Genomic DNA, 57075 nt, shown 5'->3' with positions numbered 1-57075 from the left:
CGATCCGCGGCGCGGCCTTCGACAGCATCCCGATCAGCTCGAGACCGCTGCCGTCCGCGAGTCGCAGGTCGACGATCACGACGTCCGCGTGGCTGCCGCGGATGTGCGTCAGTGCGTCCTCGCCGTCTTCCGCTTCGCCGACGACCACGACGCCGCGGATCGCGCCGACGAGCAGCGCGATCCTTTGCCGGACGGCAATGGCGTGATCGACGAGAAACACCCGGAGTGCGTCGGCGGGTGACAGGCTGGCATTCATGCCGGCAGTATCCTGTTGCGCCGCCGAAAATGAAATCGGCCGAACTGGAAGTTTGTGTAGGCCGCTGCGACGCGTTGTAGGGTGTTTCCTACAACGCACAGGAGAAAGAGGCGAGGCCGCGTGCCCGGCGACGCCGGGTGGGGCCCGCGAAGATGATGGCGGACCGGGGTCCGCCGCCGCGGAATCAGCCAGCCGCGCGCGCGTCCAGCGCGTCGCGAGCCGTGCGGCATGCGGCCAGATCCCACGCGGCGCAGCCGACCGTTTTGAACAGCAGCGGCCCGCTGCGCTCGAAGGCGCCGCGCAGCACGTCGGCGAGCGATGCGACCTGCCGCCAGTCGACCTGCGCGACGATCAGGTCGCCGGCCTCGTGGCGCGCGCCGGCCGGGTCGTCGACGACGAGGCGGCTGTGGCGCACGGTGTCGGCGTCGATCTCGGCGGCATCCGCCGTGAACGCGCCGACGCCGACCACGAGGCGGCCTTCGCGCGCCGCTTCGCGATAGACGGGCGTGCGGCTCGTCGTCAGCGTGACGACGACGTCGATCGCATCGGGAATCGCGTCGCCGTCGAGCGGCACCAGTTGCGGCGCCTGCGCGCGGTGCGTGGCGCAGAACGCGGCCGCGCTGTCGGCGCGCGAGCCACGCACGTGCAGGCGCGCGTCCGGAAAGATCGCCGCGAGCGCTTCCGCGTGATTGGCCGCCTGCTTGCCGGTGCCGATCAGCAGGATGTCGCGGGGCGCGGCGCCGTGCAGCGCCTGAATGCCGAGCGCGGTAATGGCTGCCGTGCGGCGCCCGGTAACAGTCGGGCCATCGAGCACGAAGCGCAGCGCCCCCGTCGTCGCGTCGTACGCGCTCACCTGGCCGAGGATCGTCGGCAGTCCGCGCGCGCCGTTGCCAGGGCACACGTTCACGAGCTTGTGACTCGCGAGGTCGCGTGCGCTCGACGGCATCGACAGCATCACGCCGCCCGCCTGCAGCGGCACGACCAGGCGTTCGGGGCTGACGATCTCGCCCGCCGCGTATTCGGCGACGGTGTGTGCGAGCGTGGCGAGCAGCGCGGGGTAGTCGAGCAGCGCGGCCGTTTCGGCGGCGTCGAACGCGGGAATCCGGGGGAGAGCGGTCATCGTATCGATCGGTTTCGTGTCGGTGGGCGTGGACGACGGGCGCATGCCGCGCTCGCCACGGAGGCTGCCGAATATCGAGATGGCAGTCATTCTGGATCAAATCTATACCAGTTGATTGTCGGCAGGCAAGCGCGAAAAGCCGGCAGACCGTCAATTTTGGTTCTAATATCCGTCCAGATGGGCGTCGCGCACGCCGGCTCCGGTATAGTGCGAACCCGTTTCCCCGTCCACCACCCGCCCGGGCAGGAGCCCAGATGATGTCCGCACGTCCCGAATCGCTCGAAGCCGGTTTCCGACCGTTGCAGATCTACGAACAGGTCGCCGAGAAAATCCGCGACGAGATCCGCGCGGGGCGCTATGCGGCCGATTCGAGGCTGCCGTCGGAGCGCGAACTCGCGGCGCTGTTCCAGGTCGGCCGACCGGCCGTGCGCGAGGCGCTCGGCGCGCTGCAGAACGAAGGGCTGGTGTTCACGAAGCGCAATTCGGGCACCTACGTCGTGCCGGCGCCGCTCGACGTGCTCGCGCAGCGCGGCGACACGCGCAGCGTGCCCGACGCCGACTTCAGTCCGACGTCGACGCTCGACGTGCGGCTCATCCTCGAGCCGGCGATCGCGCGTCTCGCCGCCGCGCACGGGCGCGCCGATCCCGTCGCCGAAGGCTATCTGGCGCAGATGGAAACCATCGCCGACATCGACGATCCGCAGCAGCGGGCGCTGTGGAACGAGAGCGACCGGCTGTTCCATCGGCAACTCGCGTTGATGACCGGCGACGCGCTGATCGTGAAGATCGCGGAGGAAGTCGCGAAGACGATGGACCAGCCCCTGTGGAAGCGGCTGAAGGACGATGGCATCTACGACGCGGGCCGGATCCGGCTCTACGTGTCCGAGCACCGGCTGATCTACGAGGCGATCGTGTCGGGCGACGCCGATGCGGCCGCCTTCTACGTCGAACAGCACATTCTTCGTGTGCGGCGAGACATCACGCCGAAATGACCTGCATCACGTCGGTCTGGTCTTAAAAATGACCAAAAGCACAAAAATCATTTTGAAGCTGCTTGCGTCATGACCACATGTGTCCTACATTGGTTTCACACAAAACCAATCAGGAGACACCATGCGACACTTCGTTACCGCGCTCTCGGTGGCCGTTGCCGCCGGCGCGCTGACTTCCGCGCACGCGCAGGAAGTCGTGATGATCGGTCATTCGGCACCGCTGACCGGCCCGCAGGCCGCGAACGGCAAGGACAATGAAAACGGCGCACGCCTCGCCGTCGAGGAGCTCAACAAGGCCGGCGTGAAAGTGGCCGGCAAGACGGTCACGTTCAAGCTGGTGTCCGAGGACGACCAGGCCGACCCGAAGGCGGGTGTGCAGGTCGCGCAGAACCTGGTCGACAAGGGCGTCGTCGCGGTGCTCGGGCCGTACAACTCGGGTGTCGCCATTCCGGCGTCGCGCGTATACAGCAACGCCGGCGTACCGATCCTGCCGGTCGCGTCGAACCCGGCGCTCACGCGGCAGGGCTTCAAGAACATCTTCCGGATCGGCGCGAGCGACGAACAGCTCGGCGGCACGATGGCGACTTTCGCCGCGAAGACGCTGAACGCGAAAACCGCCGCCGTCATCGACGATCGCACCGCGTACGGGCAGGGCGTTGCGGAACAGTTCATGAACGTCGCGAAGGCGAACGGGATCAAGATCGTCGACCAGGAGTACACGAACTCGTCGGCGACCGATTTCCTCGGCATTCTCACCAAGATCAAGGCCAGCAATCCCGACGTGATCTTCCTCGGCGGTTATGCGGCGCAAGGCGCGCCGATGGCGAAGCAAATGAAGCAGCGCGGGTTGCGCGCGAAGCTGCTCGGCGGCGACGGCATCTGCTCGGCCGACATGGGCAAGGTCGCGGGCGAGGCCGCGTCGATCGTCTACTGTGCGCAGGGCGGTGTCGCGCTCGAGAAGACGCCGGCCGGCCGCGAATTCCTGAAGAAGTACCACGATACCTATCACACGGACACGCAGGTCTACGGCGTCAACTACTACGACGGCATGAAGCTGCTCGCCGACGCGATGGTCAAGGCCGGCACGACCACCGACAAGGCGAAGTTGATCGCGCAGTTGGCGAAGTCGAACTACGCGGGCGTCGCGGGCACCTATTCGTTCGACGAGCGCGGCGACCTGAAGGGCGCGCCGACCACCGTCTACGTGATCCGCAACGGCCTGCCCGAGCCGTACGCCAAGTAATCCGTCACCGGACGGCGCCGCGGCGCCGTCCTTCGTTTTCACGCCTTCGATCCTCCATGAAAATTTCCCGATCCATTTCCACCGTCGAGGTCCATACCGGCGGCGAAGCGTTCCGCATCGTCACGAGCGGGCTGCCGCGCCTGCCCGGCGACACGATCGTCAAGCGCCGCGCGTGGCTCAAGGAGAACGCCGACGAGATCCGCACGGCGCTGATGTTCGAGCCGCGCGGCCACGCCGACATGTACGGCGGCTACCTCACCGAGCCGGTGTCGGCGAACGCGGATTTCGGCGTGATATTCGTGCACAACGAAGGCTACAGCGACCATTGCGGACACGGCATCATCGCGCTGTCGACCGCCGCGGTCGAGCTCGGCTGGGTGCAGCGCACGGTGCCGGAGACGCGCGTCGGCATCGACGCGCCGTGCGGTTTCATCGAGGCGTTCGTGAAATGGGACGGCGAACACGCGGGGCCGGTGCGCTTCGTCAACGTGCCGTCGTTCATCTGGCAGCGCGACGTGTCGGTCGACACGCCGTCTTTCGGTACCGTGACCGGCGACATCGCGTACGGCGGCGCATTCTATTTCTACGTCGACGGCGCGCCGTTCGACCTGCCGGTGCGCGAAGCGGCGGTGGAAAAACTGATCCGCTTCGGCGCCGAAGTGAAGGCCGCCGCGAACGCGAAATATCCGGTCGTGCATCCGGAGATCCCCGACATCAACCATATCTACGGCACGATCATCGCGAACGCGCCGCGCCATCCGGACTCGACACAGGCGAACTGCTGCGTGTTCGCGGATCGCGAGGTCGACCGCTCGCCGACCGGCTCCGGCACCGGCGGGCGCGTCGCGCAGTTGTACCAGCGCGGCCTGCTGGCGGCGGGCGACACGCTCGTCAACGAGTCGATCGTCGGCACGGTGTTCAAGGGGCGCGTGCTGCGCGAAACGACGGTCGGCGATATTTCGGCCGTGATCCCGGAAGTGGAGGGCAGCGCGCACATCTGCGGGTTCGCGAACTGGATCGTCGACGAGCGCGATCCGTTGACCTACGGTTTTCTCGTGCGCTGAGCGTCGCGTACGGCACCCGGTTGTACCAGGCTTGGCGCGCGGTTCCTTTACGGGGCGCGCGCCTTTTTTGTTGTAAAGATGCGCGATCCGGCGCCGTCCGCACGGGCCCGGGACTGCCGCGGGCCGGTGGGCCGCGCGAGTTTTGGTACGATGCAGCCTTTCCAGCAGATCCCCCACCCGCGTGAATCGCCGAAACGTGTCGTCAGTGCGTGACCTCTGTGCCAAATGGGTCGCGCGCGCCCAACCCGTCGCGGCCGCTGCCGCCGTGCCCGTCAAGCGTGTCCTGGCCATCGCCTGGCGCCATCTCCGTCATCCGACGCGGCGCGGCGTGCTGCGCGCGGCCGCCGCCGTGCCGGCGCTGCTGCTGCTGTACGTGCTGGTGCTGATTCCGTTCACGCCCGGCATCGGCGACATCCGCAAGGCACGCGTCGACCGGCCCGCGCAGGTGCTGTCCGCCGACGGCAAGGTGCTGGCGGAATTCAAGCCGTCGAACCGCGAATGGGTGTCGCTCAAGCAGATCTCGCCGCACATGGTCGACGCGCTGATCGCGACCGAGGACCATCGCTTCTACGAGCACCACGGCCTCGACTGGAAGCGCACGGCGTCGGCCGCGCTCCATACGTTCTCGGGCAGCCGCCAGGGCGGCTCGACGATCACGCAGCAGCTCGCACGCAACCTGTATCCGGACGAGATCGGCCGCGCGCCGACGCTCACGCGCAAGGTGAAGGAGGCGATCACCGCACTGAAGATCGAGGCCGTGTACAGCAAGGACCAGATCCTCGAGACCTACCTGAACACGGTGCCGTTCCTGTACAACGCGTACGGCGTCGAGATGGCCGCGCGCACCTATTTCGACAAGTCGGCCGACGAGCTCGACGTGCTGGACAGCGCGACGCTCGTCGGGATGCTGAAGGGCAACAGCTACTACAACCCGGTGTTGAACCCCGAGCGCGCGCTGCAGCGGCGCAACACGGTGCTCGGCCAGATGGTGAAGTACGGCAAGCTGTCGCCGGCGCAGTTCGCTCAGTTGCAGCGCCGGCCGCTGCGCATCGATTTCGAGCGCCAGAAGGAACCGCCCGGGCCTGCGCCGCACTTCGCGCAGCAACTCCGCAAATGGCTGATCGGCTGGGCCGACCGCAACGACTACAACATCTACTCGGACGGGCTGGTCGTGCGCACCACGATCGATTCGCGGCTGCAGCAGATGGCGACCCAGGCGCTGACGCTGCAGGCGAACCAGTTGCAGGGCATCGCGAACAACGCGTGGAGCGGCCGCGACGGTTGCGGCACCGACAACGAGGTGTTCCGCACCTTCATGCGCGAGTCGCCCGAGTACAAGGCCGCGCAGGATGCCGGCAAGAACGATGCCGTCGCGATGAAGCAACTCGCCGCCGACCGCGGTTTCATGCGCGCGCTGTGCAAGGCGAAGACCGACGTGCAGGCCGGCTTCGTCGCGATCGATCCGCGTGACGGGCAGATTCGCGCGTGGGTCGGCAGCCGCGACTTCACCAACGAGCCGTTCGATCACGTCGCACAGGCGCGGCGTCAGCCGGGCTCGACCTTCAAGCCGTTCGTCTACGGCGTCGCGTTCGCGAACGGGATGAAGCCGGACGACACCTTCATCGACCAGGCGGTCGAGATTCCGCTGAAGGGCGGCGAGATCTGGCGGCCGAATGACGACGTGCCGCCGTCGGGCAAACCGATGACGCTGCGCGACGCGGTCGCGCTGTCGCGCAACCGGATCACCGCCCAGGTGATGGAGAAGGTCGGACCGGCGGCGGTGGCGCGGCTCGCGCGCGACATGGGCGTGCGCGAAAGTCCGCTCGAGCGCGTGCCGTCGCTCGCGCTCGGCACGAGCCCGGTGACGCTGAAGGAGATGGTCGCGTCGTACGCCACGATCGCGAACGGCGGGCTGTACCTCGAGCCGCAGATGGTGACGCGCATCGAGAACCGCCAGGGCGACGTGCTCGCCGAGTATGCGCCGGCGCCGCCCGAGCGCGCGCTCGACGCCGAGACCGACAAGACGCTGCTCGGCGTGATGCGCGACGTGGTGACGCGCGGCACCGGCAGCAGCATCCGCACGCGCTTCGGCATTCGCGGCGACGTGGCCGGCAAGACCGGGACCACGCAGGACAATGCGGACGGCTGGTTCATCCTGATGCAGCCCGGGCTGGTGGCCGGCGCGTGGGTCGGCTTCGACGACGGCCGCGTGACGCTGCGCAGCGACTATTGGGGGCAAGGCGCGCACAGCGCACTGCCGATCGTCGGCGACTTCTTCCAGCGCGCGCAACGCGCCCGGATCGTCGACGCGAAGCTGAAATTCGATACCGAGCCGTCGCCCGGCTGGTTCGCGTCGGTGCGCGAACGCGTGACGGATCTGTTCGACGGGTGGTTCGGGCCCGAGCCGAAGCAGGCGCCGGCGCCCGTCAGAACGCAGCGTATCGAGCGGCAGCCGGAGGCGGACGCCGCCGCGGCGTCGGCCGCATCGGCCGCATCGGCTGCGTCGGCGCCCGAGGCGGCATCCGGCGGCATCGTCGAGGAGTGGGTTCCGGCGTCCGAGGTGGCTGCATCGGCCGCCGCGCTGTCGTCGGGCGCGTCGCAACCGCAGGCCGCGCAGCCGGCGGCGGCGGGAGGCAGTGCGACGCCTGCGGGCAACACGGGCGGCTGGGGCCTCGGCTCCGCCCCGGCCGCACCTTCGGCCGTACCGGCTCCGTCGGCGGCTCCGGCCCCAGCCCCGGCGCCGGTTTCGCCCGGTGCGACCAGCGGTTCGGAGTAACGAGACGTTCAGATTTCGCGCGATGCTGCCGTAATAACGTTGTCACGACAGCTCGCGCGGTCGCTCCGCGCCCTTCCGATGCGGCACATCACAGATCACGTCGCGCTCGCGCGCGATGATGTCCCCGCCGGCGTACCGCTCGGCTTCGATCTCTACGATGCGGGCGGCGCCGCGCTGCTGCCCGCCGGCACGACGCTGCACGATCCCGCGCAGCATGCTTTCCTGTTCGATCACTTCCAGCCCGTCCGCCGGCGCGATGACGCCGAGCCCGCCGTGCCGGCGCCCGACACCGTGCCGGCGGCCGCGCGCATGGGGCTGTCGGCCGGCGCCGCGATCGGCATCCGGCGGCGGGTTGGCGCGACCCGCGTGCTGCAACGCTGCCGGTTGATCGGGATCGGCGCATCGGGTGCGCTGTTCGTCGAGCCGCAGCCGGCGGTCGTGCTCGACTTTGTCCGCGGCGACGACGTCGAAGCAGTTGCGATCGGCCGGTCGGCGGTGTCGCGATTCGGCGCGACGGTCGAAGCGGTGCAGTCAACGGGCGCCGCGCCGTTCATGGTGCTTTCGCCGCCGGGCTTCGTCGACCGGCTGCGCACGCGCGCGGAGCCGCGCGTCCAGGTACGGATCGCGGCCCGCTGCACGGGCGGGCCGGTGCACGCGGAGGGTATCGGGATCGTTCGCGATCTCAGCCTGAACGGGCTGTCGATCGCGCTCGACCGGGCGCTCGCGGCGGCCGGCGAGCCGTTGCACGTGCAGTTGCCGTATACGGATGAGGATCGTGTCGCGTTGCTCACGCTCGACGGCACGGTGCGCGCGGTGCATGCCGATCCGGCGGTGCCGGGCTGGGCGCTTCACCACGCGGCATTCGACGAAACGGCTGCCGACGACCGGATTCGCCTCAAGGCGTTGCTGTTCGACCTGTCCGTGGGGGCCACTGACGCGGATCAGGTTCGCTGATGCCTTGAGCGGGGCAAACCTGGCAGCCGCGGTGCGGTTGTCCACGGCCCGGCGAGTCGATCCCCGGGCGAAAGCATGCTGCCGCATATTGGGTTCGGATGCGGCCATAATCCTCTGATGTTTCGACCGAATGCGTGGCAATTGTACGGATTCGGTCAACAGTGAATTTGCGATTTAAGTATTTACCCTGATAGGCAAGCCTCCTAGACTTCCATTCATGCGCAACGACTACCGAGTCCGAAGCGCCTGACAAAACAATCTGGAGGTAACGCATCATGAAATCGCTGATCAAGGCAGTTGCACTGGCCGCTCTGGTGGCCGCACCGGTCGTCTCGTTCGCCCAATCGAACCAGCAGCCGCTGACGCGCGCGCAAGTGCGTGCCGAGCTGGTCCAGCTCGAAAAGGCCGGTTACAACCCGAACGACTGGATGAACTATCCGGAAAACATCCAGGCCGCACAGGCAAAGATCGCCGCGGCACAGAACACCGGTGCGCAGGCTGACGCAACGGGTTACGGCCCGAGCCCGGTCGCGTCGTCGCAGTCGGGCCAGCGCGTGGTCGTGCCGGCAGCAGCCGATCGTTCGTCGGTGTACTTCGGTCACTAAGCAAGCCGTTCGCCGCGCGGCCGCCGGGCCGCCTGCAAAGCCGTAGCGAAAAGCCCGCACTCGTGTCGAGTGCGGGCTTTTTTGCGTGCGCGGCAAGCGTGGCGCGGGCTGACAATCCATCGCGTGTGCGCTAGCATCGCGGTCGGCATTGCCACGCTGCGGCGGCCGCGACGGAGGTCGCGCCCATCGGCCGGCGAGGTCGCGCACCGAGGCGCGGCGGCAAGCCCGGCATCACGTTCCACGACTTCAACGAAAACAAACAGGAGCATCCATGCGTGTCTTGACCGGTCTGCTGTGCGCGCTGGCGCTGACGGCGAACGTTGCCCATGCGCAGGCGAATTGTGCCGATGCGACGGATCAGGCGGCAATGACGGCGTGCGCCGATCGCGCGTACAAGAAATCCGACGCGGACCTGAACCGCACTTACCAGGCCGTCACCGCACGGCTGCGCGATGCGAAGCCGCTCGCGGAGAAACTCGTGAACGCGCAGCGCGCGTGGATCGCCTACCGCGACGCCGAATGCAACTTCTCCAGCGCGAACGCCGAAGGCGGCAGCGTGTATCCGATGGTCGTGTCGACCTGCCTCGACGATCTGACCAAGACGCGCAACGAGACGCTGAAGGGTTATCTGTCCTGCGAGGAAGGTGACCTGGCCTGTCCGGTGCCGGGGAAGTAAGGCCGTGCGACGTCCGGCTGGCCCGCACGCCACGCGGCCGGCACGGTGCGCCTAGACGTCGTCCGCTTCGTCGAGCAGCTTGTGCCGGATCGCGTAGCGGACCAGCGCCGCTTCGTGCGGCATCTGCATCTTTTCCAGAATCCGGGTCTTGTAGGTGCTGACCGTCTTCGCGCTCACGCACAGCGCCTGCGCGATCTCGGTCAGTGTCTGTCCGGCGGCGATCCGGCGGAACACGTCGAACTCGCGATCGGACAGCCGCTGGTGCGGCAGCGTCTCGGCCGGTTCGTTCAGGCTCTGCGCGAACTGCTCGGCCATCGCGAGACTCACGTAGACGCCGCCCGCTGCAACCTTGGTCACGGCGCCGACCAGTTCGGCGCTCGCGCTTTCCTTGGTCAGGTAGCCCGACGCGCCGGCGCGGAACGCACGCACCGCGTATTGCTGTTCCGCGTGCATGGTCAGCACGAGCACGCGCAGCGCGGGCTTCTCGTCCTTGATCTGCTTGATCAGCTCGACGCCGTTGCGTCCCGGCATCGAAAGGTCGAGCACCAGCACCTGCGCGGGCGTCGAACGAATCAGCGCGATCGTCGACGGCCCGTCGCACGCTTCGCCGGCGACTTCGAATGCGGTGGCGTTCTGGAGAATGTGCCGCAGACCGTCGCGCACGAGCGTATGGTCGTCGGCGATGAGCACCTTGATCATGTGAGGGTGGTTTCCTGTTGAACGGTGCCTAGCGGGAACGCGACCGTGATCGAGAAGCCGCGTGCGAGCGCGGTATCGATCGTCACGCTGCCACCCAGCATGTGTGCGCGTTCGCGAATGCCGATCAGGCCGAACGACTTGTCCTCGTGGGCGGTGCCGCCCGGTGCCGCGCCGCGGCCGTTGTCCGCGACGCGCAGCACGCAGAAGCCTTCTTCGATGTCGAGCCGCAGCGCGACGCGCGTCGCATCCGCATGGCGCGCGACGTTCGTCAGCGCTTCCTGGACGATCCGGAACAGCGTGGTCGCGCCGGTGCTGGTGAACGTGAGCCCGCCCGTTTCGATGTGGCGTTCGACGTCGATGCCGTAGCGGTTCGTGAAGTCGTTCGCCAGCCACTCGATCGCGGGCACGAGGCCGAGATCGTCGAGCATCACGGGGCGCAGATCGGCTGCGATGCGCCGCACCGACGCGACGGTCGCGTCGATCAGCCGGCGCATGCCCTGCAGTTGCGACAGCACGTCGTCGTCGGGTTGCGCACGGTTCGGCGTGCGCAGTTGCTGCTCGATGACCGACAGGTCCATCTTCAGCGCGGTGAGCTGCTGCCCGAGGTCGTCGTGCAGTTCCCGCGCGATGCGGGTCTTTTCCTCTTCGCGCACGTTCTGCAGATTCGCCGACAGCTCGCGCAGTTCCTCGCGCGACTGCTTCAGCGCATTCTCGGCGCGTTGCCGCTCGGTGATGTCGCGCAGCATCACCGTGTAGAGCTTGCCCGACGCGTCGCGGATCTGCGAGATCGACGCCTCGATCGGGAATTCCTCGCCGTTGCCGCGCAGCCCGAACAGCACGCGCTGACGGCCCATTTGCCGCTCGGACACGCCCGTCACGCCGAACTGGTCGACGTGCTTCGCATGCGCGGCACGAAACCGCTCGGGGATGAAGCGCGACAGCGGCGCGCCGATCGCCTCCATCGCCGATACGCCGAATACCTGTTCGGCCATCGGGTTGAAGATCACGACCGTCTGCTTCTCGTCGATCGTGATGATCGCTTCCATCGACGAACGGATGATGCCCATCATCCGCGCCTCGTTCAGGATGCCGCGGCTGCTGGCGCCGGTATCGGCGGTGCCGGCCCGGCCGCGCAGCAACGCATGGACGAGTGCCGCGAACGCGAACGACGCGATCAGCCCTGCGGCGAGCACCGTGCCCGCCGCGCGCTGCGCGCCGGTGACGCTCGGGCGGCCGTCTGCGGAATAGGCTAGCGTCAGGACGGTCCCGCCGAAATTCAGCTGGTCGCTGCGCCGCATCAGGTCGGGCGATGCCAAAGCCTCGTCGGTCGTCGTCTCGGCGCTCGCGATCGGCCGAGGATCGTCGCCGGCGCTCATCCGCAGGTCGAGCCCGCGCTCCGCGTCGAGCGCGCGCTCGATCAGGCGATTCGGGCTCACCTGCGCGAACAGCACGCCGTCGGCGCCGGTTTCACGGGCGCCGGACTGTGCGGCGGTCGTGCGCGGTGAAGCCGTGGCGGGCAGGAACAGCGTGAGGGTGCGCGCATCGCGGGATGTGTCGTCGTCGGCCGAATGGATGCCGAGTGCGATATCGCCGGTCTGCAGCGCGCGCGCGAGGGGGGCCTGATCCGGCGCACCGAAGCGCACGCCGGCCGAGCTCGACGCGGGCGCGCCGAGCGTCGCCACCGCGAGCGGGCCGGCCGGCATCGGCGCATGGCCGGCGAGGGCGCTGCGCGCCGCGGGCGACAGCGGCGCATAGCCGAACTGCCGGATCGGCGAACGCCCGCTGTCGAGCTCGAGTGTGTCGGCATACCGGCGCCATTGCTCGGGCGTCATCTGTGGCGCGAGCGCGAACGCGCCGCGCGTGCTTTCGAGCACGGCGACGGCGGCTTGCAGCTCGTGGCGCAGCATCGCCGTCACGTGCGTCGTGCGTCGCTCGAAGCGCGTATGGACGGCGCCTTGCCACTGGTCGCGAACGAGCAGCGCAACGCCGAGCGACAGCGCCGCGCCCGCGAACAGCGCAACGACGCCAGCCGCGAGCGGCTGGCGTAACATGGTCTGGAAGCGCGTGGGCCCTCGGGCGTCACGCGGCGGGGTTCCACTGGCGGTCATTCGATGGCCATTCTGGTGTCGGGGCCGCCCGTGGCACTCGGGCGGCGCGGTATAACCGGGAAAAATCGCACCGGCCGCGTGCGGCAACTATTTTCAAGATGAAATTGTGCGCGTTTTACACGTTTTTTGTAATAGGGTCAGTTAAAAATGAGATAACCAGGCGGTGCAGCGGGCGTTCCGGCCGCGATTGATACGCGTCAACCGGTGCGTCCGCACGTGGGGCAGACTGTTCGGCAGGCGAGCCGGCATCGGGCCGGCTTGCGATGACGGGGGCGACGTTCGCGCGATGTGCGACGGGCTTCCGGTCGGAGGGCGGACCATGTACAAGCGGATTTTCGTCGGGCTCGATGGGGGCCCGAGTGCGCGTCTCGCGCTGAACGAGGCGATCCGGATCGCGGCGGCATCCGGTGGCGAGGTCACGTGCGCGTATGTCGTCGAGCACCGGCCGCAGCTCGTCGACGTCGATGCGGGCTTCGCGGCCGAACACGACGGCGACGCGGCGGCAGCCGAAGCGGCGACGCTCGTGCTCGACGATGCGAAGGCGGCCCTCGCGCAGCGGCACGTGCCGGGCACCGTGCGCGCGCTCGACGCGTACGGGGAGGACATCGCCGCGGTGCTGATGCGCACGGCGGCCGAGGCCGGCGCCGATCTGATCGTGATGGGCACGAGCGGGCGGCACGGCCTGCGCCGGCTGCTGCTCGGCAGCGTCGCGGAATCGCTGCTGCGCGCGGCCGATCGGCCCGTGCTGCTGGTGCGCCACGACGAGCAGGCCGCGGCGCCGACTGCGTGACGACGCGGTGCGGCGTCGCGCCGTGAGCGGCGGGCAGGCGGCTGCCGCGCGGATGGCGGTGTGACGGCGGGTGCGGCGGTGCGTCCGCTGCATCGATCGACGTGCCGCCGATATCTTGCGCCGCTGCGCCGCTGCGCCGCTGCGCCGCTGCGCCGCTGCGTCGCTACGGCGTGATCGCGTAGCGCCGGTTGCGTCGCGTCCCGCACTTCTGGCAGCATCGGACGGTGTTCGCTTCATCGTCGCGCGCTGCGTTCGGCGCGCGATCCAGTCGCCGCGTGCATGGCCGCGGCGATCGACGCAGCGGCACGCGACGTCGGCCGACGGGATTCCCGAGCGGCCGGGCCGTGCGTCGCGTGCCCGGTTCAATCCTTCACCGACGTCATCCGCCATGCCGATTTCCGCCGCCGATCTGATTCACCAGTTCGATCTGCAGCCGCACCCCGAGGGCGGCTATTTCCGGGAAACCTACCGTGCGGCCGACACGGTCGTGCGTCCGGCCGACGGCGCGCCACGCGCGGCGTCGACCGCAATCTATTACCTGTTGTGCGACGGCGCGTATTCGTCGTGGCACCGGATCCGTTCCGACGAGGTCTGGCATTTCTACGCGGGCGATCCGCTCGAAGTATGGGTGCTCGACGAGCACGAGGGGCTGACGATCCACCGGCTCGGCAACCCGCTCACGCATCCCGGGACCGTATTCCAGGCGGTAGTGCCGGCCGGGCGCTGGTTCGGCGCGCGCTGCGCGTCGCCGGAGCACGTCGCGCTCGTCGGCTGCACGGTCGCACCAGGGTTCGAGTTCGCGGAATTCGAACTCGCGGACGCGACGGTACTGGCCGCCACGTTCCCCGAATACGCGGAATACGTGGCGGGGCTTGCGCAGCGCCCCGGCGCGTGAACGCGGCGGCCGCCTCCAACGGTAGCTGTTCCGCGCGGTCCCGGCCAAACCCGTTTAGAATGCACGACTGTGCAGGATCGGCCGCGGACGTGCCGCGGCGATCGCTGTCAGCCGTATCGACGGCCTCCCCCGTGGCACGGTCAGCATGTCTTTCAGGAGCGCCGCCGTGTGGCACTTTCCCATTGCGATTCCCTCGTCGCTCGGCCCGTGGGCCGTGTTCGCGAGCGTACTGATCACGCAGCTCGGCGTGCCGGTGCCGGCCGTGCCGATGCTGATTCTCGGCGGTACGATGGCGGCGATGGGGCAGGCGTCCTGGACAAGCATGTTCGCGGCGGCGATCGGCGCGACGATGCTTGCCGATTCGCTGTGGTTCTTCATGGGCCGCACGCGCGGCCGTCGCTTGCTGAACGGCCTGGTGCGATTCTCGCTGTCGCTCGACACGACGCTGCGCTTCGCGCGTAATGTATTCGAAAGATACGGCGCGCCGCTGCTCGTCCTCTCCAAATTCCTGCCGGGCCTCGGCCTCGTGTCGGCGCCGCTGCTCGGCACGACCGCGATCGGCATCGGCGTGTTCCTGTTCTGGGATCTGGCCGGTGCGTCGCTGTGGGCTGCGTTCTGGCTCATCGGCGGCGCGGCCGTGCATGACCAGATCGTGCAGTTCGTGCTGTGGGTGCGCGCGAGCGGCGGCACGATCCTCGACGCGTTCCTCGCGATCTTCATCACGTTCCTGCTCTACCGCTGGGTGCGCCGCGTGCAGTTCCGGCGCTACCTCGCGCAGGTGCGCATCTCCCCGCCTCAGCTCGTCGAAATGATGACATCGAACGAGCCGCCGCTGATCTTCGATGCGCGGCCGCGCGCGATTCGCGAACGCGAGCCGTATCGGATCGCCGGCGCGGTGCCGGTCGATCTCGATTCGCCGGACCTGCTGGATCCGGAGCTGCTGAAGCGGCCGATCGTCGTGTATTGCGTGTGCCCGAACGAGGCAACGGCGAAGCGTCTGATCGCGAAGATGCAGCGCAAGAAGATGCTTCACAACATCAAGGCGCTGAAGGGCGGGCTCGATGCGTGGGAGAAGCACGGCTATCCGGTCGAGCCCCTGCCGGCCGATCTCGATTCATCGAGGTATTTCGTGCGGCCGGAGCATACGGCGCTCGCAGGCGAATATACGGTGCGGGCGACGTTGTCGAAGTAAATCGTGCACGGGATCCGCGCACATCCCGATTTCGCCTCCGATTTCACACTTTCGCGCAGCAGGGCCAGGCGCCGGCCAGCCTCGGTCGCGTGAACCGCAACGGTGTGCCGGTGTACGGCGTCGCCGTGTCGGTCGCACTGCTGCTGATCGGCGTGCTGCTCAACTATCTGGCGCCGCAGCAGGTGTTCACGTGGCTCACGTCGGTGTCGACGTTCGGTGCGATCTGGACGTGGTGCGTGATCCTGATCGCGCAGATGCGCTTTCGCCGCACGCTGTCGGCCGACAGGATCGCGCGCCTGCCGATCCGCGTGCCGTTCTATCCGCTCGGCTCGTTCATTGCGCTCGGGTTTCTCGCGCTGGTCGTCGTGCTGGTGGCCTTCACGCCGGACACGCGTGTCGCGCTCGAGATCGGCCCGGCGTGGATCGTGCTGCTCGGCATCGCATACGCGGTGTTCTACGCGAACCGCGCGGGCGCGCCCGCGTCGACGAAGTCGTAAGCAAACCGGGCAAAAGTCGCCGCGCCGCGCGCCGAACGCGCGCGGCGGCGCATCGCGGCCCGCACGTGTATTGATCGCGATCATGCACGTGGTGGCCGGACGACATATGCTGTTTGAATCGCTTGTCCACGCTTCGCGTGGCCGTCCGCCGTTCCCTGCGACTGCGTCGGCCGTTCGTCCGCCGCGCGCAGCCGCCCGCGCGAAGCTCCGGTCGTCGTCCGCGACGACGCGTCCGCCAGGAGACCTTCGCCATGCAATCCAGCCCGACTATCCCGCCGCTCGCGCGAATTTCGCTGGCCGTCGACCTGACGCCGGAGTCGCTGGCCGCCGCGCGCTACATGCGCACGCTGCTGCGTCCCGGCATGCAGGTGCGTATCGTCTGCGCGATCGACAATCCGCGTCTCGTGCTGCCCGACATTCCGCGCGTCGACGCGCTGCTGACCTCGGCGCGCGAGGAGATGACGCGCGAAGCGCAGGCCACGCTCGAGCGCATCGCGGCACTGTTCGCCGGGAGCGGCGCGGAGATCGAACAGGTGATCATCGATACGTCGGTCACGGGCGGCACGGTGGCCGATGCACTCGCGAACGACACGTCGGCATCGCACGCCGACGTGCTCGTGGTAGGCGCCAATCCGCACCATGGACTGTTGCGGCTCATCGAGGGCGCGGTGTCCGACACGCTGGCCTCGCGCGCACGCTGCGCGCTGCTGATCGTACCCGCCGACTACACGCGGCCGTCGGAAGGACCGCTGCAGCGCCTGATGTTCGCCGTGGACGGCAGCGAGCCGTCGCTGCATGCAGTGCGCGTCGGGCTCGGCTTCGCGGCGCCGACGACGCTGCTGTATGCGGCCTATGTCGTCGATCGCGCGGTTCGTCTGACGGATCTCGTGCCGGTGCGCGCGCTCGAGGATGCGTATCGCGCGGAGGGCGAGGATGCGCTGGCACGGATCGGCCCGCTGTTCCATGCAACGGGGAATCCGACCAAGCGCGGCATTGTCGAAACGCGGCCGACCAGCGACGACGTCGCCCATGCGCTGATGCGCGACGCGGTGCACTGGCATGCGGAACTGCTGGTGGTTGGCACGCACGGCCGGCGCGGCATCGCCGCCTGGCTGATCGGCAGCGTGGCGCGCCGGATCGCGCATCTCGCGCAGGTGCCGGTGCTGCTCGTGCGCGGCGCGGAGTGAAAATCGCGACGCAATGGTGGCGAAGCGGACTTTCGTTGATCTGGATCAGAATTGCCGTGCGCCTGGCATGAGATGGTGACAGAACGTCCGGGGTGGCGGGTTGCGCGTCGTCCGTGTGCGACGCGGCGATTCGACACGTCGGGTCGAGAACCGCGCGAACGGGCGCATATCCGACGCTGTTGTTCGCGCTTCAACCGATTTCCGGAGTCGTGCCACGCAGCGCGTGGCGCATCAGCCGATCACGAACTCTCTGGCGCGAGGGTAGGCAGCCGACGGCTGCCTTGGAACGACGGACGGGGTGATTTTCACCCCGTCCGCTTCCTGGCCCCGTGCAGACTACTTTCCTCGCAGGTATTGTTTTGCTCGATGCCGCCGTGCGGAACGGCGTGTGGCGACACGCGATGTGCTGGCGTGCAGCGGTCGTTGCCGATTGGCGTGACAGCCTTCGTCTCCATCGCGCTGCGCCCTTGCCGCATCGGCTGCGTTCGGCTTCTTTCGGCTTTTACATGCGGTGAGGCGCTCGCAGGTCGTGCCGGCTGCGGGCGCCGCGGCATACGCGTGCGCGCCGACGCACGCCATGCAGCCGTCCTCGTCCGCCCGGCATGCGATTGCGCAACCGTGGCCAGCCGGGGCGCGTCTTTCGGCGCGGCCTCACGACGACCGGTGCGTCGGCACCGGCCCGCGCGCAGAGGGCGGCGGCGAAGCGCTGCAGCGCGAGCACCGACCCCGCGACACTCTGGTATTTCTCGCGGCCGATCTGCCCGTCGAGCGTGACGAGCAAGCCCGATTCGCGCGCGAGCGCGAGCAACGCGTCGAGATCGTCGGGCGGGCGGATTGCGACCGGCGCGGCAGTCGCGAACAGCATGCGCGTGCGCCGCTGTCCGTCCCGCGCCGGGAAGTTGCGATGGGCCATGATGGTCTCCTGCGCCCGACCCCGCGTGCCGGCTCGATGGCCGGCTGAGCGATGACCGGGTATGAACGCTTGGTTCATGATGTCAGTATCCGCCGGCCAGGCCGCGTTGCCAATCGGCGCGGGCTGAAGTCGCTGTCAGACATTGCGCGCGCGGTATCGGAATCCGCTGACACGCAGGGCCGACGATCGGTTGCGGCGGCGCAAGGCGGGCCGTCACGCGATGTGCGGCACCCCGACCCGGTGAATTCGAACAGACGAATCGCGGCCGGTGATCATCGCTTGACGCGGGATTTCGGCCGGTCTAAGTTTCCCGATGCATCGGCGTCGCGCGACGGTTCGTGGTACGCGCGATCGGCGGTGCCGCGCCTCGGGGGGCGTGGGCAATCCTTCCAGTCATTCGCGGGCCACGCGCGCCGCGAATCCTGCGCACGAGCCGATCCAGCGACGGATCGGCGCGGCGGCACGCGACGTGCCGTTGATCGCGCGCAAACACGCTTCGGTGCATCGTACGCCGGGCGGCTGTCCAGTCTCTAATCTTCCGGTAGCGTCATTTTCCTTTCGTTCCTCGACCGTCAGGAGCTCGTCGATGTCACAGGACAATCTGCTTGATGCTTTGAAGGCCGTCGCCGAAGAGCGCGCGATCGGCGCCGACCAGTTGCGCACGATGCTCGACGACGAAGTGCGGGCGTTGTCGTCCGATGCCCGCGTGCACGACTACATCCACGTGTTCGCGATCCGCCACCTGCGCGAGCGGATGCGCAGACAGGACGAACTCGAGCGCGACACGCCAGCCAGTACGCCGAACCGGGAGCCGGATACGAGTACCAGTCGGCGTCTGTAAGGAGGCCCGCCGCGGCCAGCGCCACTGACACTGGGACCGCGGCCGACCGACGCCGACGCGCAGGCATGCCGTATCGGCAACCGCTGCGCGCAAGCGCGCCCCCCAACGCCTCCCCGGCCGCCGGCGTTTTTCGTCATACCTTTCATCGAATCGACACAACGACCTCAAGTTCGCGGCGCAAATGCCGTTTACCCGGTGAATTCGTCCACCGGGCGTTCGCGCTCCCTTACCGAGTCGTTGCCATGCTCTCGTCCCTCCGCACCCGCATTCTTGCAGCGTGCGTCGCCATCGTCGTATTCGCGCTCGTCGCCACCACGCTGATCAATTACTTCATCGCACGCACGTACAACGAAGATGCGATCGACCGCAACCTGAGATCCGTTGCCAGCGGCCACGTGGTCGGCATCGGCGACTGGGTCGCGACCCGAAGCCGGATGATCGCGTCGCTGCAGGACGCCGCGCTGTCGCCCGATCCGCTGCCGGCGTTCAAGCAGATGGCCGCGGCCGGCGGCTTCACGAATGTGTACGCGGGCTATGCGGACAAGACGTTCCGTTTCTCCGACCCCACCGGCATCCCGCCCGACTACGATCCGACCGGCCGCCCGTGGTACAAGCAGGCCGCACAGGCCGGCAAGCCGGTCGTCACGCCGCCGTACGTCGATGCGGGAACCGGCAACCTGGTCGTCACGTTCGCGGTCCCGATCCTGCGCGACGGCGCGCTGAAGGGGGTCGTCGCGGCCGACGTCGCGATGGACAGCGTGATCGCGAACGTGAAGTCGATCCACCCGACGCCCGCGAGCTTCGGGATGTTGATCGACAGCAGCGGCCACGTCGTCGCGCATCCGGACGCGAAGCTCACGCTGAAGCCGGTCGCCGACGTGTCGCCCGACCTCGGCGGCATGGGCGCCGCGTCGCTCGCCGCGGCCGCCGCGCCGGTCGAAGTGCACGTGGGTGGCGACGCGAAGCTGGTGCGCGCGCAGGCCGTGCCGGGCACCGACTGGTACGCGCTGGTCCTGCTCGACAAATCGGAAGCGACGGCAGGGATGCGCTCGCTGCTGACCGCGTCGCTGATCACGCTGGTGGTGATCGTGGGCGTCGCGTCGCTGATCGTCGGCGCGATCACTGCAACCGCGTTCCGCCGGCTGTCGCAGGTGCGCCAGGCGATGGCGTCGATCGGCTCGGGCACCGGCGACCTGACGCAGCGCCTGCCGGCCGAAGGCCGCGACGAAGTCGCCGACATCGCGCGCTCGTTCAACAGCTTCGTCGACAAACTGAACGACGTGATGCGGCAGATCCGCGACGCGAGCGAATCGGTGCGCACGGCCGCGAACGAGATCGCCGCGGGCAACCAGGACCTGTCGTCGCGGACCGAATCGGCGGCGGCGAGCCTCGAGGAAACGGCTGCATCGATGGAAGAGATCACCGCGACGGTCGGCCAGTCGGCGGCCGCTGCCAGCCAGGCCGACGAACGGGCGGCCGCCGCGTCGCGCATCGCGTCGCACGGCGGCGTGGTCGTGTCGGACGTGGTGTCGACGATGGGGAAGATCGAGGAAGCGTCGGGCCGGATCGGCGACATCATCGGCGTGATCGACGGGATCGCGTTCCAGACCAATATCCTCGCGCTGAACGCGGCGGTGGAAGCCGCGCGTGCCGGCGAGCAAGGGCGCGGTTTCGCGGTCGTCGCGCAGGAAGTGCGCAGTCTCGCGCAACGCAGCGCGCAGGCCGCGCGCGAGGTGAAGGTGCTGGTCGAGTCGACGGTGGCGAGCGTGTCGGCCGGGTCGGGACAGGTGCGCCAGGCCGGCGACACGATGCGTGAAATCGTGTCGAACGTCGCCAATGTGACGACGATCATCTCCGAGATCACGCACGCGGCGAACGAGCAGACGCGCGGCATCCAGGAAGTGAACCGCGCGGTCACGCAACTCGACGAAATGGTGCAGCAGAACGCGGCGCTCGTCGAGCAGTCGACCGCTGCGGCGACCGCGCTGCAGACGCAGGCGAACGCGCTCGCGACGACGGTCGGGCAGTTCAAGGTCGCGTGACCTGCATCGCGTGATGCGGGCCGGATCGCTGCGCGCCACGCGCGCGGCGACGCTCAGCCGTGGCCGCCGTCGCGCATCAGCGCCAGCCGGTTGTAGAGCGTTTTCAGGCTGATGCCGAGCGCTTTCGCCGCTTGCGGCTTGTTGCCGTCGAAGTGCCGTAGCGTCGCCGCGATGAAACGCTGCTGCGCGTGGTGCAGCGTCGCGCCGAGCGGCAGCGCCATCGCATCGTCCGACGTAAGGTCGGGCAACATCGTCGGCTTGGGCAGCGCGACGTCGATGCCGTCGTCCGCGAGGATGTACGCGCGCTCGATCGTGTTGTGCAGCTCGCGCACGTTTCCTGGCCACGAATACGCACGCAGCGCGGCAATCGCCGCGTCGGTCAGGCGCTTGTGCGAGTGGTGCCGCACGTTGAGCGCATCGACAAACTCGTGCGCGATCGCCTCGACGTCGCCGTTGCGCTGGCGCAGCGGCGGCACGTTCAGCGCGAACGCGGCGAGACGGTAGAACAGGTCCTCGCGCAGCCGGCCGTCGCGCACGGCTTCGGCGGGATTGTGACGGGTCGCCGACACGATGCGCACGTCGAGTGGAATCGACTCGGTGCCGCCGACCCGCACGATCGTGTTCGATTCGAGCGCGCGCAGCAGCTTCACCTGCAGCGACGCGGGCATCTCCGCGATCTCGTCGAGCAGCAGCGTGCCGCCGAACGCGGCTTCGAAGAACCCTTCGCGTTGCGCGATCGCGCCGGTGAAGCTGCCTTTCTCGTGACCGAACAATTGCGCTTCGGCGATGTCCGCCGGAATCGCGCCGCAGTTAACGGGGACGAATGGCCCGTCGCATCGCGCGCTTAGATCGTGCAGTCGCCGCGCGACGATATCCTTGCCGACCCCGCTTTCGCCGGCAATCATCACGCTGGCGCGGGTCGGAGCGATTTTCTCGATACGGCCGAGCAGCGTGCGCATCGCCGCGGAGCGGCCGGACAGCCGGCGCGCGTCGGCGCGTGGCTTCGGACGGTTTGCAGAGTCGACCATAGGCGTTCAGCGGGCCGTTTTGAAAATCGGCACCGCGCACTCCCTTCTTTGCAATATCTATCATCGACAGCGAAACCGCACGGAAGGTGCCGCGATTTAGAAATTTCCAATGTCGGGTGCGACGACGGAAGAAATATGCGATCGCTAGGGCACGATGCCGACAGGCGGCTGCCGATGCCGCCCCATGATGCTTTTTTACAGCCGAGGTATGAAAAATCGAAAGACACCTGCCATCGCGTTCTCGGCAAACGCGACCGGCGGCTGAGCGGCGGCGCGACGGCACGTGCAACCCCCGGCTTTGCCGCGAAGTCGCCAGGCGCCATGCGGCGGGTACGCGTGTTGCGAAGGCTCGTAGGCTCGCCCGGTCCGCTCGAGGGCATATCGTCGAGCGACGGTCGCAGGGCGATGCAGGGAAACGATGAAAACCTTTACCCGCGAGCTGTTTCGGCAGGGCGCATGGGTCGTGCTGGCCGTCGGGCTGGCGTCCGTGCTGCAAGTGTGGGCGATTCACGCCGTCGGGATGCGTGAACCGTTTGCACCGCTACCTTTCTACGTCGGTGTCGCGGCCGCGGCCTGGCTGACGTCGTTCGGCGGCGGTCTGGCCGCGACTGCCGCGAGCGCGGCCGTGATCGGCGCGTTGTGGTGGCGCGATGTGCCGCTGCTCGCGCTGCTGACGCGGGCCGGCGTCTTCGTTGCGATCGGTTTCGTCGAATGCATGCTCGTGCTGGCCGTCAAGCCGCTGCTCGCGAACGACCGGCTGCGCGGAGCCGACGATGACGCGCGCCCGGCGAGCCGCGAACCGGCGCGCGCGCCGCTCGCACTCGACGACATCCTGCTGCGCCGCGTGGTCGACGCATCGCCCGACGCGATCGTCGGCGTCGATGCCGCACGGCGGATCACGAGCTGGAACCCGGCGGCGCGGCGCCTCTTCGGCATCGACGTCGCGGCGGTGATCGGACACGACGTCACGACGTTGATCGCGCCGCGCTGGCTGCGGCTGCATCCCGTTCCTGCGTCGTTCGCGAACGCGCGCGCGCCCACCGGCCCACTCGACATCCTGTGTGTACGTCGCGACGGTGGCCGCTTTCGCGCGACCTTCGCGGCAGCGCCGATCGTCGACGCGCAAGGCAACTGCACCGGCCTGTCGATGACGCTGCGCGAGGCGCACGAACGCCGCGACGAGCGGCGCGAACTGCGCTCGCTGCGCGGCGTGCGCGACGCGCGCGTACAGGCCGACGAATCGAACCGGTTGAAGGACGAACTGCTGGCGACCGTGTCGCATGAATTGCGCACGCCGCTGAACGTGATTTACGGCTGGGTCGAGGTGCTGCGCAGCGCCGACGCCCAGGGCTTGGCGCATCAGGCGATCGACGCGATCGATCGTAGCGCGCGGTCGCTGTCGCGGATGGTCGGCGACCTGCTCGACGCGTCATCGTTTGCGACGGGCCGGATGCGGCTCGAACGCACGCCCGTCGACCTGGTGCGCGCCGTGAACGAGGCAGTGCGCGAGCTCGACGCGAGCGCGGAGGCGAACGGACTCGAACTGTCGACCGCGTGCGCGATGTCCAACTGCGTGATCTACGCGGACGGCGAGCGCATTCGTCAGGTGCTGTCGAACCTGCTGTCGAACGCGATCAAGTTCACGCTGCCGGGCGGCCACATCAAAGTGTCGCTGACCCGGGCCGGCGCGCGCGTGCGGCTGTCGGTCGCCGATACGGGGCAGGGCATTTCCGCGGATCGCCTGCCGCATCTGTTCGATACGTTCAACCGGCCGGAAGGCGCGTCCGCGTCGCCGAAACGCGGCCTCGGGCTCGGCCTGTCGATCGTGCGCAACATCGCGCGGCTGCACGGCGGCGAGGTGGCGGCCGCGAGCGAAGGCGTCGGGCGTGGCACGACCGTGACCGTCATGCTGCCGGTGGACTGGCGCGCGGACGATCTGATCGGCCAGCCCTCACGGCCGAGCGGGGCGTCGACGGCGGTGGCGCTCGACGGCCAGCGCGTGCTGGTGGTCGACGACGATGCGACGTCGCGCGAGAGTCTTGCGGCGGCGCTCGAAACGCTGGGTGCCCAGGTGTCGACCGCGCAATCGGGGCGCGACGCGCTCGACGTGGTCGCGCGGCAGCACCCGAGCGTCGTGCTGTCCGATCTCGCGATGCCGGACGGCGACGGCTTCTGGCTGCTCGACCACATCCGCCATTTGCCGAACGCCGGCGGGCGTCTGCCCGTCGTCGCGGTAACCGCACACGCGGGCGCGGACCGGAACCGCGTGATGGCCGCCGGCTTCGACGCGTTTCTCGGCAAGCCGGTCGACATGCCGACACTGGCCAGCGTGATCGTCGACGTGGCGGCCGCCGGACGGCACCGCTGACGCCCGGCGGCCTCCGCAACACCCGCCAGGAGGCGCGATGAAGAGATCGAACAATACGCAGCGCGACGACCCGGGCGGCAAGCCGGCGCGCTCCGGGCGCATGCCGCTGATCGTGCGGATCCCGTTTGCCGGAAATGGCTGCTTGCTCGTATCGGGCGTGCTCGCCGCGGTCTGCGCATCGGCATTCACGCCGGCGCATGCGCAGGCGCCGCCAGCATCGTCCGTTCATGTCGCGCCACGCGTCGTCCGTCCCGGCGAGACCGCCGACGAGGCGGACATGACGCGGCGGCCGAACGGCATCGACGCGGAATTCGTCGACAAGGCAGGCATCGCCGGCAAGACGGCGCTGGAGGCGAGCCAGCTCGCGCTCGATCGGTCGTCGAATCCGGACGTGAAGGCCTTCGCGCGCCGGATGGTGGACGATCACGTTCGCATGGCCGCGGAATTGCGCCGGCTCGGCGCGCAAAAGGGCCTGCCCGTGCAGACGCGGATGCTGGTCGATCCGGGGCTGACGGCCCTGCGAACCATGCGTGGCGACGCATTCGACAAGGGTTACATCGCGCTGGCGGGACCGAGCGCGCATGAGGCTGCGATCAGGGTCTACGAAGCCGAAGCGCGCAACGGTCACGACCCGCAGCTTCGCGCGTTCGCGGCAGACACGCTGTCGACGCTGAAGGCGCACCTGCGCGCCGCGCGCGCGCTCGAGCGTTCGATCGCGGCCGCGCGCTGATCCGCACGGCGGCCGCGCGCGTCTGTCGCGTCGGTCAGTGGCGTCGCGTGCCGCTCTCCGGGCCGTTCGGAGACGCCTCGTATGGCGGCGAGTCGAGCGCCGTCTCGCCTTCCTCGATCAGCCAGTACGGCGACGCGCCGTAGTGCGCGTGCAGCGCCTCGGCCCACGCGGGATCGGCCATCGCCGGCCAGCGGTCCTTCTCGAAGCCCGGTGCGTCGCGCACCCGTTCGGTCGGAACGGGCAGCACGAAGCAGCGGCGCGCGACGTCGAGCGTCAGCACGTTCCACGGCACCGCGAGCAGCTTGTCGCCGATCCCGGCAAATCCGCCCGACGACACGACCGCGTATGCGATCCGGCCCGAGTGGACGTCGAGCATGATGTTCGTGACCTTGCCGATGTCGTCGCCGTCGATCGTCAGCACGCGATCGTTTTCCAGCGTGTCGGCGGCCATCACGTCCGGCCCCGGCCCGCCGGCCGAACGGCCGCGGTCGCCGACAATGCGCGCCTGTGTGCGCGACGGTCTGTCCGTTGTCATCGCTGTTCTCCTGGTCGAAGCGGCACGGCGCATACGGTGCGCGGGCTGCACGGATGGGGGCGCTCAGCGGCGGCGCGGCAGGGACACGTCCTCGAGCGTATTCGCCAACTCGTCGCGTGCCGGGCCGCCCGCGCGCGTCGCGATGTCGCCGAGCGACACCATGCCGACGATCTGGTGGTTGGCGTCGAGCACCGGCATCCGGTGCAGCTGTATGTCGGCCATCCGCTGCTGCACGTCGCCGACGCCGTCGTCCTCGACGCACCACTGCACCGGCGCCGATGCGACCATTTTCACGGGGGTATCGGGCGGATGCCCGTGCGACAGCGCGCGTACCGCAAGGTCGCGGTCCGTCACGATCGCGACGAGCCCGGTGCCGTCGCACACCGGCAGCACGCCGATGTCGAAGCGCTGCATCAATTCGGCCGCATGGCGAATCGTGTCGGTGGGCGCGACGCACACCACGTCGCGCGACATGATTTCGTTGATGCGATACATGAACGCCTCCTTCGTGAGCGAGACGATGCGGGAGCAGGACGCGTGCCGCGTTCAATCGACAGGTGCTGGACCTGCGCGGCCGTGCCACGGAGAAATTTGCCAGCCGGGTTGTACATCTTCCACGGCGGCAGCCGTGGCCGGGCTGCGCACTGCGCTCAGTGGCCGACGCCCGTCATCACGACGATGGCGAGCACCAGCGCGCTCTCGATCGCGGCCAGCGCCGCGACGCCCGCGGCACCGCTGACTTCGTGCCATGCACGTTCAATGCGTTTCATCAGTTCGCTCCGGTTGAGCCGGCCCGTTGCCGCGCTGCCGCGCATCGCGGGCCGGGTGCCGCCGTCAGCCGTGATCGCGGGGCGGTGGCGGGGCGTCGGGCGCGCGACGTTCGCGCTCGCCTGACGGCCTGGCGGGGTCGATGCGGGTTGCGCCGCCGACGGCGGGCGGATCGCTTGCCGGGAACGTCTCCTCGAGCCCTTCGTCGATGCGTTCCTCCGTCTTGTCTTCGGACGGCTTGCGCGATGTGGCCAGCGAGAGCGGGCCGGCAGCCGGTGACACGGCGTTGCGGCTGCCGGGGGCGGATGCGGTCATGATCGAACCTCCTTACGGGTACGAGGAGCGCAAGCGCCGTGCCCGCGCGGCGCGGGCGGCATGACGCTTGCAGTCGTCGAAGCGGCCGGGCGGGCGACCATTCGGGCTGCCCGCAGCCGGTATGGACGAGAGGACATCGTGATGATTGAACCCAGGGAAAGGATACGTTACGACGCGAGCGTGTGTAGCGGCGATTTCCGTGATGTACGCGAACGGTTCGACACATGCGTGGCGGCCCCGCCGGGCAGGCACACCCGTTGCGCGTGCTCGCCACGCCAATCGACACGCGCGAGCCGCCGCGCAGGAGTGACATGAGCACGCGATCCATGCTGCACCGTCCCGAGCCGACGCCCGACGTCGATCCCGACCCGGCGTTGCCCGAGCACGACGATCCGTTCGATCCGCCCGTGCCCCCGGGGCAGCCGCTAGGCGATCCGCCATCGCAGCCGCCGCCGGTGCGAATGCCGGGCGGGCACAGCCAACCGTGGCCGGCCGCGCGATCACTGAAAGGAGGACCATCATGGACATTCACGTGCAATCGCCCGACAAGCGCGCGATCGCCCAGGTGCTGGGCCGTTATTTCGAGTCGCGTTCGCTGCGCTATCACATCGAGGAGTTGCCGGGCGGCGTGCTGCATATCGGCTTTCGCGCGAGCGGGCACCCGGTCGCGGTCACCGTGTCGTTCGACGACACCGCCTACGACACCTACACGCACTGGGACGCGAGCCAGAAGCAGCTCGCGCTCGGGCGCCTCGCCGACGGTTTCTCGCGCATGATGGCGAAGCGCAGTCCGGCCGCGCTGGCCGGCGACTATCACGTCGAGCGTTTCTGATTCCGCAATCCTGCACCGGTTCATGCCGGAAATCGGCAAAGTGCCCGTGCTCAACGGGCGCTTTGCGGCTTCGCCGCGCGTCGCGTAGGATGATGACAATTCAGCGCACGCTACGTTCGCGCCGTCGGCTGCCTGCCGTTGCAGCCGATCGGGATGCGACGCGCTTTCCCTTAGGTTCGTTTCGTGCAACCGACGGAGATCGCCTTGATGACCGTTGCCCGCCCATTGTTGTCGCCCGGCATCCGCCGGGTCGTGTCCGGCCTGTCGGCCTTCGCCGTGCTGGCGGCGGCAGATGCCCGCGACGCGTCGGCGCAGACGCCTTCGCCGCTCGGCGAATGGCAATACTCGGCAGGCGTCCCGCTGCAGAAGCTGTTCAGCCCGACAGTTCCGACGTGGCAGGTCAGCGTGGGCGCGGCGATGACGCTCCAGCCGCGCTACGCGGGTTCCGATCGCTACCGCGTGATGGGCGGCCCGAATGTGGACGTGCGCTATCGCGACCTGTTCTTCCTGTCGACGGGCGAGGGGCTCGGCGCGAACGTGCTGCGCGGGCCCAACTGGCGCGTGAGCCTGTCGGTGGGCTATGACCTCGGGCGCCGCTCGGCCGACGACCTCGACCACCTGAACGGGCTCGACAACATCAACGCGGCGCCGGTGATGAAGCTCGCGGCCGATTACGTGATCTCGAAGGATTTTCCGCTCGTGCTGCGCGCCGATGTTCGGCGCAGCATCGGCGGCTCGAACGGCTGGATCGGCGATTTCTCCGCGTACATGCCGATGCCGGGCAGCAACGAGCACTTCTTCTGGTTCGCCGGGCCGACGGTGTCGTTCGCCGATTCGCGCTACATGAACAGCTGGTTCGGCGTGAACCCGGGTGCGTCCGCGCGTTCGGGGCTGCCGACCTATTCGTCGGGCGCGGGGATGAAGTCGTTCGGCGCCGGCGTGACGATGGTCTGGTTCGTCAACAAGCACTGGTTCGTGACCATGGACGGCGCGATCGAACAGCTCGTCGGCCGCGCAAGGCGCAGCCCGATCACGCAGCAGTCGACGAACGGCGTGTTCGACATGTCGGTGAATTACCAGTTCTGATCGGATCGGCGCCGGAAAGGCGGCCGGAAGGGGTCGCGGCATGCAGCATTTTTCGTCACATTTGATATGATTCCGACCTGTACAAACGTACAGTGATCGATCCCCGTGACGCCTGCATCGCCGACGCCCCCGGCGTTTTACTACCTGACCAATTTCGAACGCGCGCTGGCCTGGCTCGGCGAGCGTTACGACGACCTGCTCGATGCGCGCGAACACGCGTTTCTTCGGGATTTCGCACAGTTGCCAAAAGTGTCGCGCGCGCTGCTCGTGCGCATGCTGATGCGCAGCGGGTCCGACTTCCGTGCGAGCAAGCTGGTGTATGACGAGATCGGCAGCACGCTCGACGCGGCCACGCCACTCGTCGAGCTCGGCTGGGTCGATCCGGCGCCCGCGCTCACGCTCGACGAACTGTTCGCGCTGTCGACCAAGGCCGATCTCCTGAAGGTGTTCCCGTCGCTCGGCGCGCACGCGGGCGAGCGCAAGCCCGACTGGCTCGAACGGCTGCGGCCCGCGCACGACGTGGCGCAGCCGCTAGACGCCTGGTGCGCGCAGACCGACGATCGCGTGCTGCGCGTGACGGTCGGCGCGCTGTGCGACCGGCTGCGACTGATGTTCTTCGGCAATCTTCATCAGGACTGGAGCGAATTCGTGCTCGCCGATCTCGGCGTGTTCCAGTACGAAAGCGTGCCGTTCGCGCCGTCGTCTCGCGCGTTCCAGCAGCGCGACGACATCGAGACGTATCTCGCGCTGCAGACCTGCCGCGAATCACTCGATGCGTGGCCCGACGACCTGCCGTTCGACGCTCTGCTGCAGGCGATCGACGCGGTCGGCTGCGTGCAGCCGTGGCTCGCGACGCGCCGCGCGAAGCTGCTGTTCACGCTCGGGCAGACCTGCGAGCGCCGCGCCGACTGGACCGCCGCGCTGGACGCGTATGCGCGCAGCGCGTGGCCGGGCAGCCGGCACCGGCGCATTCGCGTGCTCGAACGCTGCGGACGCGACGACGATGCGCTCGCGCTGGCGCTCGAGGCGCGCAGCGCCTTCGAAAGCGACGAGGAGCGTCAGCGCGTCGAGCGGATGCTGCCGCGCCTGCAGCGCCGTCTCGGGCAGCGGGTTGAACGCGCGGGCAGCGCGCCCGACGTGCCGCGCGAGACGCTCGTGCTTGCGCGCCCCGACGCGTTCGTCAGCGTCGAATACGCGGTGCGCGATCACCTTGCACGGCCCGACGCGCCGGTTCACTACGTCGAGAACACGCTGATCAATTCGTTGTTCGGGTTGCTGTGCTGGGAGCCCGTGTTCGCGGCCGTGCCCGGCGCGTTCTTTCACCCGTTCCAGCGCGGCCCGTCCGACCTGCACGCACCCGATTTCGCGGTACGCCGCACCGCCGCCTTCGCCGCCTGTTTCGCGCAACTCGATTCGGGCGCGTACCGCGACACGATCCGCCGGCACTACGCCACGAAGATGGGGTTGCAATCACCGTTCGTGTTCTGGGGCGTGCTGACCGACGAACTGCTCGACGAGGCGCTGGCATGCCTGCCGCCCGAGCACCTGCGGCTGTGGTTCACGCGCCTGCTCTCGGATATCCGCGGCAACCGCTCGGGGCTGCCCGACCTGGTCCGTTTCTGGCCCGGCGAGCGGCGCTATGAACTGATCGAGGTGAAGGGCCCAGGCGACCGGCTGCAGGACAACCAGACGCGCTGGCTCGCATACTGCATCGCGCATGCCATGCCGGTGCGCGTCGTCGATGTCGAATGGGCGGGCGCGGGCGTCCGACAGGACGAAGCGGCGGGGTTGTCCGCATGAGCTATGTCGTCGCGGTGCGGGCGATGTGCGAGTTCACCGCGCGGCGCGGCGATCTCGACTTGCGCTTCACGCCCGCGCCGACCGCGCTCGAAGGCATCGCCGGTCACGGCGCCGTCACGTCGAAGCGCGGCGCACGCTATGAAACGGAGATCGCGCTGACCGGCACGTGGGGCACGCTGACCGTGCGCGGGCGCGCGGACGGCTACGATCCCGTCGCGAACCGGCTCGAGGAGATCAAGACCTATCGCGGCAGCCTCGACGCGATGCCGGCCAACCATCGCGCGCTGCACTGGGCGCAGGCGAAGGTCTATGCGCACCTGATGTGCGACGCACGCGGCCTCACGGAAATCGACGTCGCGCTCGTGTATTTCGACATCGTGTCGGAGCGCGAGACCGTGCTGACGGAGACGCTCGGCGCAAGCGCGCTCGCCGCGTTCTTCGCCGAGCAGTGCGCGTGCTTCGTCGGCTGGGCCGAGCGCGAGACCGCGCATCGCGCGGCTCGGGACGCGGCGCTGCGTGCGCTGACGTTTCCGCACGGGCAATTCCGCAGCGGTCAGCGCGAGCTGGCCGTATCCGTCTATCGGGCGGCGCGCGACGAACGCTGCCTGATGGCGCAGGCGCCGACGGGCATCGGCAAGACGCTCGGCACGGTGTTCCCGCTGCTGAAGGCATGCGGTGAAGGCGAGCTCGATCACGTGTTCTTCCTGACCGCGAAAACGCCCGGCCGGGCACTCGCGCTCGAAGCGGCGACCACGCTTGGCGCCGGCACGCCGGCGCTGCCGCTGCGGGTGCTGGAACTCGTCGCGCGCGACAAGGCGTGCGAGCATCCTGACCGCGCGTGTCACGGCGAATCGTGCCCGCTCGCGCAAGGCTTCTACGACCGGCTGCCGGCGGCGCGCGACGCGGCGATCGCCACCGGGCTGCTCGATCGCGACACCGTGCGCGAGGCGGCCCTCGCACACGACGTCTGTCCGTACTACCTCGCGCAGGAGCTTGCGCGCTGGTCGGACATGATGATCGGCGACTACAACTACTACTACGACGGCAGCGCGATGCTGCATACGCTCGCGCAGCAGAACCAGTGGCGTGTCGGCGTGCTCGTCGACGAGGCGCACAACTTGCTCGATCGCGCCCGCAAGATGTACAGCGCATCGCTTGACCCGTTCGCGTTCGCGGCCGCGCGCGAGGCCGCGCCGGCGGCTCTGCGCAAGGCGTTCGACCGGCTCGCGCGCGCGTGGGGCACGCTCAATCGCGCACAGGCCGAGCGCTACGCGGCGTATCCGGAGATTCCCGGCCCGATCGTGACGGCCGTGCAGAACCTCGTCGCGGCGATCGGCGAACACCTGACCGATGCGCCGCGTGCGAACGGCGACGCGCTGTTGCGCTTTCATTTCGAGGCGATCCAGTTCGGTGTGCTCGCCGACGCGTTCGACGGCGCGTCGATCTTCGACGCGACGCTGCACGGCGAGCCGTTGCCGTGCCAGTCCGGGCTCGACGGCGTCGCGCCAGCCGCGCGCCGGCGCCGCATCCAGTCGACGCTGTGCGTGCGCAACGTGATTCCGGCCGGCTTTCTCGCGTCGCGTTACGAAGCCGCGCGCGCGACCGTGCTGTTTTCCGGCACACTGAGCCCGTTTCATTTTTATCGTGACACGCTCGGACTGCCGGCCGACACGGGCTGGCTCGACGTCGACGGGCCGTTCCGCGCCGAACAACTGACCGTGCGCGTCGCGAGCCACGTGTCGACGCGCTGGCGCGACCGCGACCGTTCGCTCGAACCGATCGTGGACCTGATCGCCGCGCAGTATGCGACGCGGCCCGGCAACTACCTCGGTTTCCTGAGCAGCTTCGACTATCTCGGGCGCGTCGTCGCGCTGATGCAGACGCGCCACCCGGACGTGCCCGTGTGGGCCCAGGCGCCCGGCATGGCCGAAAGCGAGCGCGACGCATTTCTCGCGCGCTTCGACGCGGGCGGGCGCGGGGTTGGCTTCGCCGTGCTGGGCGGGGCGTTCTCGGAGGGCGTGGATCTCGTCGGCGAGCGGCTGATCGGTGCGTTCATCGCGACGCTCGGGCTGCCGCAGGTCAACGATGTCAACGAACAGATGCGGCGCGCGATGGATGCGCGTTTCGGCAACGGATACGACTACATGTATTTGTACCCGGGTGTGCAGAAGGTCGTGCAGGCGGCCGGACGCGTCATCCGCACCGAACACGACGAGGGCGTCGTGCATCTGATCGACGATCGTTACCGGCGGCGCGAGGTGCGCGATCTGTTGCCGCGGTGGTGGCGGATCGGGTGATCTGCCGGACGGGCGTCGTGCACCCGCTTGCATGAATCCCTAAAGCACGTTCAGCATCGCGAGCGCGGCTTCCTGCAGATGCGGCAGCACGCGCCGCACGGCCGCGTCGGTCGACTCGGCACCGATCGGCATGTTCGTGCTCAGCGCGGCGACGACTTCGCCGTGTCGGTTCTTCAGCGGCACCGCGATGCCGCGCACGCCGACCTGCAGTTGCTGTTCGATGACCGCGAAGCCCGCGTCGCGCGCGTGATCGACCTGTTCGAGCAGGCGTGCCTTGTTGGTGATCGTGTGTGGCGTAAACGGTGCGAGCGCGGTGTCGTCGAGCCACGTGCGGACGGCCTCGCGATCCGGATGATGCGCGAGCAGCACGACGCCCGGCGACGTCAGCGGGGCGGGCACGCGCGCGCCGAGCACGAAGCCGGTCGTCATCACGCGCGACACGCCGTTGCGGGCGATGAACACCAGTTCCCAGCCATCGAGCACGCTCACGTACGCCGATTCGTTCAGCGACGCGCTCAGTTGCTGCAGATACGGCTGGACCGTGCGCGGCAGGCGCGCCGAGTCGAAGTACGACCAGCCGACCCGCAGCACGCGCGGCGTGAGGCCGTACAGCTTGCCGTCGGTGTACACGTAGCCGAGCGATTCGAGCGTCAGCAGGTAGCGTCGCGCGGCCGTGCGCGTGAGACCGGTGCGGGCAGCCGCCTGGGTGGGCGTCATTCGTGCATGCTGGCTGTCGAACGCTTCGAGGATCATCAGGCCCTTTTCGAGGCCGGCAATCCAGTCGCGTCGGTCGAGGTCGGGCTTTTTCATCGTCGGTGGCGCACGGGTGGGCGCGCGGTGTTCGCGCGGGAATGGGCGATTATCGCGCAGATCCAAGATCGAGCGAAAGCAATGGACGGACGTGCGATGGGTGACGAGGAGGGGGAATGTACCGGGCGCCGACGGTACGGTTAGCGCTGGTTGCGGCGACCCCGATTGGTCGGGGCCGACCGGCGGATTGTCCGGGCGTCCGATGAATGCTGGGCGGACAGGATACGCGGCGCGGACATCGTCCACGCCGCATCCGGATCGACGTTACTCGCTGCTCGTCCACTCGACGTTCGCACCGACCGAACGCAGATTTTCGACGAAATGCGGGTGCGCGCGCCGGATCGGCAGCGCGTTCATGATTTCCGAGCGGCCTTCGATGCTCGCGGCCACCATCAGCAGCGCGATCGCGACGCGGATGATGTACGGGCTCTCGACGCGCGCTGGCGTCAGCTGCAGCCCGCCGAACGTGATCAGCCGGTGCGGGTCGGACAGCAGCACGTGCGCGCCGAACTTCGACAGTTCGCCGGACCAGCCGAGCGCGCCATCGTAGACCTTGTTCCAGAACATCGCGCTGCCTTCCGCACGCACGCCGAGCGCGATGAAGATCGGTAGCAGGTCGACCGGCAGGTACGGCCAGGGCGCGGCTTCGACCTTGGTCAGGATGTTCTGCGTGAACGGCCGCCGCACGCGCAGCGGGCCGTCGCGTTCCGCGCGCGACCAGCCATCGCGGTGCGTGACGTGCACGCCGAACTTCGCGAACGTGCGGTCGATCAGCGGGAAATGCTCCGGCGACGAGTTGCGCACGGTGATGTCGCCGCCGGTGATCGCACCCAGCGCGAGGAACGTCGCGATTTCGTGGAAATCCTCGGCGAAGCGGAATTCGCCGCCGCCGAGCTTGCCGCCGCCCGTCACGCACAGGCGCGACGTGCCGATGCCTTCGATCGCGACGCCGATCATCGCGAGGAACTGGCAGAACTCCTGCACGTGCGGCTCGGAGGCCGCATTCATCAGCGTCGACGTGCCGCCTGCCGCAGTCGCGCACAGCGCGAAGTTTTCGGTGGTCGTCACCGATGCGTAGTCGAGCCAGTGATCGTTGGCCGTCAGCGGGCCGTCGGCACGGACGATCAGCGAATCGGGCGTGCGCTGGATGTGCGCGCCGAAGCGCTCGAACACTTCGACGTGCGGATCGATTTCGCGCACGCCGAGCGTGCAGCCCTTCACGTCGTTCTCGAGACGCGCGACACCGAAGCGCGCGAGCAGCGGCGGAATCAGCATGATCGACGAGCGCATCGCCTCGGGCAGGCGGTGAACGGCCGGGTCGAACGTCGTGTTGCGATGGTGGAGATCGAGAATGCCTGTCGTGAAGTCGACCGACACGTCGCTGCCGAGCGTGCGGAAGATGTCGAGGATCTTGCGCACGTCGGTGATGTCCGGCACGCCGACGAGGCGCAGCGGCTGATCGCTCAACAGGGTGGCGCACAGAATCGGCAGGACGGCGTTCTTGTTCGCGGACGGCTTGATGTCCCCGCGCAGCGGAGTGCCGCCGTGGACGATGAGATTCGACATGATATGGGGGCGTATCTGTGACTAACGTAGGCCCATATGATGCCATTGGTCGGCGGGGGGTGTGGAATGTTCAGAGGGGAAAAGGGGCTTCTGCCCGCGGGATTGACTGTGTTTGACGTTGGGCGTGGCGCGATTCCCTTGCCCGGTCGGAGATGGCAGTCGGTGCGGAAATGGCCGGCGCGGATCGCGGCCGGCCATTCGGTCATTGCCTCACTGGGCCGCCCGCATCCGCGCGGCGACCACCAGCGAGATCAGGCAGCCCACCGCGAGATAGCCGGCGACGAGGTGCCACGAACCGCCGGCCACGCTTACCAGCGCCACCGCGATGAACGGCGTGAACCCGCCGCCGACGACGCTCGCGAACTGATAGCCGACGCCCGCGCCGCTGTAGCGGTATTCCGCACCGAACAGTTCGGTGAAGAGCGGCTGCTGGACGCTCACGACCATGTCGTGCGCGGCATTCGCCAGCAGGATCGAGAAGACCACGATCCACGCGATCGAGCGCGATTCCAGCGCGACGAAGAACGGCACCGCCGACGCGAGACCGATCACCGCACCGATCAGGTAGATGCGGCGCAGGCCGAAGCGGTCGGCGAGCCACGCGAAGCACGGGATCGTCACGCAGCTCACCGCACCGACCAACAGGCCGATGTTCAGGAACAGGTCGCGTGACATGCCGAGGTTCGACGTGGAATAGCTGAGCGCGAACGCGGTGACGATATACATCGTGAACAGCTCGGCGAGCCGCAGCGCGACGATCAGCAGGAACGCCTTCGGATGGCGCGTCAGTGCCTCCAGCACCGGCAGGCGGAGCTTGTGGTTGCCGTGCTCGACCTTCTCGACGAACTCCTGCGACTCGTCCATGCTCTTGCGGACCCACAGCCCGATCAGCACCAGCACGATGCTGAACACGAACGGCAGGCGCCAGGCCCAGGCCTTGAACGCGGCTTCGCCGAGGGTATGGCTCAGGATCGACACGATGCCCGTCGCGAGCACGAGCCCGACGCCGTAGCCGACCTGCACGCCGCTGCTGTAGAACGCCTTTTTTTGCTTCGGTGCGCTTTCGACGGCCATCAGCGCCGCGCCGCCCCATTCGCCGCCCACCGCGAAGCCTTGCAGCGCGCGCATCAGCACCAGCAACACGGGCGCCCACCAGCCGATCGACGCGAAGGTCGGCAGCAGGCCGATCGCGACGGTCGACAGCCCCATCAGCATCACGGTCAGCACGAGCATCCGCTTGCGGCCGAGCCGGTCGCCGTAATGGCCGAACACGACACCGCCGAGCGGGCGGAACAGGAAGCCGACGCCGAAGGTCGCGAAAGCCGCGAGCGTGCCCATGGTCGGGCTGACCTTCGGGAAGAATTCGGAATTGAAGACGAGTGCGGCGACGATCCCGTACAGCAGGAAGTCGTACCAGTCGACGACGGCGCCGACGAAGCTGCCGATCGCGGCCTTGCGGGCCTGGCTGCGTGCGCGGGCGCCGGCAGCGGCGTCGAGGGTGGCGAAGGTTGTGGTCATGGTGGTGTCTCCTGGCACGGCGCATCGTGGAAGCGTGGCGGCGCCGCGTCCGATGCTGCATTGAAGTCGATGGGTGAACGGAGAATAGGGCGCGCGCCGCACGGCGGCAATTAGCCGATCGGTCAAAATGCGCGATTATCGTTCAGTTGTGTGCGATTATCGAACGATTTTCGGGTTTGCACTAGGCGCGACACCAATATCCCGTTCAGCCAGGGTGTGCCGCCGTGAACGATCTGGTTAAAATCTGGACCATCGAAACCTCGCCCGAATCGGGCGGATGTCCGGCCGTCACATCGGCCGGGCGTGCCGCGCGCGCCGGGCGTCATCCCCATCGACCGCATGCCCCCGGAGACTGGAATGCCCGGCAATTCCCACCCCCTGTCCAGCGATACGCCGCCCGTTGCCGATCCGGCTGCCAATCCGCTCGGGATGGCCGGACTCGAATTCGTCGAGTTCGCGGCACCGGTGCCGGACGCGCTTGCGCAACGCTTCGAGCAGCTCGGGTTCAAGGCGATCGCGCGCCATGTGAGCAAGAACGTCACGCTGTACCGGCAAGGACAGATGCAGTTCCTGATCAATGCCGAGCCCGATTCGTTCGCCGCGCGCTATGCAGAGGAATACGGGATGGGCGTCTGCGCGATCGGGCTGCGCGTGGCCAGCGCGCGCCGCGCGTTCGAGCGTGCGATCGAGCTCGGCGCGTGGGCGTTCGAGGGCGAGCGGATCGGGGTCGGCGAGCTGAAGATTCCCGCGATCCAGGGGATCGGCGATTCGCACCTCTATTTCGTCGACCGCTGGCGCGGGCGGGACGGCCAGCGCGGCGGCGTCGGCGACATCTCGATCTTCGACATCGATTTCCGGCCGATCGACATCGCGACCGCGCATACCGATGTCGACTGCGTCGGCACGGGCCTGCAGCAGGTCGACCACTTCACGCAGACGGTCGGCGCGGGGCGCATGCGCGAGTGGCTCGACTTCTATCACGACCTGCTGCACTTCCGCGAAATCCACGAAATCGACGCGCACTGGCATGTGTCGGAAGAATCGCGCGTGATGGTGTCGCCGTGCGGCGCGGTGCGGATTCCGGTCTACGAGGAAGGCACGCGGCGCACCGAACTGATGCACGCGTATCTGCCCGACCACCCGGGCGAAGGCGTTCAGCACGTCGCGCTGTCGACCGACGACATCCTGGCGAGCGTCGATGCGCTGCGCGCGAACGGCGTCGAATTCATCGAGCCGCCGGCGCGCTATTACGACGAAGTCGATGCGCGGCTGCCGGGGCACGGCGTCGATCTCGACGCGCTGCGCCGCCGCGCCGTGCTGGTCGATGGCGAGATCGGCGGCGATGGCGTGCCGCGCCTGTTCTTCCAGACCTTCGTCAAGCGCCGGCCCGGCGAGATCTTCTTCGAGATCGTGCAGCGGCAGGGGCACCACGGATTCGGGGAAGGGAACCTCGCGGCGCTGGCGCGCGCCCGCGACGCCGGCTGAGCGGCAGGCGCACGATCGTGACCGGGGAATCAGCCGCTGAGTAACGTCAAGCGCCCACGGCCGGCACGCGGTTCGGCGCCGGGTCGTTCTGCGGCTTGAGCACGCACGCGGTACCACCCGGCGTGTACATCGACACGACGCAGCGGTTGCATGACGTGCAGCCCGACTGCGTGAGCCGGCCGCCGTGCAGCTCGTTCACGAAGTCCGGCTCGAACACGAGCGCGCGGGCGAGCGCCACCGCGTCGAATCCTTCGCGCATCGCCAGCGCGACGTTCTCGCGGGAACGCACGCCGCCGAGATACGCGAGCGGCATCCGGACGGCCGCTCGCACCTGCTTCGAATGCTCGAGGAAATACATCTCCCGAAATGCGCCCATCCTCGGCTCGGTGAGCTTCTGCAGCGTCATCGCCGCACGCACGATCGCGTTGTCGGCGTTTGCGCGCGCATCGCCGGGCAGCGGGCTGCCGAACAGCTGCCACACCGACTCGACGTTCATCCCGCCGCTCAGTACCAGCAGGTGCGCACCCTCGGCCTCGAGCCGCCGCGCGATCTCGCACGCGTCGTCGGCGGTTCCGCCGCCGCGCACGCCTTCGGTCACGCCGATCTTGCAGACCACGGCGAGATCGCGGCCGACGGCGTCGAGCACGCGGCCCAGCACCTCGACGGGAAACGCCGCGCGGCGCGCCGCATCGCCGCCGTACGCGTCGCGACGACGGTTGTACAGCGGCGACAGGAACTGGCTCAGCAGATAACCGTGTCCCATGTGGATCTCGACCGCGTCGAAGCCCGCGTCGCGCGCATGTCGCGCCGCCCGTGCGAATTCGTCGGCGATCGCGGTCATCTGGTCGCGCGTCATCGCCTGCTTCAGGAAACGGCCACTCATCACGCCGACCTTGTTGAAGCCGCCGGATGCGCTCAACGGTCGTTTCGTCGACAGCGACGGCAGGAACGTGAAGCAGCCGCCATGCGTGATCTGCGCGGACGCCGCCGCGCCGTGACGATGGACCGCGTCGGTCAGCGCGCGGAATTGCCGGACCGTCGGCGCATCGAGCCGCGCCTGGTCGACGAACGTGCGGCCATCGTCGCTGACCGCGCAGTACGCGACGGTCGTCAGCGCGGCGCCGCCTGCGGCGATACGCTCATGAAACCCGACGAGCGCGCGCGACGGCACGCCGTTCGGCGTCATGCCTTCGTTGGTCGCGGATTTGATCAGGCGGTTGCGCAGCGTCAGCGGACCGATCTGCAGCGGGCTGAATGCGGTATCGAGCGTGACGGGTTCCATGTCGGGCGGGCGTCGGGAAGGGGCACGGCGACCATTGTGCCGAGTCGGTGCGGGGCGGCATCGTCCACGTGGATGACCCGCCGCCGGGGCCGCGCCCGCACCGCCTACTCGGCCGTACCCAGCTTGCGCGCCTGACGACGCATCCCGTCGAAAATCGCATCGGCCACGTCCGCCGGGAAATCCGCCGGAATCCCCGACGCGACGGCGGCGATCACCGGTTCGGTGCGCGCGGCCACATCGGCCATGGCCGCGCGCACGTCGTGTTCGGTCAGACCGACGCGCGCGCCTTGCGCGATCCAGTGACGCGGCTGGATGTCGCCGATCACGTAATGGCGATTCTTCCCGCATACGGCCATCGCGAGCCGTGCGCGTCGCGGCGGCAGCTGGTTGCGTCGCGTGCCGATGATCGGGTGCGCGGACAGCACATCGTACAGCGGCGTGCTGCGATACGTATTGCCCGGCAGGTGCGCGATGCTGAAATTCTTCGCGTGGCCGTCGATGGCCGCGAGCACCCAGAACACGAGCTGCGTGACGAAGAAATTCCTGCGGTCCTGCGCGGCGTCGGCGGAATTCGCGAGGATGCCCATGATCGTCGCGATGCCCGGGCCACCGTCGGATTCGTATTTGGCGCCCGACGGCGTGCCGGTCGCCTGGCACATGTCCTCCTGCGGCAGGCGCAGGATCCACGTGCCGTCGCGGGACGGGCGGCGGTCGAAGCGCTCGACGATCAGCGCCTTCTGGTCGTCGAACCGGCCGATATCGCACGCGGCGACGGGCAGGCCGTATGCGGCGACGATCTTCGAGCACAGCCATTCGTTCTCGACCGACGTGCGCATGTCGGCCTGCATGTTTCCGACACGCCCCAGCGGCAGCTTGAAGATATGCGTGGTCGGTGTGCTGCCCGCCGGCAGCAGCCAGCGCTTGCCGTCGCGCAGCAGCGCGGTCTTTTCCTGCGCGCCGGCGATCGACAGGCGCAGCTCGCCATCCGGCTCCGCTTGGCCGGGCAGCGGCGCGGCGGTTGCGTGGCGCAGCACGTCGGCCACGGCCGAGTCGTCGAGCACGGTGCCGTCGATCGATTCGAGGTCGATCGGGGTTTCGTCCGGCGGCAGCAACTGCAGCGCCCCGACGCAATCGCGGCCGATCGACGCGAGCAGTTCGAACGGCGCCGTCGACCCGAGCCGGTAGCGCTGCGCGATGCGGCGCCGGATCGGCTGGCTGTCCGGCAGCAGGTTGTCGAAGTAATCGGCGACGATCGCGCCCTGGTGCAGCTGGTTGCCCGGCGTGAACGGCAGCGACAGCGACAGCGGACGCCCTTGCGGATCGTCGACCCATGCCGGCAGGTAGACGAGGCGCTCGACGCCGCGCCGGACTTCCCAGTGTCCGACCGGGATGCCGTTCATCCACAGGTCGAGGCGGTCGTGGCGGGGACGGCGGGCCATCGTCACCAGTCCTCCCGCGTGGGGTTCCGAGACTTGCCGGGTGTCGCCGCGGCAGACCGTTTCCGCGCGGCGGCGGATGGAGCCTTCGCGGCGGCCGGCGGGCGAGCCGGCACAGCCGACGAGCCGGGCGAGCGGCCGCGTGCGGCCGGTGCGCGCTTGAGCGCCGGCGTGGTGTCATCGGGCACCGTTGTGTCTTCCGGGGTGCCCGGCACGAGCGTCAGGCGAACGCCGAGCACGTTCAGTACCTTGAAAAGCCGTTCGATGCTGACCGCGGACGGATTGGCTTCGAGCTGCGCGTACGACTGTTGCGTCACACCGAGGCGGGCGGCGAGCTGCGCCTGCGTGAGCCCCGCCGACTTCCGGAAGCCGACGAGGATCGGGCGCAACTGGCTCAAGGTCTGGACCGGGAATGGCATGGGCTCTCCGCGAAATGACAGGCGATCGCTTGTAATCGAAAAATACAGTCTATGGTATGTATCGTCAAAATACAAACCCGAGACTGTAATTCATAAAACAAACGATAGCCTGTCAGGCGGACACCCGTGGGTCGGTAAAAGGGCGGGCGGCGCGCGCTCGTCGGCCCGGCATCACGCCGCCCGCAGCGGGCTGGCGTGGGCGGCGCGCGCGCTTTCCGGATCGTCGTCGCCGAGCGGGATGAACGCCATGATTTCCAGGTCGTGCCCCGACAGCGCCGGCAGCCGGAACGGGCTCGACAGCACGTTCAGCCGTCGTACGCCGAGGTCACGCAGGATCTGCGATCCGATCCCCGTCACGCGGCCGTCGCGGCGTGCGTGGCCGGCGGGCGTTCGCATCGCGTCGCCGCGCATGTCGCAGTCGAGCAGCACCGCGACGCCGCAGCCGGCCGCATCGATCCGCTGCAGCGCCGCGTGCAGCGGCCATGAATGCGCGGACGGTTCCGCGTCGAGCAGGTCGAGCAGCGAATGGCATTCGTGCACGCGCGTCAGCACGGGCGTCGACGGATCGGGCTCGCCTCGCACCAGCGCGAGATGCGGCGCGCCGTGCACGGTGTCGCGATACTCGATCGCGCGGAACCGGCCCCACGGCGTATGCAGCGGCCGTTCGCCGACACGTTCGACGAGCGACTCGTGCTCGCGGCGGTAATGAATCAGGTCCGCGATCGTGCCGATCTTCAGCCCGTGATGCGCGGCGAACGTCTTCAGCTCCGGCAGCCGCGCCATCGTGCCGTCGTCGCTCATCACCTCGCAGATCACCGACGCGGGCGTGAGCCCGGCAAGCGCCGCGAGATCGCAGCCGGCCTCGGTGTGCCCGGCTCGCACCAGCACGCCGCCCGGGCGCGCGGCGATCGGAAACACGTGGCCGGGCTGCACGAGATCGTCGGGGCGCGCGCCCGCGCGGACCGCCGCGCGGATCGTCCGCGCCCGATCGGCCGCGGAAATGCCGGTCGTCACGCCTTCGGCCGCCTCGATGCTGACAGTGAACGCGGTGCCGAACGGCGTGCCGTTGTGGTCGGCCATCGGCGGCAGGCGTAGTTGCTCGCAGCGCTCGGCGGTCAGCGTCAGGCAGATCAGCCCGCGCCCGAAGCGCGCCATGAAGTTGATCGCGTCGGGCGTCACGTGATCGGCCGCGATCACGAGGTCGCCTTCGTTTTCGCGATCCTCTTCGTCGACGAGCAGGACCATCCGTCCGGCGCGCAGCTCGTCGACGATTTCCGGTGTGGTGGCGAGCGTCATTGCGCCTCCGTCGCATCGAATGCGCGGCGCAGCGCGTCGGCGCCGAAGGTCAGCACGCGATCGGCCGCGTCGACCGCGCCGAGCATGCTCGCGAACCCGTGCAACTGGCCCGGCCAGCGCACGAGCGAGACCGGCGTGCCGGCCTGCGCGAGACGCAGTGCATACGCTTCGGCCTCGTCGCGCAACGGATCGAATTCCGCGCTCACGATCGTGGCCGGCGCCGCGCCCGACAGGTCCGCCACCGCGAGCGGGCTCGCGAGCGGCGATGCGCGGTCGGCGCCGTCGTCGAAATACTGGCGCTTGAACCAGCGCATCGCGTCCGCCGTCAGGAAATAGCCTTCACCGAGCGATTCGTACGACGGATGCTCGGTCGCGCAATCGACGACCGGATACAGCAGCAACTGGTGCGCGATCGCGATGCCCGAGCCGCGCAACTGCAATGCGGCGGCCGCGGCCAGGTTGCCGCCGGCGCTATCGCCGGCCACGGCGATCGCACCGGCGCGCGCGCCGAGATCGCGCGCACTGGCGGCGGCCCAGCGCACGGCATCGCATGCGTCCTGCGCGGCCGCCGGGAAGCGCGCTTCGGGCGCGAGCCGGTAATCGACCGACAGCACGAGCGTGCGCGCGCGTCTGGCAAGACTGCGGCATACGTTCGCGTGCGAGTCGATACCGCACGCGACGAAGCCGCCGCCGTGGAAAAACACGGTCAGCGGCAACGGCCCGTCGGCATCGGGCCGATACAGTCGTGCGGATAACTGACGACCCGGTGCCGGGATCTGCCAGTCCTCTTCGGCGGTAATCGCGTCGCCGGGCGCGAACGCGCTGCCTCCGGCGAGGCTCGCGCGGTACGCGGGCACGGTCAGTTGATCGAAATCGATCGCGGGCGCTTGGGCGAGCGCGGCGAGCAGCGCCTGCGCCTGAGGGTCGAGCGGCATTGGAACTCCTGTCTGAATCGGATGCGGTCTGAATCAGGTAAACCCGCATCGCGGTTTTCCCTGAGCCCGCGCCGGACGCTTGTCGGCACGGCTTGACGGGCATTCCAGCGCAGCAGGCAGGGCGCCACATCATCCGATCGGACGATGGTTCGCGCGTCCGATTGGCCAAAGCTCACCATTCAGTGAATGTCCCGATGACGCCGGAATTAAGACGAGTCTTAATCATGGCGGCGCGGATGAATCGCACCGAATACAAGTTGCATGGAGGATGGAGCGTGCTGATGGAGACGAGATGGGCTCCGCAAGAGAGCCAGTCAACAAGTGAGGAGGCCGGCATCGGCGTCGCGGATTTCAGCGAGCTGATGGCGCGCATCTACCAGGGACCGTTGGAAACGCCGCCGTGGGCGGGGGCGCTCGAGCTGGTTCGCCGGTTGCTGCAGGCCAACTACGTGACGCTGATCCTGCGCGCCGCTGCGAGCGACCGCCGCGCGCCGCTGTCCGTGCACGCTTCGGAATACGGCCCGGTCGTGCCGGGTGACGGCGAGGCGTCGTACAACAACTACTACTATTCGCTCGACCCGTTCGTCGGCCTGCCGGCCGATCGCGTGGTCACGGTCGACGACGTGTTCGGCGATACGGGCTGGCTGTCGAGCGAGCTGTACAAGCAGTTCCTGAAGCCGGCGGACGTGCGCTACATCCTCGGCGCGGACCTGCGCACGCCGTCGGGCGTCGAGTGCCGGTTCCGCGTGTGCCGCAACCATGCGTCGAAGCAGTTCTCCGCGCGCGACAAGGCGATCTGCGCGCTGCTGCTGCCGCACCTGAAGCGCGCGGTCGAGCTCCATTCGCGGCTCGACACGGCCGAGGTAGAGCGGTCGATCTACGCGAACGCGATCAACCGGATGCAGATCGGCACGATCACGCTCGACGAGAACGGCACGATCATCGACATGAACAGCGTCGCCGACGAGATCCTGAAGCAGAACAATGGTCTGACGATTGCGCGCGGCACGATCGAGGCGACCGATGCGCAGGAGAACCGCACGCTCAAGCGGCTGATCCGCCACGCGGTGATGGGACATCACGGCACGGCTGCGGCGACCGTCGAGGCGATGCCGATCACGCGCAGTTTCGACAAGCCGCGTCTCGGGCTGCTGGTGCGCACGGTGCTGCTGTCCGACTGGTCGGAGGACAACAAGCGCCGGCCGGCCGTCACGCTGTTTCTGCGCGACCCCGACCGCAAGCCGCAGGGCGCGCAGGAAATCATCCGCAAGCTGTTCGACCTGACGCCGGCCGAGACGTCGCTCGCGCTGCTGCTGACCAACGGGCTGACGCTGGAGGAGGCCGCGGACGAATCGGGAATCAGCAAGAACACGGCGCGCACGCACCTGCGTGCGATCTTCTCGAAGACGGGCGTCACGCGCCAGGCGACGCTCGTGCGGATCCTGCTCGGGAGTGTCGTGCCGCTCGGGTAAGCGGCGCAGTCGATGCGTTGCGCGCGACACGGTGATGGCGACATCATGCAAACGAGGCTCGCACCGCGCGAGCCTCTTCTTCATTCCGTGTCGCCGATCACGAGTATCGGCGGGTCAACGGCCGGCGCGGCGGCCCGCGTTCACGACCCTCGCGTCGAGCGATACGCGCAATCGGCCAATGCCGGCCACGACGCACAGCCGCGCCGGATGAGCCCGATGCCGGTGCGGATCCCGCGTGCGCCGATCGCGAGCGCGGCGAGATCGTCCAGCCTGCCGAAGCCGACCAGCACCGCACTCATCGCGAGCGCCGGGAGCGACGACGACGCGCATCGGTCCGCACCTGCGAGCCGCTTGCCTCGAGCAACGCGGAGCAGGTCTCGCGCCCTTGCGCATCATCCAGTACGACAGCACGGCCTTGCCAGCGAGCGTGACGGTAACCGGCGCGAGCGCGGTCGCACCCGGCCGCACGACGGGCGGCGTATCGAACCGGGTCAGCGCACGTCAGATCATCTGCGCGCCGGTCGCGGCCAGCAACGCGCCGAGGCCCGCGAGCGCGAGCGGCTCGCAGGTCGGGCGACGCTCCGGCGGCAGGCGCGCGTCGAGCAGGCAGGCGACGAGGATCAGCGCGTCGGCTGCAAGATCGATCGCGGTATGCGATCCACTGAGCGGCACCCGTAGCGCGCATCGCTTTCGATCTCGCTGAAAAAAATTACAGCGCGCGTCCATTTGGTAGCGCATTCGGCGGCACCGCATGACGCTATCGAGTCATCGAAGTAGACCGCTCAATGGAGCGCCGAAGCGCGATGAGCGACGCAGCCCGATTGTGAGCGGGAGCGTGCGCATCATCAGCACCAGGTATTCGCCGGCACCGCCCTTCCATTTTTCATCGGTGCACTGGCAAAGCAGGGTGGCCACCTTTCAATCCCGCAAGGTCAACGGTTTTTCGGGATCGTTGCAGCGGCGTCTTGCCGGGCGACCAGGTGAGGGGGAAGGCGAAGTGACCAACTGCGCACCGCGATGCCAAACGCGGACCGCCGACCATTGATCTCAACATTATAGAAATAATGTCAAATTAATCGCGACCGATGATTGGATATCTAACGGTTTACGTTATATTATTCACGAAATTATCGACGCAACCCGCCATGTCCGACCTCGCTGCCGACGAATCCCGCCTGATCGCCGAAATCGACCGCCTGAAGGCCGATTTCCCGAAAACCCGCGAGCTGTATCGCGAGGTCTGCGCATTGATGTTCTTCCGCTTCGGCATCACGCCCACCGCGAACCGCCTATACCAGCTCGTGCGCAAGGGCAGCATGAGCACGCCGACGGCGGTTCTCGGCGAGTTCTGGGCCGAGTTGCGGGAGAAGAGTCGTGTGCGCATCGAGCATCCCGACTTGCCGGCCGACCTGCAGGCTGCGGCCGGCGAGCTCGTCGCCGCGTTGTGGAGTCGCTCGACTGCCGATGCCGCCGCAGCGCTCGATGCACTGCGCGCCGAAGTCGAAGCCGAACGAGCGGCGGCGAAGGCGGAGGTCGCTGCATTGCAAACCGACCTGTCCCGTACCGAAACCGCGCTGGAGCACCGCACGAGCGCGTTGCTGGCGGCCCAGGTGCGCATCCAGGAGCTCGAGCAGGCAAGGGCGGCCGACGAAGCGTCGCACCGCGCGCTGCAGGCGGAAGTCCAACGGCTGAAGTCCGACAATGCAGACGCCGATCGTGCGCTGGCGCAAGCGCGCGCCGATTTCACGTCGCAGCTCGACCGGCTGCGCGACGACGCGGGCCGGGCGGAGGAACGCTTACGAGCATCGGAGAAACGGGCGCTTCAGGAGATCGACCGCGAACGGCTCGCGGCCGCGCGCGTTCAAAAGGAACTCGATGCGGCCGCGACGCGCGCCGAACAGCGCGATACGCAGCACCGCAAGGAGCTCGCGGCGCTGCAGGCGCAATTGGCCGACACGCAGCACCGCTGCGGGGTGCTTGAAGGCCAGCTCGACGGTGCCCGCGCGGCCAATGCCGCGTATGTCGGTGAACTCGATGCATTGCGTGCGGAACGCGCATCACGCGCCCCCGTGCGCAGGGCGCCCGGTCGGCCGGCGGGCGGCAGCCTGCGTGCGGCGAAACCGGTCGCCAGGAAGCGCGCTCCCAAACCCGCGTGACATAGGCGCCACGGTACGGCGATAACGCATCCGCGACGCGGTGCGATTCGGGTAAAGTGCCGCTCAACTCGCCGGCTCGACGTTGCTAGACGACCGGTCTAATCGTTGCTAAGATACGCCATCATGAATGCATCTTCAGGCGCGGAAGTCCGCCAGCACATTCTGAACATCGCGAAGCCGATCATGCTCCACAAGGGGTTCTCGGCGGTCGGTCTGAACGAGATTCTCGCCGCGGCGGGCATCCCGAAGGGCTCGTTTTACCATTACTTCGGCTCGAAGGAGGCGTTCGGCGAGGCGCTGCTCGAATCGTATTTCGAAGGCTATCTCGAGCATCTCGACAACCTGCTCGGCCGTCAGGCCGGCACGGGTGCGCAACGCCTGATGACGTACTGGGGCAACTGGCTGCACACGCAGTGCGCGGACGATCCGGAAGGCAAGTGCCTCGCGGTGAAGCTCGGCGCGGAAGTGTCCGATCTGTCGGAGGCAATGCGCGCGGTGCTGCGGCGCGGCACCGGCCAGATCATCGAGCGGCTCGCGGGCGGGATCGAGGCCGGGCTGGCCGACGGTTCGCTGAGCGGCGTCGACGATCCGGCGCATACGGCCGCGATCCTTTACGAGCTGTGGCTGGGTGCGACGCTGCTGGAGAAGATTCACCGGAACCGCAAACCGCTCGAACGCGCGATGCTCGAAACACGACGGATGCTGAACCTGCCGTCCTTCGAGCCGGACGGAGCGCAGTCGTAACGTGGGCGCGCGCAGGCGCGCCTTGTTTTTTGGATGAATACTAGACGACTGGTCTACTTACACTGAAATCCCGTTGCTTTACCCGTAAGGCTGCGGCTCCGCCGGCCGACTGGCCGGCACGGCCCGCAGCCTCGCATCAAGGTTGTCCAAGTTGATCCGATCGTGCCCGGTGCACGTCCCTTCCTGTTGACGGAGGTTCCCATGCCGCAAAGCAAGGCAGCAAACCGCAGAATCATCCTGAACGCGCGCCCGGTCGGCGCGCCCACCCCGAACGACTTCCGTACCGAGACCCTCGACGTGCCGGCGCCCGGCGCCGGTCAGGTGCTGTTGCGCACGGTCTGGCTGTCGCTCGACCCGTACATGCGCGGCCGGATGAGCGACGCGCCGTCGTATGCACCGCCGGTCCAGCTAGGCGACGTGATGGTCGGCGGCACGGTCAGCCGTGTCGTGGCATCGAACCTGCCCGCGTATCGCGAAGGCGACCTGGTCGTCGCGGGCGGCGGCTGGCAGGACTATTCGCTGTCCGACGGCAGCGACCTCATTGCGCTCGGCCGCGACTTCCCGCATCCGTCGCATGCGCTCGGCGTGCTCGGCATGCCGGGGTTCACCGCGTATACGGGGCTGCTGAAGATCGGCGAGCCGAAGGCGGGCGAAACCGTGGTCGTGGCCGCCGCGAGCGGGGCCGTCGGCGCGGTGGTCGGCCAGATCGCGAAGCTGAAGGGCTGCCGCGTGGTCGGCGTCGCGGGCGGCGCAAACAAGGTCGCGTACGTGAAGGACACGCTCGGCTTCGACGCGTGCGTCGATCACCGCGATCCGCAATTCGCAGAGAAACTGAAGGCCGCCTGCCCGAACGGCATCGACGTCTATTTCGAGAACGTCGGCGGTGCCGTGTTCGACGCGGTGTGGCCGCTGCTCAACGATCATGCGCGTGTGCCGGTGTGCGGAATCATCGCGCATTACAACGACGCGGCGTACGACGACACCGCGGTATCGGGCGGCCGCGACCGCGTGCCGGCGCTGATGGGCACGATCCTGCGCAAGCGCATCCGCATGCAGGGGTTCATCATTCTGGATCACTATGCGACCGGCTATGCGCCGTTCCTGAAGGAGATGAGCGAGTGGGTCGCGCAGGGCAAGGTGAAGACGCTCGAAGATGTGGTCCCCGACCTCGCCGAAGCACCTCAAGCACTGATCGGCTTGCTCGCCGGCAAGAATTTCGGCAAGGTCGTCGTGCGCGTGGGTCCGGACGAACTGGCCTGACACCGGCGCAAGACGACACACGACGATTGCACGCTGGCGTCGCGAGACGCCAGCTTGTGGCATGCTCGATTCCGTTTCGAAAGGAGTGACAAGATGGCGCTTCACGTGATTGCTTCCCTGTTCCTGAAACCCGAACACGCGCAGGCCGCCGAGGCCGAATTGCGCAGCATGGTCGCCAAGACGCGCGTCGAACCGGGCAACCGGCGCTACGACCTGTTCCGCGAGCAGGACGGTTCGCCGAACCTGCACCTGTACGAGATCTACGACGACCAGGCCGCGTTCGACGCGCATCTCGCCAGCCCGCATTTCACCGAATTCCGCGTGAAGTCGGCCGACTGGTTCGCGGCGCCGCCCGTCATCAAGGTGCTGTCGGGCATCGACGTGGCCGAGTGACGGCGCGGCACCGTCGTCGCGGCTCGCTCGAGCCCGGGCCGCGCGGCAACCGTCACGCATGACGCGACGGCAATGACAACGACAACGCGGCGCAGCGGATCGTTCGCGCCGCTTCCCCAATACACCGGCCCCGGAGTCTGAATGGTCACCCTCAATATCAACGGCGAGAACCGCACGGTCGACGCCCCCGACGACATGCCCCTGCTGTGGGTCCTGCGTGACGTCGTGGGCCTGACCGGCACGAAATTCGGCTGCGGGATCGCGCAATGCGGCGCGTGCACCGTCCATCTCGACGGCGTTGCCGCGCGCTCGTGCGTGCTGCCCGTCGCGGCCGTCGCGGGCCGCAGGATCACGACGATCGAAGCCGTCGGCGCGACGCCGGCCGGGCAGAAGGTTCAGGAAGCGTGGCGCGAGCTCGACGTCGTCCAGTGCGGCTACTGCCAGTCCGGGCAGGTGATGGCGGCCACGGCGCTGATCGCGTCGAACCCGAACCCGAGCGACGCCGACATCGACGCGGCAATGGCCGGCAACATCTGCCGCTGCGGCACGTACAACCGGATTCGCGCGGCCGTCAAGCAAGCCGCGAAGGGAGCGTGACATGTCGCGAGGACTGATCGAAGCAGGCAAGGTCGCCGGGCAAGCGGCCGGCGCCGGCATGTCGCGCCGTTCGTTTCTGAAGGCGGGCATGTCGCTCGGCGCGGCGGCGGGCGGCGGCTTGCTGCTCGGTTTCAGCATGCCGGCAGCGGGCGATGACGCACGGCGCTCGGTGATCGGCGGCGACGCGGACGAAAGTGCGCGCGCCGGCGTATTCGCGCCGAACGCGTTCGTGCAGATCGACCGCAGCGGCAAGGTCACGCTGGTGATGCCGAAGGTCGAGATGGGGCAAGGCGTCTACACGGCGCTGCCGATGCTGATCGCCGAGGAACTCGAAGTGCCGCTGTCGAACGTCACGCTCGACCATGCGCCGCCCAACGAGAAGCTGTTCCTCGATCCGCTGCTCGGCGGCCAGTTGACGGGCGGCTCGACGTCGGTGCGCTACGCGTGGGAACCGCTGCGCCGTGCGGGTGCGACCGCGCGCACGCTGCTGGTTTCCGCGGCGGCGAAGCAATGGAGCGTCGATCCGGCCACCTGCCGGGCGGAAAACGGCGAAGTGCGGCACCTCCCGAGCGGCCGGCGCGCATCGTACGGCCAGCTCGCGGACGCCGCGGCGAAGCTGCCGGTGCCGAAGGACGTCGCGCTGAAGCAGCCGGCCGATTTCAAACTGATCGGCAAGCCGGTGAAGCGGCTCGATTCGCCGGAGAAGGTCGACGGCACCGCGCAGTTCGGGCTCGACGTGCGTCTGCCCGGCATGCTGTACGCGGTGATCGTGAACAGCCCGGTGTTCGGCGGCACGGTCGCGAGCGTCGACGATACGGCCGCGAAGAAGATTCCGGGCGTGCGTCAGGTCGTGCGCGCGGACAACGCGGTCGCGGTGGTCGGCGATCACACGTGGGCCGCGAAGCGCGGCGCGTCGGCGCTCGTCGTGAAGTGGAACGAAGGCGCGGGCGCGAAGGTGTCGACCAAGGACATCGTCGCCGATCTCGCGCAGGCCGCCGCGAACGGGAAGGGCGCGGTCGCGCGCAAGGACGGCGACGTCGGCAAGGCGTTCGCGAATGCGAAGACCCGCATCGACGCCGTCTACGAACAGCCGCTCCTTGCGCACGCAACGATGGAGCCGGTGAACTGCACGGTGCACGTGCGCGGCGACGGCTGCGAGATCTGGGTCGGCACGCAGGTGCCGACGCGCGCGGTCGACACCGTGCAGCGGCTCACGAGCTTTCCGCCGGAGAAAATCGTCGTGCACAACCACCTGCTCGGCGGCGGTTTCGGCCGACGACTCGAAACGGACATGATCGGCCAGGCCGTGAAGATCGCCAAACAGGTCAACGCGCCGGTGAAGGTCGTCTGGACCCGCGAGGAAGACATCCAGCACGACATGTATCGGCCGTACTACTACGACCGGATTTCGGCCGGCCTCGACGCGAACGGCAAGCCGGTCGCGTGGCAGCACCGGATCGTCGGTTCGTCGATCCTCGCGCGCTTCGCACCGCCGGCGTTCAAGGACGGCGTCGATCCCGACGCGGTCGAAGTCGCGACCGACCTGCCGTACGACCTGCCGAACCAGTTGATCGATTACGTGCGGCAGGAGCCGCGTCACGTGCCGACCGCATTCTGGCGCGGCGTCGGCCCGACGCGCAGCACCTTCGTCGTCGAGAGCTTTATCGACGAACTGGCCGCGCAGACCAAGACCGATCCCGTGCAATATCGCCGCGCGCTGCTCGGCAAGACGCCGCGCGCGCTGAACGTGCTCGACGTCGCGACGAAGGCGGCGGGATGGGGCGCGCCGCTGCCGAAGGGGCAAGGGCGCGGCGTATCGGTGATGCACGCGTTCGGCAGCTTCTTCTCGATCGTCATCGATGTCGCGGTGGAGGGCGGCGAAGTGCAGGTCAAGCGTGCCGTGTGCGCGGTCGACTGCGGGATGGCCGTGAATCCGGACACGATCGACGCGCAGGTGCAGGGCGGCATCATCTTCGGGATCACGGGCGCGCTGTACGGCGAGATCACGATCGAGGATGGCCGCGTCGTGCAGAGCAACTTCACCGACTACCGGATGATGCGCATCAACGAGACGCCGCCGATCGAGGTGCATCTCGTGAAGAGCGCCGAGGCGCCGGGCGGAATCGGCGAACCGGGCACCGCTGCGACCGCGGCGGCGCTGTCCAACGCGATCTTCGCGGCGACCGGCACGCGGCTGCGCAAGCTCCCGGTCGGCAGCCAGCTGAAGACGGCCTGAGGGGAGAGAACGAACATGCGAAACCTCACCCCGAACAGTCTGAATCGCGCCGCTCGCACGCTTGGTGCATCGTTGATCGCGCTGTCCGCGCTGATGGCCGGCACGGCGGCGCATGCCGCGCAAACGGCGCCCGCCGACGGCGCGCTGCTCGCACGCGGTGCGTATCTCGCGAAGGCCGGCGATTGCGTGGCATGCCACACCGCGCCGCGCGGCGCGCCGTTCGCCGGCGGCCTGAAGATGATCACGCCGATGGGCGCGATCTACACGACCAACATCACGCCCGACCCGGACACGGGCATCGGCGGCTATACGGAGGCCGAGTTCGCGGGCGCGCTGCGCTCGGGTGTCGCGAAGGATGGCCATCACCTGTATCCGGCGATGCCGTATCCGTCGTACGCAAAGCTGCGCGACGACGACGTGAAGGCGCTTTACGCGTACTTCATCCATGGCGTCGAGCCGGTGAAGCAGGCGAACCGTGCGTCCGACATTCCGTGGCCGCTCAACATGCGCTGGCCGCTGGCGCTGTGGAACGCGGTGTTCCTCGACACGACGCCATATACCGACAAGCCGGCGAAGGATGCGATGTGGAACCGCGGTGCGTACCTCGTGCAGGGGCTCGGGCATTGCGGGTCGTGCCATACGCCGCGCGGCGTCGGCTTCCAGGAGAAGGCGCTGGACGAAAGCGGCTCGGCGTTCCTGTCGGGCGCGCCGATCGACAACTGGTTCGCGTCGAACCTGACCGGCGAGCACAATACCGGGCTCGGCCGATGGAGCGATGCGGATGTCGTGCAATTCCTGAAGACCGGCGCGAACCAGCATGCGACCGCGTTCGGCTCGATGGTCAGCGTGATCAACCACAGCACGCAGGAACTGAACGACGACGATCTCGCGGCGATGTCCCGCTATTTGAAATCGCTGCCGGCGGCGGGGGGCACGGGCGCGCCGCCTTACCGTTATGATCCGAAGCCGACGCAGGTCGCGTTGGGCCGGCCGGCGAACGATCCGGGCGCAAAGGTGTATAACGCTTACTGCCTGAATTGCCATGGCGCGGACGGTCGCGGCTACGCGCCGCTGCTCGCACCGCTGGCGGGCAACCCGAACGTGCTCGAGACCGATGCATCGTCGCTGATCAACGTGACGTTGAACGGCAGCGAGTCGCTCGTGATCGGCGGCGTGCCGTCCGCGTATCCGATGCCGGCGTTCGCGAATCAGCTGAACGACCAGCAGATCGCCGACGTGCTGACGTTCATGCGCGCCGGCTGGAACAATGGCGCGCCGGCCGTGCAGGCGGCGGACGTCGCGAAACTCCGCAAGGCGACGGCGACGGCGGCTGCGCGCTGAGCGCGGCCGTGCGTGGCGGATGACGACGGGCGTGCGCGTCGTCGAACGTTGCCGGGTGCAGGGCGCCCGGCAACGCAGTGCTTTCTGTCAACCGGCGCGCGGCCGTTCGCGGTAGCGCGCGTTTTATCGAACGCAAAACTGGGGTGTCTGGATGGCTAACGTGACTTATACGGATACACAACTGCTGATCGACGGCGAGTGGGTCGACGCCGCGAGCGGCAAGACGATCGATGTCGTGAACCCGGCGACGGGCAAGACGATCGGCAAGGTGGCCCACGCGGGCATCGCCGATCTCGACCGCGCGCTGGCCGCGGCGCAGCGCGGTTTCGAAGCATGGCGCAAGGTGCCCGCGCACGAGCGCGCGGCGACGATGCGCAAGGCGGCCGCGCTGGTGCGCGAGCGCGCCGACACGATCGCGCAGCTGATGACGCAGGAGCAGGGCAAGCCGCTGACGGAAGCGCGCGTCGAAGTGCTGTCGGCAGCCGACATCATCGAATGGTTCGCGGATGAAGGCCGCCGCGTGTACGGCCGGATCGTCCCGCCGCGCAATCTCGGCGCGCAGCAGACCGTCGTGAAGGAGCCGGTCGGTCCGGTCGCGGCGTTCACGCCGTGGAATTTCCCGGTCAACCAGGTCGTGCGCAAGCTGAGCGCCGCGCTCGCGACCGGCTGCTCGTTCCTCGTGAAGGCGCCGGAAGAAACGCCGGCGTCGCCGGCCGCGCTGCTGCGCGCGTTCGTCGACGCGGGCGTGCCGGCCGGTGTGATCGGTCTCGTGTACGGCGATCCCGCCGAAATCTCGTCTTACCTGATTCCGCACCCGGTGATCCGCAAGGTGACGTTCACGGGCTCGACGCCGGTCGGCAAGCAGCTCGCGGCGCTCGCGGGCCAGCACATGAAGCGCGCGACGATGGAACTGGGCGGCCACGCGCCGGTGATCGTCGCCGAGGACGCGGATGTCGCGCTGGCGGTGAAGGCCGCCGGTGGCGCGAAGTTCCGCAACGCCGGCCAGGTGTGCATTTCGCCGACGCGTTTCCTCGTGCACAACAGCATTCGCGACGAATTCACGCGCGCGCTGGTCCAGCATGCGCAGGGGCTGAAGGTCGGCGACGGCCTCGAGGAAAGCACGACGCTCGGCGCGCTGGCGAACCCGCGCCGGCTGACCGCGATGGCGTCGGTCGTCGAGAACGCGCGCAAGGTCGGCGCGAGCATCGAGACCGGCGGCGAACGGATCGGCTCGGAAGGCAACTTCTTCGCGCCGACCGTGATCGCGAACGTGCCGCTCGAAGCGGACGTGTTCAACAACGAGCCGTTCGGCCCGGTCGCGGCGATCCGCGGTTTCGACAAGCTCGAGGACGCGATCGCCGAAGCGAACCGTCTGCCGTTCGGGCTGGCCGGCTATGCGTTCACGCGTTCGTTCGCGAACGTGCACCTGCTGACGCAGCGCCTGGAAGTCGGGATGCTGTGGATCAACCAGCCCGCGACGCCGTGGCCGGAAATGCCGTTCGGCGGCGTGAAGGATTCGGGCTACGGGTCGGAAGGCGGGCCGGAAGCGCTGGAACCGTACCTCGTCACGAAGTCGGTGACGGTGATGGCGGTCTGACGACCATTCGAGCGCGAGCGTGCCGCCGTTTGCGCGGTGAGCACGCGGCGTAGCGTTGCCGAAGGCCGGGCGTTTTGCCCGGCCTTGTTATTTCTGCGTCGTCGGTCGTCACGCAATAGCTGAACGCGAGCAGCTTGTGAGCGGCGATCAGCGTCCTGGGGAGGCTGGGAGGCGAGTTGGGTGGCCAAGCAGGTATGGCTTTTCGTCGTTGTCGTTATTTTACATAACGTGAATTATCAACATGCCTGGTACATTTGGAGGTGTTGCGTTCTGAGCCGCGGATCGGCTACTTCAGCGCAACACTGGGCTCCGTAGACGGTACCTATCGGCGTTGCGCCAAAACTTCCTGCCGGCGTATGGCAGTGTTGTCGTCAGAGTCATGACGCCCAGACAGTTCTGCCTTCATGCTGGTTGGAGTCTTGACGCAATGTGTGTTATCGATTGCCCCAGCGGTTAGAAGCCATGCGTAGCAGCGCTGCATTGGCAGCACGTAAATCGAACAATTCCGCGTCGAATCCGGGGCCGATAGAGGTGGCCTCGCTCGTTCGGACAGTTTTCTGAGAGTTTTAAGTGGACCGTCCAGGGCGATCATGCTGCCGATTTGATCGCAGGCAGCGTCGCGAAGTATGCCTCATCGGGCGTCTGATCCGCCAGGCTCGAATGAGGCCGTTTGCGGTTGTACAGCTCAATGTATTGGCCAATGGAGCGCCGGGCATGGCTTACCGACTCGTAGGCTCGCAAATAAATTTCTTCGTACTTGATGCTGCGCCACACGCGCTCGACGAACACGTTGTCGCGCCAAGCACCTTTGCCGTCCATCGACAGTCGAATGCCTCGGCCCAGCACCGCCTCGGTGAATGTTCCCGCCGTGAACTGGCTGCCCTGATCGGTGTTCACGATGTCGGGGTGCCCATGGCGGGCGAACGCTTCTTCCAGCGCTTCAACGGCATGCACGGCCTCCAGCGTGATCGCCACGCGGTGCGCGAGGATCTTGCGACTGGCCCAGTCCACCACCGCCGTCAGATACACGAAGCCTCGCGCCATGGGAACGTAGGTCGTGTCGAGTGCCCAAACCTGGTTGGCCCGCTCGATCTTCATGCCGCTCAGCAGATACGGCCAGACCTTGTGCTGCGCGTTGCGCCGACTCGTGTTCGGCTTGCAGTACAGCGCCTCCACGCCCATGCGCTTCATTTGCGTGCGTACGCGGCGCCGGCCGACCTCGTAGCCTTCCCGGCGCAGCAAGCGCGCCAGCATCCGGGCACCGGCAAACGGGAACTCCAGATGCAGTTCGTCGATCCGGCGCATCAGCCGTTGATCGACTTCGCCCACAGGCCGCGCCCGGTAATACGCGCTCGATCTCGCGATACCAACCAGCCGGACTTGCTGCGAAACCGGCAACGCATGGCCACGGTCAATCATCGCTTTGCGCTCAGCAATCCCGCCTTGGTGAGCGCGCCGCTTAAAAAATCATTTTCCAGGCTGAGTTGGCCGATCTTGGCGTGCAGGGTCTTCACGTCTACCGGTGGCTCGCTAGACACCGGGCCAGCCGCACCGAACACGTCGGCCGCGCGCTCCTGCAACTGCCGTTTCCATTCTGTGATCTGGTTCGGATGCACATCGAACTGCTGCGCCAGTTCGGCCAGCGTGCGCTCGCCCTTGACAGCCGCCAGGGCCACTTTCGCTTTGAACGCCGCTGAGTGCGTGCGTCGGGTTCGTTTCGTCATTTCCTCGGTTCCTTTGCCTGCATTATCGCTGGCTCAGGCCCCGGCCGTTCCACTTATCCCGCTGTCCGATTTTGCGCGGCCACCTCTGATCCAGTTTCGGTAACGCTCTGCCGTTTCACTGTTGGGGTCGTTCAAGAGCGTATTCAGGAACGCTTCGTAGCCCGTTGGGCCGCCCACGTCCTCCGGCGGACAAGCACGA

General features: G+C 68.1%; 48 protein-coding genes and 4 pseudogenes (2 of these 52 running past the window's edge). 30 read left to right on the top strand and 22 right to left on the bottom strand.

Annotated elements, in window-relative coordinates; all coding sequences use genetic code 11:
• Positions 1–256 carry the 5' portion of a response regulator transcription factor gene (locus tag WS66_RS06625; protein WP_059599426.1) on the bottom strand. 152 nt of this gene lie to the left of the window's left edge, so only the first 256 of its 408 coding nucleotides appear in the window; the start codon lies at positions 254–256; the stop codon falls past the left edge of the window.
• Between the two features lie 184 nt (positions 257–440).
• Positions 441–1376, bottom strand: a complete 936-nt coding sequence (lhpI, locus tag WS66_RS06620; RefSeq protein ID WP_059599470.1) for a bifunctional Delta(1)-pyrroline-2-carboxylate/Delta(1)-piperideine-2-carboxylate reductase — start codon at positions 1374–1376, stop codon at positions 441–443.
• Positions 1377–1630: 254 nt separating this feature from the next.
• On the opposite strand from lhpI, the gene WS66_RS06615 reads away from it, so the two are divergent.
• From WS66_RS06615 to WS66_RS06585, 7 genes are all read left to right on the top strand, one after another.
• Positions 1631–2368, top strand: a complete 738-nt coding sequence (locus WS66_RS06615) for a FadR/GntR family transcriptional regulator (RefSeq protein WP_059599427.1) — start codon at positions 1631–1633, stop codon at positions 2366–2368.
• A gap of 121 nt (positions 2369–2489) precedes the next feature.
• Entirely contained in the window at positions 2490–3611 is a 1122-nt protein-coding gene (locus tag WS66_RS06610; protein ID WP_059450263.1) for a branched-chain amino acid ABC transporter substrate-binding protein, read from the top strand.
• Positions 3612–3667: 56 nt separating this feature from the next.
• A complete protein-coding gene (gene lhpH, locus WS66_RS06605; protein ID WP_059599428.1) occupies positions 3668–4675 on the top strand; it encodes a trans-3-hydroxy-L-proline dehydratase in 1008 nt (335 codons plus the stop codon).
• Positions 4676–4871: 196 nt separating this feature from the next.
• Complete coding sequence (locus WS66_RS06600) at positions 4872–7451, top strand: penicillin-binding protein 1A (protein WP_179955233.1); 2580 nt, start codon at positions 4872–4874, stop codon at positions 7449–7451.
• Positions 7452–7529: 78 nt separating this feature from the next.
• Complete coding sequence (locus WS66_RS06595; RefSeq protein ID WP_059599430.1) at positions 7530–8405, top strand: PilZ domain-containing protein; 876 nt, start codon at positions 7530–7532, stop codon at positions 8403–8405.
• Between the two features lie 275 nt (positions 8406–8680).
• Positions 8681–9010 (top strand): DUF4148 domain-containing protein, encoded by a 330-nt coding sequence (locus WS66_RS06590; protein WP_059599431.1) that lies wholly within the window; start codon positions 8681–8683, stop codon positions 9008–9010.
• A 271-nt stretch (positions 9011–9281) separates the two neighbouring features.
• Positions 9282–9686, top strand: a complete 405-nt coding sequence (locus WS66_RS06585; RefSeq protein ID WP_059599432.1) for a lysozyme inhibitor LprI family protein — start codon at positions 9282–9284, stop codon at positions 9684–9686.
• Between the two features lie 51 nt (positions 9687–9737).
• Here WS66_RS06585 and WS66_RS06580 read toward each other — a convergent pair whose 3' ends face one another.
• Both WS66_RS06580 and WS66_RS06575 read right to left on the bottom strand, forming a co-directional pair.
• On the bottom strand, positions 9738–10385 hold the full coding sequence (locus WS66_RS06580) for a response regulator (protein ID WP_059599433.1): 648 nt from the start codon (positions 10383–10385) through the stop codon (positions 9738–9740).
• The gene (locus WS66_RS06575; RefSeq protein WP_059599434.1) at positions 10382–12493 is read right to left on the bottom strand and encodes a PAS domain-containing sensor histidine kinase; all 2112 of its coding nucleotides are present in this window, start codon (positions 12491–12493) and stop codon (positions 10382–10384) included. Before WS66_RS06575 ends, WS66_RS06580 begins: the two co-directional genes overlap by 4 nt.
• Positions 12494–12812: 319 nt before the next feature.
• Here WS66_RS06575 and WS66_RS06570 point away from each other — a divergent pair, with 319 nt between their 5' ends.
• From WS66_RS06570 to WS66_RS06550, 5 genes and pseudogenes are all read left to right on the top strand, one after another.
• On the top strand, positions 12813–13283 hold the full coding sequence (locus WS66_RS06570) for a universal stress protein (protein WP_059599435.1): 471 nt from the start codon (positions 12813–12815) through the stop codon (positions 13281–13283).
• Positions 13284–13671: 388 nt separating this feature from the next.
• Positions 13672–14178, top strand: a complete 507-nt coding sequence (locus WS66_RS06565; RefSeq protein WP_059599471.1) for a cupin domain-containing protein — start codon at positions 13672–13674, stop codon at positions 14176–14178.
• A 166-nt stretch (positions 14179–14344) separates the two neighbouring features.
• Positions 14345–15370, top strand: a complete 1026-nt coding sequence (locus WS66_RS06560) for a DedA family protein/thiosulfate sulfurtransferase GlpE (RefSeq protein WP_059599472.1) — start codon at positions 14345–14347, stop codon at positions 15368–15370.
• Positions 15371–15414: 44 nt separating this feature from the next.
• Positions 15415–15867, top strand: a pseudogene (locus WS66_RS06555) (amino acid permease); the annotation flags it as partial.
• Between the two features lie 251 nt (positions 15868–16118).
• A complete protein-coding gene (locus tag WS66_RS06550) occupies positions 16119–17054 on the top strand; it encodes a universal stress protein (protein WP_059599437.1) in 936 nt (311 codons plus the stop codon).
• A gap of 502 nt (positions 17055–17556) precedes the next feature.
• Here the strand turns inward: WS66_RS06550 and WS66_RS06545 are convergent.
• Positions 17557–17967, bottom strand: coding sequence for a hypothetical protein (locus WS66_RS06545; protein ID WP_059599438.1), 411 nt, complete (start codon positions 17965–17967; stop codon positions 17557–17559).
• Positions 17968–18553: 586 nt separating this feature from the next.
• Between WS66_RS06545 and WS66_RS06540 the strand changes: the two genes are divergently transcribed.
• Both WS66_RS06540 and WS66_RS06535 read left to right on the top strand, forming a co-directional pair.
• The gene (locus tag WS66_RS06540; RefSeq protein WP_059599439.1) at positions 18554–18808 is read left to right on the top strand and encodes a DUF3562 domain-containing protein; all 255 of its coding nucleotides are present in this window, start codon (positions 18554–18556) and stop codon (positions 18806–18808) included.
• A gap of 242 nt (positions 18809–19050) precedes the next feature.
• The gene (locus tag WS66_RS06535; RefSeq protein ID WP_059599440.1) at positions 19051–20850 is read left to right on the top strand and encodes a methyl-accepting chemotaxis protein; all 1800 of its coding nucleotides are present in this window, start codon (positions 19051–19053) and stop codon (positions 20848–20850) included.
• A gap of 53 nt (positions 20851–20903) precedes the next feature.
• Here the strand turns inward: WS66_RS06535 and WS66_RS06530 are convergent.
• Positions 20904–21942 (bottom strand): annotated as a pseudogene (locus WS66_RS06530) (sigma-54 interaction domain-containing protein).
• 354 nt (positions 21943–22296) lie between these two features.
• Between WS66_RS06530 and WS66_RS06525 the strand changes: the two are divergent.
• Positions 22297–24246 (top strand): hybrid sensor histidine kinase/response regulator, encoded by a 1950-nt coding sequence (locus WS66_RS06525; RefSeq protein WP_059599441.1) that lies wholly within the window; start codon positions 22297–22299, stop codon positions 24244–24246.
• A gap of 100 nt (positions 24247–24346) precedes the next feature.
• The gene (locus WS66_RS06520) at positions 24347–24976 is read left to right on the top strand and encodes a DUF4142 domain-containing protein (RefSeq protein WP_108064665.1); all 630 of its coding nucleotides are present in this window, start codon (positions 24347–24349) and stop codon (positions 24974–24976) included.
• 34 nt (positions 24977–25010) lie between these two features.
• Here the strand turns inward: WS66_RS06520 and WS66_RS06515 are convergent, their stop codons facing one another.
• The 3 genes from WS66_RS06515 to WS66_RS06505 form a co-directional block, all read right to left on the bottom strand.
• Positions 25011–25511, bottom strand: coding sequence for a PRC-barrel domain-containing protein (locus tag WS66_RS06515; protein ID WP_059599442.1), 501 nt, complete (start codon positions 25509–25511; stop codon positions 25011–25013).
• Positions 25512–25574: 63 nt separating this feature from the next.
• Positions 25575–26006, bottom strand: a complete 432-nt coding sequence (locus WS66_RS06510) for a CBS domain-containing protein (RefSeq protein WP_059599443.1) — start codon at positions 26004–26006, stop codon at positions 25575–25577.
• A 339-nt stretch (positions 26007–26345) separates the two neighbouring features.
• Positions 26346–26594, bottom strand: a complete 249-nt coding sequence (locus tag WS66_RS06505) for a hypothetical protein (RefSeq protein ID WP_059599444.1) — start codon at positions 26592–26594, stop codon at positions 26346–26348.
• A gap of 520 nt (positions 26595–27114) precedes the next feature.
• Between WS66_RS06505 and WS66_RS06495 the strand changes: the two genes are divergently transcribed.
• The 4 genes from WS66_RS06495 (at position 27115) to WS66_RS06480 (ending at position 32609) form a co-directional block, all read left to right on the top strand.
• Positions 27115–27426 carry a hypothetical protein gene (locus tag WS66_RS06495; RefSeq protein WP_059599445.1) on the top strand — a complete coding sequence of 104 codons (312 nt, stop codon included), beginning with the start codon at positions 27115–27117 and terminating at the stop codon, positions 27424–27426.
• Between the two features lie 207 nt (positions 27427–27633).
• On the top strand, positions 27634–28512 hold the full coding sequence (locus tag WS66_RS06490; RefSeq protein ID WP_059599446.1) for a MipA/OmpV family protein: 879 nt from the start codon (positions 27634–27636) through the stop codon (positions 28510–28512).
• 105 nt (positions 28513–28617) lie between these two features.
• Positions 28618–30312: a VRR-NUC domain-containing protein gene (locus WS66_RS06485; protein WP_059599447.1), complete on the top strand. Its 1695-nt coding sequence runs from the start codon at positions 28618–28620 to the stop codon at positions 30310–30312.
• Entirely contained in the window at positions 30309–32609 is a 2301-nt protein-coding gene (locus WS66_RS06480) for an ATP-dependent DNA helicase (protein WP_059599448.1), read from the top strand. The genes WS66_RS06485 and WS66_RS06480 overlap by 4 nt, the downstream gene beginning before the upstream one ends.
• A gap of 39 nt (positions 32610–32648) precedes the next feature.
• Here WS66_RS06480 and WS66_RS06475 read toward each other — a convergent pair whose 3' ends face one another.
• From WS66_RS06475 to shiA, 3 genes are all read right to left on the bottom strand, one after another.
• Positions 32649–33419, bottom strand: a complete 771-nt coding sequence (locus WS66_RS06475; protein ID WP_059599474.1) for an IclR family transcriptional regulator domain-containing protein — start codon at positions 33417–33419, stop codon at positions 32649–32651.
• A 264-nt stretch (positions 33420–33683) separates the two neighbouring features.
• Positions 33684–34985, bottom strand: coding sequence for a UDP-N-acetylglucosamine 1-carboxyvinyltransferase (locus tag WS66_RS06470; RefSeq protein ID WP_059599449.1), 1302 nt, complete (start codon positions 34983–34985; stop codon positions 33684–33686).
• 210 nt (positions 34986–35195) lie between these two features.
• On the bottom strand, positions 35196–36503 hold the full coding sequence (gene shiA, locus WS66_RS06465; protein ID WP_059599450.1) for a shikimate transporter: 1308 nt from the start codon (positions 36501–36503) through the stop codon (positions 35196–35198).
• Positions 36504–36860: 357 nt separating this feature from the next.
• On the opposite strand from shiA, the gene WS66_RS06460 reads away from it, so the two are divergent.
• Positions 36861–37988 carry a 4-hydroxyphenylpyruvate dioxygenase family protein gene (locus WS66_RS06460; protein ID WP_059599451.1) on the top strand — a complete coding sequence of 376 codons (1128 nt, stop codon included), beginning with the start codon at positions 36861–36863 and terminating at the stop codon, positions 37986–37988.
• A 46-nt stretch (positions 37989–38034) separates the two neighbouring features.
• Here the strand turns inward: WS66_RS06460 and WS66_RS06455 are convergent, their stop codons facing one another.
• The 5 genes from WS66_RS06455 to WS66_RS06435 all read right to left on the bottom strand — a co-directional run bounded on the left by WS66_RS06455 (position 38035) and on the right by WS66_RS06435 (position 43356).
• Complete coding sequence (locus WS66_RS06455; RefSeq protein ID WP_059599452.1) at positions 38035–39270, bottom strand: NADH:flavin oxidoreductase; 1236 nt, start codon at positions 39268–39270, stop codon at positions 38035–38037.
• Positions 39271–39374: 104 nt separating this feature from the next.
• Positions 39375–40709: a type II toxin-antitoxin system HipA family toxin gene (locus WS66_RS06450; protein ID WP_059599453.1), complete on the bottom strand. Its 1335-nt coding sequence runs from the start codon at positions 40707–40709 to the stop codon at positions 39375–39377.
• Positions 40710–40711: 2 nt separating this feature from the next.
• A complete protein-coding gene (locus WS66_RS06445; RefSeq protein WP_059599454.1) occupies positions 40712–41125 on the bottom strand; it encodes a helix-turn-helix domain-containing protein in 414 nt (137 codons plus the stop codon).
• A 171-nt stretch (positions 41126–41296) separates the two neighbouring features.
• Positions 41297–42421 carry a bifunctional 3,4-dihydroxy-2-butanone-4-phosphate synthase/GTP cyclohydrolase II gene (gene ribBA, locus WS66_RS06440; protein ID WP_059599455.1) on the bottom strand — a complete coding sequence of 375 codons (1125 nt, stop codon included), beginning with the start codon at positions 42419–42421 and terminating at the stop codon, positions 41297–41299.
• Positions 42418–43356 carry an alpha/beta hydrolase gene (locus WS66_RS06435; protein ID WP_059599456.1) on the bottom strand — a complete coding sequence of 313 codons (939 nt, stop codon included), beginning with the start codon at positions 43354–43356 and terminating at the stop codon, positions 42418–42420. Before WS66_RS06435 ends, ribBA begins: the two co-directional genes overlap by 4 nt.
• Before the next feature lie 281 nt (positions 43357–43637).
• Here WS66_RS06435 and WS66_RS06430 point away from each other — a divergent pair, with 281 nt between their 5' ends.
• A complete protein-coding gene (locus tag WS66_RS06430) occupies positions 43638–44828 on the top strand; it encodes a helix-turn-helix transcriptional regulator (RefSeq protein ID WP_059599475.1) in 1191 nt (396 codons plus the stop codon).
• A 140-nt stretch (positions 44829–44968) separates the two neighbouring features.
• On the opposite strand, the pseudogene WS66_RS06425 reads toward WS66_RS06430, so the two are convergent.
• Both WS66_RS06425 and WS66_RS33570 read right to left on the bottom strand, forming a co-directional pair.
• Positions 44969–45500, bottom strand: a pseudogene (locus tag WS66_RS06425) (cation transporter).
• Positions 45501–45593: 93 nt separating this feature from the next.
• Entirely contained in the window at positions 45594–45743 is a 150-nt protein-coding gene (locus tag WS66_RS33570) for a hypothetical protein (protein ID WP_159086523.1), read from the bottom strand.
• Positions 45744–45973: 230 nt separating this feature from the next.
• Between WS66_RS33570 and WS66_RS06420 the strand changes: the two genes are divergently transcribed.
• The 8 genes from WS66_RS06420 (at position 45974) to WS66_RS06385 (ending at position 55152) form a co-directional block, all read left to right on the top strand.
• On the top strand, positions 45974–46984 hold the full coding sequence (locus tag WS66_RS06420; RefSeq protein WP_059599457.1) for a DNA-binding protein: 1011 nt from the start codon (positions 45974–45976) through the stop codon (positions 46982–46984).
• Between the two features lie 123 nt (positions 46985–47107).
• A complete protein-coding gene (locus WS66_RS06415) occupies positions 47108–47728 on the top strand; it encodes a TetR/AcrR family transcriptional regulator (RefSeq protein ID WP_059599458.1) in 621 nt (206 codons plus the stop codon).
• Between the two features lie 201 nt (positions 47729–47929).
• Positions 47930–48988 carry an NADP-dependent oxidoreductase gene (locus tag WS66_RS06410; protein WP_059599459.1) on the top strand — a complete coding sequence of 353 codons (1059 nt, stop codon included), beginning with the start codon at positions 47930–47932 and terminating at the stop codon, positions 48986–48988.
• Positions 48989–49081: 93 nt separating this feature from the next.
• Positions 49082–49381 (top strand): putative quinol monooxygenase, encoded by a 300-nt coding sequence (locus tag WS66_RS06405; protein WP_044843118.1) that lies wholly within the window; start codon positions 49082–49084, stop codon positions 49379–49381.
• Between the two features lie 141 nt (positions 49382–49522).
• Positions 49523–49978 carry a (2Fe-2S)-binding protein gene (locus WS66_RS06400; RefSeq protein ID WP_059525474.1) on the top strand — a complete coding sequence of 152 codons (456 nt, stop codon included), beginning with the start codon at positions 49523–49525 and terminating at the stop codon, positions 49976–49978.
• A gap of 1 nt (position 49979) precedes the next feature.
• The gene (locus WS66_RS06395; RefSeq protein WP_059599460.1) at positions 49980–52214 is read left to right on the top strand and encodes a xanthine dehydrogenase family protein molybdopterin-binding subunit; all 2235 of its coding nucleotides are present in this window, start codon (positions 49980–49982) and stop codon (positions 52212–52214) included.
• A gap of 15 nt (positions 52215–52229) precedes the next feature.
• On the top strand, positions 52230–53555 hold the full coding sequence (locus tag WS66_RS06390; protein ID WP_059599461.1) for a c-type cytochrome: 1326 nt from the start codon (positions 52230–52232) through the stop codon (positions 53553–53555).
• 151 nt (positions 53556–53706) lie between these two features.
• Positions 53707–55152 (top strand): NAD-dependent succinate-semialdehyde dehydrogenase, encoded by a 1446-nt coding sequence (locus WS66_RS06385; protein ID WP_059599462.1) that lies wholly within the window; start codon positions 53707–53709, stop codon positions 55150–55152.
• Between the two features lie 434 nt (positions 55153–55586).
• Here the strand turns inward: WS66_RS06385 and WS66_RS06380 are convergent.
• From WS66_RS06380 to WS66_RS06370, 3 genes and pseudogenes are all read right to left on the bottom strand, one after another.
• Positions 55587–55679, bottom strand: a pseudogene (locus WS66_RS06380) (plasmid pRiA4b ORF-3 family protein); the annotation flags it as partial.
• Positions 55680–55740: 61 nt separating this feature from the next.
• A protein-coding gene (locus WS66_RS06375) for an IS3 family transposase (protein WP_442859285.1) occupies positions 55741–56876 on the bottom strand; the annotation gives its coding sequence in 2 pieces (ribosomal slippage) (positions 55741–56612 and positions 56612–56876; 1137 coding nt in all).
• Between the two features lie 33 nt (positions 56877–56909).
• Positions 56910–57075, bottom strand: the 3' portion of a protein-coding gene (locus WS66_RS06370) for a plasmid pRiA4b ORF-3 family protein (protein ID WP_059599366.1). 395 nt of this gene lie beyond the right edge of the window; the window shows 166 of its 561 coding nt (coding positions 396–561); its start codon lies off the right edge, out of view; its stop codon occupies positions 56910–56912.

This window comes from Burkholderia sp. LA-2-3-30-S1-D2 (assembly GCF_001523915.2).
Taxonomy (GTDB): Bacteria; Pseudomonadota; Gammaproteobacteria; order Burkholderiales; family Burkholderiaceae; genus Burkholderia; species Burkholderia diffusa.
The sequence above is the reverse complement of the archived record's forward strand: the minus strand, read 5'-3'. Positions and strand labels throughout refer to the sequence as shown.

Excerpts from the sequence above, each read along its gene's own strand:
- WS66_RS06470 (WP_059599449.1), bottom strand. The coding sequence starts at position 34,985 with ATGTCGAATCTCATCGTCCACGGCGGCACTCCGCTGCGCGGGGACATC.
- WS66_RS06535 (WP_059599440.1), top strand. The coding sequence starts at position 19,051 with ATGCTCTCGTCCCTCCGCACCCGCATTCTTGCAGCGTGCGTCGCCATC.
- ribBA (WP_059599455.1), bottom strand. The coding sequence starts at position 42,421 with ATGACGCTCGCCACCACACCGGAAATCGTCGACGAGCTGCGCGCCGGA.
- shiA (WP_059599450.1), bottom strand. The coding sequence starts at position 36,503 with ATGACCACAACCTTCGCCACCCTCGACGCCGCTGCCGGCGCCCGCGCA.
- WS66_RS06550 (WP_059599437.1), top strand. The coding sequence starts at position 16,119 with ATGCAATCCAGCCCGACTATCCCGCCGCTCGCGCGAATTTCGCTGGCC.
- WS66_RS06540 (WP_059599439.1), top strand. The coding sequence starts at position 18,554 with ATGTCACAGGACAATCTGCTTGATGCTTTGAAGGCCGTCGCCGAAGAG.
- WS66_RS06490 (WP_059599446.1), top strand. The coding sequence starts at position 27,634 with ATGACCGTTGCCCGCCCATTGTTGTCGCCCGGCATCCGCCGGGTCGTG.
- WS66_RS06475 (WP_059599474.1), bottom strand. The coding sequence starts at position 33,419 with ATGAAAAAGCCCGACCTCGACCGACGCGACTGGATTGCCGGCCTCGAA.
- WS66_RS06460 (WP_059599451.1), top strand. The coding sequence starts at position 36,861 with ATGCCCGGCAATTCCCACCCCCTGTCCAGCGATACGCCGCCCGTTGCC.
- WS66_RS06445 (WP_059599454.1), bottom strand. The coding sequence starts at position 41,125 with ATGCCATTCCCGGTCCAGACCTTGAGCCAGTTGCGCCCGATCCTCGTC.
- WS66_RS06590 (WP_059599431.1), top strand. The coding sequence starts at position 8,681 with ATGAAATCGCTGATCAAGGCAGTTGCACTGGCCGCTCTGGTGGCCGCA.
- WS66_RS06390 (WP_059599461.1), top strand. The coding sequence starts at position 52,230 with ATGCGAAACCTCACCCCGAACAGTCTGAATCGCGCCGCTCGCACGCTT.
- WS66_RS06505 (WP_059599444.1), bottom strand. The coding sequence starts at position 26,594 with ATGACCGCATCCGCCCCCGGCAGCCGCAACGCCGTGTCACCGGCTGCC.
- lhpI (WP_059599470.1), bottom strand. The coding sequence starts at position 1,376 with ATGACCGCTCTCCCCCGGATTCCCGCGTTCGACGCCGCCGAAACGGCC.
- WS66_RS06595 (WP_059599430.1), top strand. The coding sequence starts at position 7,530 with ATGCGGCACATCACAGATCACGTCGCGCTCGCGCGCGATGATGTCCCC.
- WS66_RS06400 (WP_059525474.1), top strand. The coding sequence starts at position 49,523 with ATGGTCACCCTCAATATCAACGGCGAGAACCGCACGGTCGACGCCCCC.
- WS66_RS06395 (WP_059599460.1), top strand. The coding sequence starts at position 49,980 with ATGTCGCGAGGACTGATCGAAGCAGGCAAGGTCGCCGGGCAAGCGGCC.
- WS66_RS06405 (WP_044843118.1), top strand. The coding sequence starts at position 49,082 with ATGGCGCTTCACGTGATTGCTTCCCTGTTCCTGAAACCCGAACACGCG.
- WS66_RS06580 (WP_059599433.1), bottom strand. The coding sequence starts at position 10,385 with ATGATCAAGGTGCTCATCGCCGACGACCATACGCTCGTGCGCGACGGT.
- WS66_RS06545 (WP_059599438.1), bottom strand. The coding sequence starts at position 17,967 with ATGGCCCATCGCAACTTCCCGGCGCGGGACGGACAGCGGCGCACGCGC.
- WS66_RS06415 (WP_059599458.1), top strand. The coding sequence starts at position 47,108 with ATGAATGCATCTTCAGGCGCGGAAGTCCGCCAGCACATTCTGAACATC.
- WS66_RS06515 (WP_059599442.1), bottom strand. The coding sequence starts at position 25,511 with ATGACAACGGACAGACCGTCGCGCACACAGGCGCGCATTGTCGGCGAC.
- WS66_RS06450 (WP_059599453.1), bottom strand. The coding sequence starts at position 40,709 with ATGGCCCGCCGTCCCCGCCACGACCGCCTCGACCTGTGGATGAACGGC.
- WS66_RS06575 (WP_059599434.1), bottom strand. The coding sequence starts at position 12,493 with ATGACCGCCAGTGGAACCCCGCCGCGTGACGCCCGAGGGCCCACGCGC.
- WS66_RS06525 (WP_059599441.1), top strand. The coding sequence starts at position 22,297 with ATGAAAACCTTTACCCGCGAGCTGTTTCGGCAGGGCGCATGGGTCGTG.
- WS66_RS06615 (WP_059599427.1), top strand. The coding sequence starts at position 1,631 with ATGATGTCCGCACGTCCCGAATCGCTCGAAGCCGGTTTCCGACCGTTG.
- WS66_RS06430 (WP_059599475.1), top strand. The coding sequence starts at position 43,638 with ATGGAGACGAGATGGGCTCCGCAAGAGAGCCAGTCAACAAGTGAGGAG.
- WS66_RS06385 (WP_059599462.1), top strand. The coding sequence starts at position 53,707 with ATGGCTAACGTGACTTATACGGATACACAACTGCTGATCGACGGCGAG.
- WS66_RS06410 (WP_059599459.1), top strand. The coding sequence starts at position 47,930 with ATGCCGCAAAGCAAGGCAGCAAACCGCAGAATCATCCTGAACGCGCGC.
- WS66_RS06480 (WP_059599448.1), top strand. The coding sequence starts at position 30,309 with ATGAGCTATGTCGTCGCGGTGCGGGCGATGTGCGAGTTCACCGCGCGG.
- WS66_RS06420 (WP_059599457.1), top strand. The coding sequence starts at position 45,974 with ATGTCCGACCTCGCTGCCGACGAATCCCGCCTGATCGCCGAAATCGAC.
- WS66_RS06510 (WP_059599443.1), bottom strand. The coding sequence starts at position 26,006 with ATGTATCGCATCAACGAAATCATGTCGCGCGACGTGGTGTGCGTCGCG.
- WS66_RS06610 (WP_059450263.1), top strand. The coding sequence starts at position 2,490 with ATGCGACACTTCGTTACCGCGCTCTCGGTGGCCGTTGCCGCCGGCGCG.
- lhpH (WP_059599428.1), top strand. The coding sequence starts at position 3,668 with ATGAAAATTTCCCGATCCATTTCCACCGTCGAGGTCCATACCGGCGGC.
- WS66_RS06565 (WP_059599471.1), top strand. The coding sequence starts at position 13,672 with ATGCCGATTTCCGCCGCCGATCTGATTCACCAGTTCGATCTGCAGCCG.
- WS66_RS06435 (WP_059599456.1), bottom strand. The coding sequence starts at position 43,356 with ATGCCGCTCGACCCTCAGGCGCAGGCGCTGCTCGCCGCGCTCGCCCAA.
- WS66_RS06520 (WP_108064665.1), top strand. The coding sequence starts at position 24,347 with ATGCCGCTGATCGTGCGGATCCCGTTTGCCGGAAATGGCTGCTTGCTC.
- WS66_RS06455 (WP_059599452.1), bottom strand. The coding sequence starts at position 39,270 with ATGGAACCCGTCACGCTCGATACCGCATTCAGCCCGCTGCAGATCGGT.
- WS66_RS06585 (WP_059599432.1), top strand. The coding sequence starts at position 9,282 with ATGCGTGTCTTGACCGGTCTGCTGTGCGCGCTGGCGCTGACGGCGAAC.
- WS66_RS06570 (WP_059599435.1), top strand. The coding sequence starts at position 12,813 with ATGTACAAGCGGATTTTCGTCGGGCTCGATGGGGGCCCGAGTGCGCGT.
- WS66_RS06495 (WP_059599445.1), top strand. The coding sequence starts at position 27,115 with ATGGACATTCACGTGCAATCGCCCGACAAGCGCGCGATCGCCCAGGTG.